This is a genomic window from Nocardioides sp. NPDC000445, from assembly GCF_040300245.1.
In the GTDB taxonomy this organism is placed as follows: domain Bacteria; phylum Actinomycetota; class Actinomycetes; order Propionibacteriales; family Nocardioidaceae; genus Nocardioides.
In genome coordinates, this window is the sequence record NZ_JBEPDH010000004.1 from 56,360 (window position 1) to 114,030 (window position 57,671).

Here is a 57,671-nt window from a genome sequence, read left to right on the forward strand (position 1 = left end):
CGCCGGATCGGAGATCCGGGGACGCGTGCCGGCGACGGGGGAGGATTAATGGGACATGAGACTGCCTACTCGCCAGATTCCCTCCGTACTCCCTGGCATCCGCGGCACGCTCCGCGCGGGGCGGCCGACCAGGGCGCTGATCCCGCGGCTCAAAGAGGGCGACATCGCGGTGATCGACCATGTCGACCTGGACCGGAGCACCGCGCTGGCGATCGTGGCCAAGGGCGTCATCGCCGTGGTCAACGCCCAGCCGATGGTCTCGGGCCGCTACCCGAACCGGGGCCCGCAGACGCTGGCCGACGCCGGGATCGAGCTGATCGACAAGATCGGCGAGGAGGGGATCGAGAAGCTGGTCGACGGGCGGAAGGCGCGGATCCTCGACGGCGAGATCTTCGACGGCGAGCAGCTGCTGACCTCGGGCCGTGCGCTCGACCAGGAGTCCCTCGACAAGGACCTCGAGGACGCCAAGCGGGGCCTGAGCTCCCACCTGGACCTCTTCACCCACAACAGCAGCGAGCTGCTCAAGCGCGAGGAGGAGGTGCTGCTGCACGGCAACGGCGTACCTCCTCTCGACACGCCGCTGGCCGGCCGGCCCGTCGTGGTGGTCGCCGACCATCCCGACCTGGACCGGCTCCTCGGTGACCTCGCCGGCTTCCTGCGCGAGCAGCGCCCGGCCATCATCGCGGTGGGTCCTGCGGCGAAGAGGCTGACCAAGAAGCAGGTACGCCACGCCGTGGTCGTGCTGGGCCCCGACACCGACAGCTACCCCGAGCCGAAGGTGCTCACCAGCGCCGCCGAGGTCGTCCTCGCGCCCGGCGCCTCGGCGAGCGAGAGCGCCACCGAGCTCCTGGACCGGATCGGCGTTCAGCCGAAGCGGTTCGAGTCCGCCCTCGCCCCCGAGGACGCCGCCCTCCTGGTCGCCTACGCCCAGCACCCCTCACTGGTGGTCGGGGCCGGGCTGAGCACCACGCTGACCGACTTCCTCGAGGACCAGCGCCCGGGCCTGGCCGGCACCTACCTGACCCGGCTCGCGCTCGGCCCGACGCTGATCGACGCCTCCGCGGTCCCGGCGGTACGCCGCAAGGAGCCCCGCAGCCGTCGCCTCGTCCTTCCGCTCCTGGCCGCGGTGACGGCGCTGGCGATCGGCGTACCCGCCGGCATCTGGGCCGCCGACCACGACCTCACCGCGATCGGCACCGGCATCGTGAACAGAGCCGAGGGCGGAGCCGCGGCGAGCCCCGCCTCCGGCGAGAGCGAGACGAAGAGCGCGAAGGAGCCGCAGCAGAGCGCCGAGGCCCAGTTCGTCGCCGAGGCCGGCGACGCGCTCCTGCCCGGCACGCTCACCGGCCAGAAGGTCGCGGTCGTCGCCCTCCCCGGCGCCGACCAGAAGACGGTCGCCGCGCTCACCGGCAACATCGAGACGGCCGGCGGCGAGACGACGGGAGTGCTCGACGTACGGCCGAACCTGCTGGACCCCGACCGCAAGCAGTACGTCGACAGCCTGGCCACCCAGCTGGTCAAGCAGCTGGGCCGCGGCGACGCGGGACAGGCGACCTATCAGCGGATGGGCCAGGTGATCGGAGAGACCTACGCCGGCACGAAGCCGCCCACCGCGTTCGACCAGCCCGCCAAGACCGCCGCTGTGGCGTTGCTCACCGGCGACCTGGTCAAGGCCCAGGGACGACCGACCGGACCGGCCGGCCTCGTCCTGGTCGTCCTCGGCGAGGACAGCGAGGACACGACCGCGGTCGAAGGCCTGGTCGAGGGCCTCGGTGCGACCACGAAAGGGCTGGTCGTGACGGCACCGACGGGCTCCGAAGACCTCGAGACGCTCCGCGCCAACGACTGGCCGGGCTGGTTCGCGTCGGTCGACGGCATCGAGACGACCACCGGTCAGGTCGCCGCTCCGCTCGCGCTGTCTCGACAGCGGAGTCAACAAGGTGGCGATTTCGGTGCGTCAGGTTTCGGCGGCCTGCTGAAGCGTTGATAGGATTGAGGCCCATGAAGTCGGCGAGCTTGACCAAGCACATTTTTGTCACCGGGGGCGTCGCCTCCTCATTGGGAAAGGGCCTGACGGCATCGTCCCTCGGCCGTCTTCTCCGTTCGCGTGGCCTGAGCGTGACCATGCAGAAGCTGGACCCGTACCTCAACGTGGACCCCGGCACCATGAACCCGTTCCAGCACGGTGAGGTCTTCGTGACCAACGACGGTGCCGAGACCGATCTCGACATCGGCCACTACGAGCGGTTCCTCGACACCGACCTGGTCGGCCACGCCAACGTGACCACCGGGCAGGTCTACTCCAACGTGATCGCCAAGGAGCGCCGCGGCGACTACCTCGGCGAGACCGTCCAGGTGATCCCGCACATCACCGACGAGATCTCCGAGCGGGTCCTGGCCATGCACGGCCCCGAGATCGACGTGGTGATCACCGAGATCGGCGGCACGGTCGGCGACATCGAGTCGCTGCCGTTCCTCGAGGCGGCCCGCCAGGTGCGCCAGCGCCTCGGCCGCGACAACGTCTTCTTCGTGCACGTCTCCCTGGTGCCCTACATCGGCCCGTCCAAGGAGCTCAAGACGAAGCCGACCCAGCACTCGGTGATGGCGCTTCGCCAGATCGGCATCCAGCCCGACGCCATCGTGTGCCGCGCCGACCGCGAGCTGCCCGAGGGCATCAAGCGCAAGATCGCGCTCATGTGCGACGTCGACGAGGACGCCGTGGTGACCGCCGCCGACGCCCCGAGCATCTACGACATCCCGAAGGTGCTCCACCGCGAGGGCCTGGACGCCTATGTCGTACGCAAGCTCGACCTGCCCTTCCGCGACGTCGACTGGGCGCTGTGGGAGGACCTGCTCCGCCGGGTGCACCACCCGAAGGAAGAGCTGACCATCGGCCTGGTCGGCAAGTACATCGACCTGCCCGACGCCTACCTGAGCGTCGGCGAGGCGCTCCGCGCCGGCGGTTTCGCCAACGAGGCCAAGGTCAACATCCGCTGGATCCCCTCCGACGAGTGCGAGACCCCCGAGGGCGCCGCCAAGAACCTCCACGACGTCGACGCGGTCTGCGTCCCCGGCGGCTTCGGCATCCGCGGCCTCGAGGGCAAGCTCGGCGCGCTGACCTACACCCGCACGCACCAGATCCCCACGCTCGGCCTGTGCCTCGGCCTGCAGTGCATGGTCATCGAGTACGCCCGCAACGTGCTCGGCCTGGAGAAGGCCGACTCCACCGAGTTCGACGCCGAGACCCCCGAGCCCGTCATCGCCACGATGGAGGAGCAGAAGGCGTACGTCGAAGGCGCGGGCGACCTCGGTGGCACCATGCGCCTGGGGCTCTACCCGGCCGAGCTCAAGAAGGGCTCGATCGCGGCCGAGGTCTACGGCGAGACCTCCATCGACGAGCGTCACCGCCACCGCTACGAGGTCAACAACGCCTACCGCGACCAGCTGGAGGACGCCGGCCTGGTCTTCTCCGGCCTCTCGCCCGACAACCAGCTCGTCGAGTTCGTCGAGCTGCCCCGCGACGTACATCCCTACTACGTCTCCACCCAGGCCCACCCCGAGCTCCGCTCGCGGCCGACCCGACCGCACCCGCTCTTCGCCGGGCTGGTGAAGGCGGCCCTCGACCGGCAGAAGGAGCAGCGGTTCCCGATCGACGAGACCAACCTGCGCCGCGAGGTCAGCGAGGTCGAGCTGCCGGAGACGGCCGACGCCTGATCAGCAAATGACAGAGCCCCTGGGGCCGGCATGTGCCGGGCCCAGGGGCTCCGCGTCTAGGTGTCAGCGACGTACCTCGCCGGACGGCTTCACCTCGCCGCGCCACGCACCGGTCTCGGTGCCGCGGTTCTCGATGAAGTCCTTGAACCGCTCGAGGTCGCCCTTGGCCCGCATGTCGACGATCTTGAGCAGGTCACCGGTCTTCTCGACCGCGCCCTCGGGCTCGTACTCCAGGTGAAGCGTCACCTGGGTCGACTTCGCCATCGCGTCCGGCGTGAACGAGACAGTGCCCTTGTTTGTGGCACCCTCGACGGCACGCCAGGTGATGCGCTCATCGGGAACCTGGTCGACGATCTCGGCGTCCCACTCGCGGGTCACGCCGCCGATCTCGGCCTTCCAGTGCAGATGCTTGTCGTCGAGCTGGCGGACCGACTCGACGCCCTCCATGAACTGGGGGAACGACTCGAACTGGGTCCACTGGTCGTACGCGGTGCTGACCGGGACCGCGACCTGGACGCTCTTCTCGATGGTGCTCATGTCGTGTCTCCTCTCGATTGCGTACGACACGAGAGGTACCCGGCGTCCTCGCGGGCCATACGTTCTGGCGGCCCGGATTCTGCCGCGGTCACAACGCGCGAGCCGCGACCTGCCGCGAGTGCACGTCGGCCATGCGGATCACGGTCTGCCGGACGAACGGGACCAGCGTGTCGCCCTCACAGGCGGCGCGCGCGGCCGCGGCGACGTCCTCACCGGCCTGGACCGGGTAGAAGCGGAGCTGGAGCCCGTAGGCGAGCAGCCCGCCACCCCTGATGTCGGCGACGGCGTCGAGATAGCGCTGCGCGTACGGCGCCAGGATCTCGTCCTGGCCGGGGCGCCAGAACGCCGAGCTCAGGGCGTACCCACCGTCGGTGCGCGGCAGCCGGCGCTCGATCATGCTCACCTGCCAGGCCTCCTCCTTGGCCTCCGCGAGCGGCTGCGCCGTGCGTACGCCGAGGGCACTGACCCACGACTCGGGATCCGGGTCGCGTGCCTCCAGGGCTGCGACCGCCTCGGCGTCGTAGTCGCCCGTCTCGGCACGCCGACCGAGCAGCCGCCAGGCCACCTGTACGTCCTCGGCGGCCCCGCGCTCGGCCAGAGCGAGCTGCTCGGGTGTGGACGCGTGCGAGGCGAGCACCCGCTGAGCGGTGTCGCGGTTGGCAGGGTCCTCGGCGAGCACCGCGGCCGCTGCGGCGACCAGCGCGCGCTGCTCGGCGACCCGCTCGGGCGCCGTCCACAGCTCGGCAGCGGTGACGGCCATGCTCAGGAACTCGCCGGTGACCTGCGGGTTGCGCTCGGTCTCGAGGACCGAGAGGACCCGCGAGACGACCTCGGGGCCGGCGATCTCGCCGCGGAACAGGGCGGTCCAGGCGCTGTTGACCGCGACCGCCCGCGCCACCGCGTCGGGCAGCCGGCCGGCGTTCTGGCCGAGCCAGGCCTCGCTGGCCTCGTCCGAGCGCACCGCCGCGAAGGTCACGTCGGTCGCGTTGACCAGGTGCGCGGCGGCGTCGGGGAGCGAGACCGCGACGGGCTCGCCCGCCACGGTGACCGCAGTGGTGGCGAGCAGGGCGCCGGAGTCGTCGTAGGAGGCGATGTCGAGCCGGTGGGGACGTACGGTGCCGTCGGGGCTGGTGACCGACACCTTGCCGTCGGCGAGGGTGATCACGTCGGTGCCGGCGTGGTCGAGCCACGCGGTGGTCCAGGCGGAGAGGTCCTTGCCCGCGGCCGCGCCGAAGGCGCCCATCAGGTCGTCGAGGACGGTGTTGCCGTAGGCGTGCTCGGCGAAGTAGGACTGCAGCCCGGCGAGGTAGGCCTCCTCGCCGATGTAGGCGTGCAGCTGCTGCAGCACGGCCTGGCCCTTCATGTAGGTGATCGCGTCGAAGTTGGCCATCGCGACGTCGACGCTGGGCACGACGCCCCGGATCGGGTGGGTGGCGGGCGTCGCGTCGATGTCGTAGCCCGCCTTCTTCTCGGTCAGCGCGATCGACGCCCACACGTCGGCGTGGTCGGGAAGCGCGGCCGAGGCCCACACGGCCGCCCACGAGGCGAAGGCCTCGTTGAGCCACAGGTCGTCCCACCAGCGCATCGTGACCAGGTCGCCGAACCACATGTGCGCCATCTCGTGGAGGACCACATTGGTGCGCTCGGTCCGGTCGGCGTGGGTCGGCGCCGTGCGGAAGAGGAACACGTCGCTGTGGGTGACCGCGCCCCAGTTCTCCATCGCGCCACCCATGTCGGGCACGAAGATCTGGTCGTAGCGGCGCTGCGGGAACGGCATCCCGAACTTGGCGCCGAACCAGGCCAGCCCGTGCTCGGTGACCTGCAGGATCTCCTCCCGGTCCCGCTCGAGCTGGTTGCGCAGCGACTGACGGGCGTAGAGGCCCAGGTCGTAGCCGCCGCGCTCCTCGCGGACCTCGACGAACGGCCCGGCGTTGACCACCACGACGTACGTCGAGAGCGGGGGAGTGTCCTCGAAGACCCAGGTCCGCGCACCTGCTGCCGCGTCCGAGACGCTCGCGGGCGCGGAGTTGGAGAGCACCGTCCACTGCTCGGGGGCGGTCACGGTGAACCCGTGCACAGCCTTGAGGTCGGGCTGGTCGAAGCATGCCCACAGCCGACGAGCGTCGTCGGGCTCGAAGGAGGTCCACACGTAGACGTTGCCGTCGGAGGGGTCGACGGTGCGCAGCACGCCCTCGGAGGAGGCGGTGTCGGACTGGGAGGCGGTCACGACCAGGGTGTTGGTCTCGGCAAGGTCCTCCAGCGGGATCCGGCCGGCGCTGATCGTGGCGAGGTCGAGCTCCGTGCCGTTGAGCGTGGCCGCGCTGACCTCGGCCACGCAGTCGACGAACGTGCTCGAGCCCGGGGTGGCGGAGAAGGTGATCGTGGAGACGCTGGAGAGCGTCTCGCCCTCCAGCAGGCCGGCCATGTCGAGCGAGATGTCGTAGCGCTCGACGATGACCGTGGCGGCCCGCGCGGCCGCCTCCTCCTGGGTGAGTGAGGCAGGGGCGGCGGGGGAGGTGGCAGACATGAGCCGAGGGTAGCCTCGGGCCATGACATCGGACGCACGAATTTCCGACTCGCCCGTGCCGCTGGACCAGGGACCGCTCACCGAGTGGGACGCCCCGGAGAGCTGGCCGGTCGCCTCGAGCGAGGACCTCCATCGTGACGGCTGGGTCGTCGCGCTGCGCGCCGACCGGATCAACCGCCCCGGTCACGAGGACGAGGAGCCGTTCCGTCGCCTGGTGGTCGAGCACCCGGGCGCCGCGGTCGTGCTGGCGCTGGACGAGGAGGAGCGGGCCCTGGTGATCACCCAGTACCGCCATCCCGCGAAGCGGCGCTTCGTGGAGCTGCCGGCCGGCCTGATCGACTATCCCGGCGAGGACCCGCTCGAAGTCGCGGTGCGCGAGCTGCGTGAGGAGGTGGCCCACGAGGCGGCGGAGTGGACGCCGCTGCTCTCGACGTACGCCTCACCCGGGCTCACCGAGGAGATCCACCATTTCTTCCTCGCCCGCGGCCTCACCGCCAGCGACCGCGACGGCTTCGAGCTCGAGCACGAGGAGGCCGAGATGAGCGTCCACTGGGTGCCCTTCGAGGAGCTCCTGGACGCCGTGCTGGACGGCCGGGCGACCGACTCGCCGGTCGTCCAGGCCGTGCTTGCGTACGCGGCTCTCAAGTCTCGTGGCAGAGTCTGATCAGGGGGGGTCTGGTCAGGACCGAGCGACGTGATTTTGGTGACGTGCGCCACACCGGGTTAGACATGCCGCGTCAGGCGGCGCACATCCGGCTGACCCGTAGTCCCACGGACCACCACATTCAGGGGCCATCACATGAAGGGCAGGGCAATGAGAATCGGCGTACCCAAGGAAGTCAAGAACCACGAGTACCGGGTGGCGATCACCCCCTCGGGCGTGCACGAGCTGGTGGCCAACGGCCACGAGGTCTTCGTCGAGGCAGGTGCCGGTGTCGGCTCCTCGATCCCTGACAGCGACTACGCCGCGGTCGGCGCCAAGATCCTCGGCGATGCCGACGAGACCTGGGGCAACGCCGACATGGTGCTCAAGGTCAAGGAGCCGGTCGCGGAGGAGTACCACCGGCTGCGCGAGGGCCTGACCCTGTTCACCTACCTCCACCTGGCCGCCGACAAGCCGCTGACGCAGGAGCTCTTGGCCAAGAAGGTCACCGCGATCGCGTACGAGACCGTCGAGCTGCCCAACCGGGCGCTGCCGTTGCTCTACCCGATGTCGGAGGTCGCCGGCTGCCTGGCGCCCCAGGTCGGCGCCTACAACCTGCTCAAGGCCCAGGGCGGCCGCGGCACGCTGATGGGTGGTGTCGGCGGTGTCGCCAACGCCAAGGTCGTCATCATCGGTGCCGGAGTCTCGGGGCAGAACGCCGCCAACATCGCTCTGGGGATGGGCGCGGACGTCACGCTGCTCGACACCGACCTGGAGAAGCTGCGGATGTCGTTCTGGCGCTACTCCAACCAGGTCCACGGGCTCGCGTCGAACAAGCTCGCGCTCGAGGAGCAGGTGCTCGCGGCCGACCTGGTCATCGGCGCCGTGCTGATCCCGGGGGCGGCCGCGCCGAAGCTGGTCAGCAACGACCTGGTCTCGCGGATGAAGCCGGGCTCGGTGCTCGTCGACATCGCCATCGACCAGGGCGGCTGTTTCGAGGACTCCCACGCCACCACCCACGCGGACCCGACCTACCAGGTCCACAACTCGACCTTCTACTGCGTGGCCAACATGCCCGGCGCGGTGCCCAACACCTCCACCTACGCCCTGACCAACGCGACCATGCCGTACGCCGTGGCGCTGGCCAACAAGGGCTGGGTCCAGGCGCTGCGTGAGGACGCTGCGCTCGCCAAGGGCCTCAACACCCATGACGGCCAGCTCACCTACGGGCCTGTCGGCGAGGCGGTCGGCATCGACTCCGTCGCGCTGGAGACGGTCCTCGCCTGAGGCCCAGTCGGCGCGTTCTCACGTCAAAGCACGCCGAGTCGGCTCGTCATGACGAGCCGACTCGGCGGTGTGTTTGGTCAGGATGAGCCGACTCGGCTGGTTGGATGGGAAATGTGACAGCGGAATCGATTGCCTCGGGCTCCGCTTCAGCGGTGTCGTACGCTTCGGGCTCCGCTTCAGCAGTGGAGCACGCGATGCGTACGTATCTCGACCATCTGACGGTCGAGCGGGGCCTCGCGGCCAACACGCTGTCCTCCTACCGGCGCGACCTGCGGAGGTACGCCGAGTTCCTCGCCCAGGAGCGCGTCGACGACCTCGCCGGGGTCTCGGAGGCGACGGTGTCGGGGTTCCTGGCACACCTGCGCGAAGGCAGTGAGGAGCACCCGGCGCTCAGCGCGACCTCCGCGGCACGGACGGTCGTCGCGGTGCGCGGGTTCCACAAGTTCGCGGTGGCCGACGGGCTGGTCGAGGCCAACCCGGCCGGCCACGTGAAGCCGCCGCGCGCGGAGAAGCGGCTCCCGAAGGCGCTGCCACTGGCCGACGTGGAGGCGATCCTGGAGGCGGCGGGCGCGCCCGGGACGCCGCTCGCGCTGCGTGACCGTGCCCTCCTGGAAGTTCTCTACGGCACCGGTGCCCGCATCTCCGAGGCGGTCGGCCTCGACGTCGACGACCTCGACCGGGTCGACCATGTCGTACTCCTGCGAGGCAAGGGCGGCAAGGAGCGGATCGTCCCGGTCGGCTCCTACGCCATCGAGGCGGTCGAGGCCTACCTGACCCGGGCCCGCCCCGACCTGGCGGCGGCCCGCTCCGGAGGTGCGCTCTTCCTCAACGCCCGCGGCGGCCGCCTCTCCCGCCAGTCGGCCTGGACCGTGCTGACCCGGGCCGCCGAACGTGCTGGGATCCACAAGGACGTCTCGCCCCACACCCTGCGCCATTCCTTCGCCACCCACCTGCTGGACGGCGGCGCCGACGTACGTGTCGTGCAGGAGCTGCTGGGCCATGCGTCGGTGACCACGACGCAGATCTACACTCTTGTCACCGTGGACAATCTCCGAGAGGTCTTCGCGACCGCACACCCGAGGGCCCTGTGACCGACACCAGCTGGATCCCCAAGGTCGGAGCGAGCCCTGACGACGTCTACGAGGCGGTCGTGGCGTGGGCCGAGGGGAGTGGCCGCAGTCTCTACCCCCACCAGGACGAGGCGATCATGTCCCTCCTGGCCGGCGACAACGTCATCCTGGCGACGCCGACGGGCTCGGGGAAGTCGCTGGTCGCGGCGGGCGCGCACGCGGCGGCGCTGGCCGAGGACAAGGTCTCCTTCTACACCGCGCCGATCAAGGCGCTGGTCAGCGAGAAGTTCTTCGATCTGGTGGAGACGTTCGGCGCCGAGAACGTCGGCATGCTCACCGGCGACGCGAGCGTCAACGCCGACGCCCCGATCATCTGCTGCACCGCCGAGGTGCTCGCCAACCTGGCGCTGCGAGAAGGAAAGCACGCCGACGTCGGGCTCGTGATCATGGACGAGTTCCACTACTACGGCGAGCCCGACCGTGGCTGGGCGTGGCAGGTGCCGCTGCTCGAGCTGCCGCAGGCCCAGTTCCTGCTGCTCTCCGCGACGCTCGGCGACACCAGCGCCCTGGCCAAGGACATGAACAGGCGAAACGGCCGCGAGACCGTGCTCGTCGACCAAGCGGAACGACCCGTTCCGCTCACCTTCGACTGGCGGCTCACGCCGCTCCAGGAGACCCTCGAGGAGCTCGTCACCACCGGCCAGGCTCCCGTCTACGTCGTCCACTTCACCCAGAAGGACGCCGTCACCCACGGCACCTCCCTGCTCCATGCCGGCTGGCTGAAGCTCTCCGCCGAGGAGAAGGACCAGATCGCCAAGCGGCTCGAGCCGGTCCGCTTCGCCGCCGGCTTCGGCAAGACCCTCTCCAAGCTGCTGCGCAAGGGCATCGGCGTCCACCACGCCGGCATGCTCCCCAGATACCGAAGGCTCGTCGAGCAGCTCGCCCAGGCCGGGCTGCTCAAGGTCATCGCCGGCACCGACACCCTCGGAGTCGGCATCAACGTCCCGATCCGTACGGTGCTCTTCACCGGCCTGGCCAAGTTCGACGGCCGCCGGCAGCGCATCCTGCGCACCAGGGAGTTCCTCCAGATCGCCGGAAGGGCCGGCCGGGCGGGCTTCGACACCCAGGGCTACGTCGTCGTCCAGGCGCCTGAGCACATCATCGAGAACGAGAAGGCCAAGGCGAAGTCCGAGGAGCGCCGCAAGGCCGGCAAGAAGAACTCCAAGGCCCAGCTCAAGAAGCCGCCCGAGGGCACGGTCGTGTGGACCGAGGCGACGTTCACCAAGCTCGTCGACGGCGCCCCCGAGCCGCTGCAGAGCCGGATGAAGGTCGACAACTCGATGATCCTCAATGTCGTCGCCCGCGACGAGGACGCCTTCGAGGTGATGCGCCGGATCACCATGGACAACCACGAGGAGCGGCGCACCCAGCTCAAGCTCGCCCGCCGGGCCCTGCGCCTGACCCGCTCCCTGGTCCACAGCGGGGTCCTGACCAGGCTCGCCGAGCCCGATGCGTACGGGCGTCGCTACGTCCTCACCGAGGCCCTTCCCGCCGACTTCGCCCTCAACCAGCCGCTGGCCCACTTCGCCCTCGCAGCACTGGACACGCTCGATCCGGAGTCGCCCGAGCACACCCTCGAGATCGTCTCGGTGATCGAGTCCGTCCTCGAGCCGCCGCGCCAGATCCTCTTCGCCCAGCAGCACGAGGCCCGCGGCAAGGCGATCGAGAACATGAAGGCCGACGGCGTCGAGTACGACGAGCGGATGGCTCTCATCGAGGAGATCACCTGGCCCAAGCCGATGGCCGAGCGGCTCGAGGCGCTCTTCGAGGTCTACCGCGGCACCCACCCGTGGCTGCCCGAGGATGCCCTCGACCCCAAGTCGATCCTGCGCGAGATGTACGAGCAGGGGATGACCTTCACCGACGTCGTACGCCGCTACCAGCTCGCCCGCTCCGAGGGCCTGGTGCTGCGCTACCTGACCGACGCCTACCGCACCTTCCGGCACACCCTCCCCGAGACCCACAAGAGTCCCGAGATCGAGGACCTGGTCGAGTGGCTGGGGGAGACCATCCGGCAGACCGACTCCTCGCTGCTCGACGAGTGGGAGGCGCTCTCCGACCCCGAGCACATCCCGTCGGCCGTCGCCCACCACGAGGCGCCACCGCCGCCGCGGTCGCTGTCCCAGCAGACCCGTGCGTTCGAGATCATGGTCCGCAACGCGATGTGGGCCCGGGTCGACGCGGTCTCGCGCGACGACCTCGACACGCTGATGTCGCTGGAGCGCTCCGCCGCCGACCGGCTCGAGCCCGCGCGCGACGTGGTGATGACCAGGTCCCGCTGGGACGACGCCCTCGAGGCCTACTTCGCCGAGCACGACGACGTGGGCATCTCCGCCGACTCGCGCTCACCCAAGCTGCTCACCTGGACCGCCGAGCGCGGCGCCCCGGCGGGAGTGGACGAGGAGGACGAGGCGTACGACTCGACCCGGGTCTGGCGGATCACCCAGACCCTCGACGACCCGGCCGGCGACCACGACTGGGTGATCGAGGCGGTGGCCGATCTGGACGCGAGCGACGAGGCCGGCGAGCTGGTTCTGGCGACGGTGGCGATGCGTCGGCTGTGACGGGTTGCCCGGTTCCGCTAGCGTTGGGGCGTGCGCAAGCTACTGAAGAACCCCGTCGTCGTCGCGGCCATCGCCAAGATCGCCAACGAGGCTCGCAAGCCCGAGAACCAGAAGAAGATCAAGGACGCTGCGAGCAAGGCCTACGACCAGTTCCAGAAGCGCCGTAAGTCGCACTGAGCTCGACCGATCGAGCGGAGATCCATCCACAGGTTTCTCCACATCGAGGGCCCTTCCTGTGGGGCTGGCGGTGCGCCAAGTGCACAGGTCATCAACAGATTCGGGCCGCGTATCAGAATCACCCGGATTTGCCTTGTGACACGCCCGGCGCGGCTCCTACAGTCGCGCAGATCCGGGTCTTAGAGTCGCCGTGTCGACATATAGACCCGCTAGCCGTGATCGTCCCAGGGCCGCGGCAACTGAACCGGGGGTGGAGGAATGGAAGACAGCTATTTCGGAGCAGGTGGCGCGACCGCGCCGCAGATGCCTCCGCAGACGCCGGCGGCCCCGCCCCCGGCCTATCCGCCCTCGGCCCGGCTGCGCGCCAACGCCCCTGAGCCCGACGCGGGGTCCTTCGACTCCCCGGGCAAGAACAAGATGGGCCCGACCGGTCGTCCCTGGCCCAATCTCCCCGAGCCCGGTCCCGCCACCGGCGGCCCGGCGCGCACGGTCGCGATGGTCAACCAGAAGGGTGGCGTCGGCAAGACCACGACCACCATCAACCTGGGTGCCGCGCTGGCCGAGCACGGCCGCAAGGTCCTGATGGTCGACTTCGACCCGCAGGGGTCGCTCTCGGTCGGTCTGGGTCTCCAGCCCAACGAGATCGAGCTGACCGTCTACAACCTGCTGATGGAGCGTGACATCACGCTCGAGGACGTCGTCGTCCCCTCCGGCATCGACGGCGTCGACCTGCTGCCGGCCAACATCGACCTCTCCGCCGCCGAGGTGCAGCTGGTCCAGGAGGTCGCTCGCGAGCAGACCCTGGCCCGCGCGCTGGCGCCGGCCGTCGCCAACTACGACGTGATCCTCATCGACTGTCAGCCGAGCCTGGGCCTGCTGACCGTCAACGCGCTCACCGCCTCCGACTCCGTGGTCGTGCCGCTGGAGTGCGAGTATTTCGCGCTGCGCGGCGTCGCTCTGCTCAAGGACACCATCGACAAGGTTCAGGAGCGGCTCAACCCGCGTCTGAAGATCGACGGAATACTGGGCACGATGTACGACAGCCGCACCATGCACAGCCGTGAGGTCATGGAGACCCTGGTCAACGGCTGGGGCGACCGCGTCTTCCACAGTGTCATCCGCCGCACCGTGAAGTTTGCCGACTCCACCGTAGTCGGCGAGCCGATCACCGAGTACGCATCCAGCTCCACCGGCGCCGACTCCTACCGGATGCTCGCCAAGGAGGTGCTGGCCCGATGGCAACGCGGCGAGTGAGGGTTCCGGCTGCCGACGACCTGTTCCGGCGTACGTCCGACGGCGCTGCCGCCGCCGGGCCCGCCGCCGAGGCGAAGGCCCGTCCGGTGCATGCGGTGCCCGAGCCGGCCGAGGAGACGCCGGCTGCGAAGAAGCGGTCCAGCGGCCGGGTACGCCATGACGAGAAGATGACGGTCTACATCACCTCCGAGGAGTTGCTCGACCTCGAGCACGCCCGGCTCAACCTGCGGGCCAAGCACAGCATCGCGGTCGACCGCGGCCGGCTGGTGCGCGAGGCGCTCGCGATCGTGCTGGCCGACCTGGAGGAGTACGGGGACGACAGCGCCCTCGTGCACCGGCTCGCCGAGTGACGGTCACGCAGATGGCCGATGCCCCGGAGGGGGCCGAGGAGCAGGAGTCGAGCGGCGCCGGGGGCTTCGAGGTGCACCTCGGCAACTTCGAGGGTCCCTTCGACCTGCTGCTCAGCCTGATCGCCAAGCACAAGCTCGACATCACCGAGGTCTCCCTGGCCACGGTGACCGACGAGTTCATCGCCTACGTCAAGAAGGGCGCCGCTGACAGCGGGTCCTGGGACCTCGAACAGACGTCCAACTTCCTGCTGGTGGCGAGCACGCTGCTCGACCTGAAGGCAGCCCGGCTACTGCCGCAGGGTGACGTCGAGGACGAGGAGGACCTCGCGCTGCTCGAGGCTCGCGACCTCCTCTTCGCGCGCCTGCTGCAGTACAAGGCGTTCAAGCAGGTCGCGGCGGTCTTCGGCGAGCGGCTGGCGAAGGAGTCCAAGCGCCACCCGCGCTCGGTCCAGCTCGAGCCGCGCTATGCGGGGCTCCTGCCCGAAGTGCTGATCGGGATCGGGCTGGAGCAGTTCGCCCAGCTCGCCGCCGCCGCGATGGCACCCAAGCCGGGGCCGCCCGAGATCGGGCTCGCCCACATCCACGGCTCCAAGGTGTCGGTCAAGGAGCAGGCGGCCCTGGTCATCGAGCGGCTGCGCGCCGGCGGGCAGGTCACCTTCCGTGGCCTCTGCGCCGACTCGCCCGACACGCTGACCACGGTGGCCCGGTTCCTCTCGCTGCTGGAGCTCTTCCGCGAGGGTGCGGTCGCCTTCGACCAGGTCACCGCGCTGGGCGAGCTGACCGTACGCTGGACCGGCGACGAGGCGCTCGACGTCGATGAGCTGATCCAAGACGAGTTCGAGGGGCAGCCGCCCGCGGAGGGCGGCGCCGATGACGGGGAGAAGGACGATGACTGAGGCTGCCACGGGGGAGACCACCGAGGAGACCCTGGCGATCGAGTTCGCCGACCTGCGGCCTGCACTCGAGGCGGTGCTGATGGTCGCCGACGAGCCGCTGGCCGCGGCATCGCTGGCCTCCGCGGTCGGTCACCCGACGGCCGCGGTGATCGAGGCCCTGGAGGCCCTGGCGGCCGAATACACCGAGCAGGGCCGCGGTTTCGACCTGCGCAACGTCGCGGGTGGCTGGCGGTTCTACACCCGCGAGGAGTACGCCGCCGTCGTCGAGGGCTTCGTGCTCGAGGGGCAGCAGGCGCGGCTCACCCAGGCTGCCCTGGAGACGTTGGCTGTGGTCGCCTACAAGCAGCCCGTCTCGCGCGCCCGGGTCTCCGCGATCCGCGGCGTCAACGTCGACGGCGTGATGCGTACGCTGCTCACCCGCGGTCTCGTCGAGGAGGCCGGCCAGGACCACGAGACCGGCGCCAACCTCTACCGCACCACCGGCTACTTCCTCGAGCGGATCGGCATCACCGACCTCGGCGAGCTGCCGGAGCTGGCTCCGTACCTGCCCGACCTCGCCGACATGGAGGAGGAGCTGACCGAGCAGGTCAGCCAGGAGGCGCTCGCCGCGCAGCCCGAGGAGAGTGCGGCAAATGGGGATGACTCGGCGGATACGGCAGAATCGTAAACGTGAGCGACCTGCCTGAGCGAGACGATCTTCCGCTGGACGACGAGGGCCTGATCCGGCTCCAGAAGCTGCTGGCCCTGGCCGGCATCGCGTCGCGGCGCGGCAGCGAGATCCTGATGCTCAACGGCTCCGTCGAGGTCAATGGCGAGGTGGTCACCCGCCTCGGCACCAAGGTCGACCCGGGCAAGGACGTCGTACGCGTCGACGGCAAGCGGCTCCCGCCGATCTCCGGCAAGGTCTACCTGGCCCTCAACAAGCCGCGTGGTGTGGTCTCGACCATGAGCGACCCCGAAGGCCGACGCAACCTCTCGGACCTGGTCGCCGACCGCCCCGAGCGTCTGTTCCACGTCGGCCGTCTCGACACCGACACCGAGGGCCTGATCATCCTCACCAACGACGGTGACTTCGCCCACCGGCTGGCCCACCCCAGCTACGAGGTCGACAAGACCTATGTCGCCGAGGTCAGTGGCGAGATCTTCCCCAACGTACGCAAGCGGCTCCTCGCCGGTGTCACCCTCGAGGACGGCCCGGTGACCGTCACCAAGGCCCGGATCATGGAGACCCGCAAGGACAAGTCGATCATCGAGCTGGTCATCCACGAAGGACGCAACCGCATCGTGCGCCGCCTCCTCGACCACCTCGGCCACCCGGTGACGCGGCTGACCCGCACCCGGATCGGCCCCGTCCGGCTCGGCACCATGAAGCCCGGTGAGATGCGCGATCTGTCCCGAGAGGAGCTCGGCGAGCTCCTCGACACCACCGAGCTCTGAGGCCGCAGAAACCCTGGTGCGTACGTGGGGCTCGAGCCGTTAAGGTGATCGGCATGCAGCAGCGCGCGATGAGCACGACGACGCCGGACCCACTCCGGCGCTGACCTGCTGTCCACTTTTCGCAGACCGCCCCGGAGCATCGCTCCGGGGCGGTTCTCGTCTCTGGTGGCCGTGCTCCGGGACCTCGATCCAGGAGCACACCATGAATCTCGATCATCGCGACCTCAACCGCGACCTCGCCATCTTCGCCGCCGACCCGCTGGCCGGATCCGGGCTGCCGCTCTGGCTGCCCGACGGGGCCGTCATCTTCGCCGAGCTGGAGCGGCTCGCCGCCGACCTGGCCCGGGCCGACGGCTGCGTACCGGTCAAGACCCCGGTGCTCGGGAAGCGTGGGCTCTTCGAGCGCTCGGGTCACTGGGCGAAGTTCGCCGAGGACATGTTCCCGCCGATGTCGATGGGATCGGGTTCGGACGAGGACGACCTCGTCCTCCGTCCCGCCAACTGCCCGCACCATGCGCTGGTCTACAGGGCCCGCCAGCACTCCTACCGTGAGCTCCCGATCCGGCTGCACGAGCTCGCCCCGATGTTCCGCGCCGAACGCTCCGGGGTGCTCTCGGGGCTGAGCCGGGTACGCCAGATCAACCTCGACGACACCCACGTCTTCTGCCGCCCCGACCAGGTGGCCGAGGAGGCGGGTAAGGCGCTGCGCTCGGCGCTGAAGGCCCAGGAGATCCTTGGTCTGCGGGTCGACTACGTCCGCCTCTCCCTCCGCGACGCCTCCCCGTCCTACCTCGGCTCCGTCGAGCAGTGGGACGGTGCCGAGGAGGCGCTGAGGAAAGCGGCGGCCGAGGCCGGCGTCGAGGTCGTCGTGGCGCCGGGCGAGGCCGCCTTCTACGGTCCCAAGCTCGATCTGCAGGTCATCGACCCCGCGGGCCACGATGAGACCATCGCCACCGTCCAGGTCGACTTCAACCAGCCCGAGCGCTTCGACCTCACCTACGACGCCGCCGACGGTTCCCAGCAGCGGGTCGTGATGGTCCACCGCGGCACCGTCGGATCCATGGAGCGCGTCACCGCGGCGGTGCTCGAGCGCTACCAGGGCCGTCTCCCGCTGTGGCTGGCGCCTGTCCAGATCGCCGTCCTCCCCGTCTCCGCAGATCAGGACGCCGGTGCCCGCGGACTCGTCGACGCGCTCGTCGCCGAGGGGCTCCGTCCGCGTCTGGACGCCGACGGCTCGCTCGGTGCTCGGATCCGCGAGTCTCGTCGTCGACGTGAACCGCTCATCGGGGTCATCGGGGCGAACGAGGCTGAGGCAGGGGACGTGCAGGTACGCGACGTCGCGGCCGGGGTCGAGCGCCGGCTCTCGGTCACCGGGTTGGTGGCGGCGATGAAGGAGGCTCACATCTCCCGGTCGGGTGAGCTTTCCTGGTGAGGTCTGCCGCCGAGACGTCACGTACGTCGGCCGAGTGGGCAGTCAACTGCCCACTCGGTCGACGCGGGTGACGCCTCGGCAACCAGCACCGCATAGCGCTATCGCACACCTGCCGTGTCTCGCGCGATAGTGCATGGGCAACCCGCCCCGACCGTGGCACCATCGAGATATGACCGTGCCGGAGGTGCTGCGGCCCTATGTCACCTCACTGGTCACCTACGATGTCGACTTCGGGGCGCCGGGGGTGCATCGGGGGATGCCGTCGACCGAGATCACTTTCGTGCTCCCGGTCGACGAGCCGTTGGTGACCTCGTGGGGGAGTGGGACGGAGCCGGTGACGGCGTGGTCGATGGTCTCCGGGTTGCACACCCGGCCGGCGGCGATCCATCACCACGGCCACCAGCGCGGCGTGCAGCTGGGGTTGACCACCACCGGGGTGCGGGCGCTGTTCGGGATGCCGGCGGCGGCGTGGCGCGGTGAGCTCCTCGCCCTCGACGAGGTCGCGGCACCTGGCGGCGTACGTCATCTTCCGGAGCGGCTGGCCGAGGCGGATCCGCGGGAGTGGGCCCGGTTGGTCGTGACCGGCCTGGTCGAGGCGCTGGCGCGGTACGGCGAGCCCGGGCCGAGGGCGGAGGTGGGCCGCGCGCTGGCGCTGCTGACCGGGGGAGCGGGAGTGCAGGAGGTGGCCGACGACGTCGGCTACAGCCGCCGGCGGATCAGTGACCTGGTGCGTGCGGAGACCGGGGTGGCGCCGAAGCAGTTCCAGCGGCTGGCTCGCTTCGACCGCTCCCGTGGACTGGTCGGCCGGATGCCACTGGCTCGGGCGGCGACCGTCTGTGGCTATGCCGACCAGGCGCACCTGACGCGGGAGTGGCAGGAGTTCGGCGGGTGTACGCCGACGACCTGGCTGCGCGAGGAGTTCCCATTCGTTCAAGACCTGGCCGGTACGTCGGCGGTTGACTCGGATGCATGAGCACTGAGCAGAAGACCGACGTAGCGAAGATCAAGTACTGGCAGTCGATGGCGTTCCAGGACGCCGAGAAGATGATGACGTGGCTGAGCGCAATCGGCTTCGTCGAGCACGCCACCTACCGTGAGGGCGGCATCGTGCACCACGCGGAGTGGCTCTGGCCCGGGGGAGGCGGGCTGATGTTCGGACAGGTACGCGAGGACGGCGGCATCAAGAACACCGGTGTCTCCTCCGCCTACCTGGTCACCGACGACCCCGACGCCGTCTTCGACAAGGCGGTCGCGGCTGGCGCCACCGTGGACCGGCCGATGGTCGACCAGGACTACGGCGGCCGCGGCGGCACCGTGACCGATCCCGAGGGCAACTCCTGGTCCATCGGCAGCTACCAGCCTTCGTGATCGCGAAGCGCTATCGCACACCCTGGTCGCCGGCCGCGATAGCGCACCACAGGCGCTGAGACGAGGCGGGTCCGGCGGCACCGACCGTTTAGCCTTGGAGGCATGACACAGACCGGGCACGCAGGGGGAGGGCTGTCGACTCTGACCGGCCCGGTCGAGATCGTCGGTGTCGGCCTGCTCGGCACCTCGGTCGCGCTCGCCTGCGCCTCCGCCGGACTCGACGTGCTGCTGAGCGACTCGGTCGCCAGCCACGTGCGCACCGCGACCGGCCTCGGCGCCGGCCGCCGCCGCAAGCCCGGCGACACGCCGCAGCTGATCGTCGTCGCGGTCCCGCCGGCGCACCTCGGCGAGGTGATCGCCCGAGCGCTCGCCGACAGCCCCGACGCCGTCGTGACGGACGTCGGCAGCGTGAAGGCCTCGCCGCTGGCCTACGTCCGTGAGCACAGCCCGGGCGACGTACGACGCTACGTCGGCGGGCACCCGATGGCAGGCAGCGAGCGCTCCGGGCCGCTGGCCGCGACCGCGACGCTGTTCGAGGGGCGGCCCTGGGCGGTCACGCCGCACGCGGAGGCGAACCCCGAGGCGACCGCGCTCGTCGGAGAGCTCGCCGCGCTGTGCGGCGCCGTTCCGCTGACCCTCAGCCCGGAGGACCACGACCAGGCCGTCGCCCGCACCTCCCACGTCCCGCACCTGATGGCCGCGCTGGTGGCCGGCCGCCTGGCGGTGGCGCCCGAGGGACACCTCGGCCTCAGCGGCCAGGGCGTACGCGACGTGACCCGTGTTGCCGCCGGCGATCCCGGTCTCTACGGCCAGATCGTGGCCGGGAACGCCCGCGCGGTGACCGACCTGCTCACCGAGGTGCGCGCTCAGCTCGACGAGATGATCGCGGCGGTGGGCAACGGTGACGCGGCCGCCCTGGACGTACTTCTCAAGGAGGGGCAGGCCGGGACCAGAGCCATCCCCGGCAAGCACGGCCGGCCGCAGACCGCGCAGGCGACCATCTACGTCACGGTGCCCGACGAGCCCGGCAACCTGGCCCGTCTCTTCGCCGACGCGGGGGAGAGCGGCGTCAACATCGAGGACGTACGCATCGACCACGACCCCGGTCGCCCGGTCGGTGTCATGGAGCTGATCGTGGCCGACGACGCGGCCGACCGGATGCAGGCGGTTCTGGAGTCCCGAGGTTGGGTCGCTCACCGGTAGGCTCCCGCCCGTGAGCAGCAGCAATCCCACCACTGAACCCGCCCGTATCGTCATCGCCGTCGACGGCACCTCCGGCTCCGGGAAGTCGAGCACCTCGCGCGGCGTCGCCGACCGCCTGGGCATGCGCTTCCTCGACACCGGCGCGATGTACCGGGCGATGACCTGGTGGATGCTCAGCAACGACATCGACGTGCACGACGCGGACGCGATCGCCGCGGCGGCTGGCAAGCCGGTGATCACCTCCGGCACCGACCCGCTCGCTCCGACGATCGCCCTGGACGGGGCCGACGTGTCGGTCGAGATCCGCAGCGACAAGGTCAACGCGGCGGTCTCCCCGGTCGCCACCGTCCCTGAGGTCCGTGCCCGCCTGATCGCGCTCCAGCAGCAGGAGATCCGGGATGCGCTCGCCGCCGGCTCCGGCATCGTGGTCGAGGGCCGCGACATCGGCACCGCGGTCTGGCCCCAGGCCGACCTGAAGCTGTACGTCACCGCCGACCCGGCCGCACGCGCCGCGCGCCGCGCGGCCGAGGAGGGTGGCACCGACGCGGAGGCCGTCCGCGCGTCGCTGGAGAACCGCGACAAGATCGACTCCACCAAGGGCGGTGCGGTGGTGCCGGAGGGCGCCACCCACCTCGACACCACGCCCTACACGCTGGAGGAGGTCATCGACCTCGTCGTCGACCTCGCTCAGAAGGCGGGGGAGTGAGCGCGAGCCCGCCCGCGGGCACACCCCGCACCGAGCTTCCCCGCACCGACGGGGTCCCGCATCCGAGCCGGTGGGCGCTCTACCACATCAACGTCTACGCCCGGTGGCTGATCCGGCGGCGGTTCGACGTACGGCTGCACGAGACCGCCAACATCCCGGCGACCGGGCCGGTCGTCTTCGCCTCCAACCACATCGGGATCATCGACGGTCCGCTGTTGGCGATCTTCACTCCGCGTCCGGTGCACGCGCTGACCAAGCTCGAGATGTTCGAGCACTGGTTCCTCGGCCCGTTCCTGCGCTGGGCCGGTCAGATCCCGCTCTACCGGTTCGGCAGCGACCCGGCGGCGGTGAAGATGGCGCTGCGGGTGCTGCGTGAGGGCAACGCGATGGGCATCTATCCCGAAGGCACCCGCGGTGCGGGCGACCTGTCCCACTTCAACCGCGGTGCCGCCTATCTCGCCCTCGCCTCGGGTGCTCCCGTGGTGCCGGTGACGATGCTCGGCAGCCGCGATCCGGGTGGCGGCGTCTCGTCGCTGCCGCACAAAGGTGCTCGGATCGACATCGTCTATGGCGAGCCTTTCCACGTCGAGCGCGTAGGCTGGCCGCGTACCAGGGAACAAGTCGGGCATGTCTCGGGTTTGCTCCAGAAGCACATGCAGGTCCAACAGGACCATGCCCTGGCGTTGACCGGTCGCGAACTGCCCGGTCCGCTACCTAGCGAGGAGAACAATGACTGACCCCGACGTTTCGTACGAAGAGGTACGAGACACCACCGAGACCGACGAGACCCCGGCCGGCCCGCTGCCGGTGCTGGCGGTCGTCGGCCGCCCGAACGTCGGGAAGTCGACCCTGGTCAACCGGATCATCGGTCGTCGCGAGGCCGTCGTCCAGGACGTACCCGGAGTGACCCGCGACCGCGTCTCCTACGACGCCGACTGGAACGGCAAGGCGTTCACGCTGGTCGACACCGGCGGCTGGGACCCCGACGCCCAGGGCCTGGCCGAGCGGATCGCCGCTCAGGCCGAGATCGCGGTCTCGCTGGCCGACGCCGTCCTCTTCGTGGTCGACGCGACCGTCGGCATCACCGACGCCGACGAGGCAGTCGTACGCATCCTGCGCAAGTCCGGCAAGCCGGTCGTCCTGGCCGCCAACAAGGTCGACGACATGCGCACCGAGGCCGAGGCCGCCGCGCTGTGGAACCTCGGGCTCGGTGAGCCCTGGCCGGTCTCCGCGCTGCACGGCCGCGGCTCGGGCGACATGCTCGACGCGATCCTCGCGGTGCTCCCCGACCCGCCGCCGCTTCCTGAGGGCACCGAGATCGGTGGCCCGCGCCGGGTTGCGCTGGTCGGCAAGCCCAACGTGGGCAAGTCGAGCCTGCTGAACAAGCTGGCCCAGGAGGAGCGGGCGGTCGTCGACAACGTCGCCGGCACCACCGTCGACCCGGTCGACGAGCTGATCGAGCTCGGCGGCCGAGAGTGGCGCTTCATCGACACCGCCGGGATCCGCAAGCGGGTCAAGGAGGCCTCGGGCCACGAGTACTACGCTTCCCTGCGCACCACCACCGCCATCGACCGCGCCGAGGTCGCCGTGCTCGTCCTCGACGGCGGCGAGAAGATCTCCGAGCAGGACATCCGCATCCTGCAGACCGTCCGCGAGGCCGGCCGGGCGCTGGTGATCGCCTTCAACAAGTGGGACCTCGTCGACGAGGACCGTCGCTGGCAGCTCGACCGCGAGATCGAGCGTGATCTCGTCCAGGTGCAGTGGGCCCCGCGGATCAACATCACCGCCCGCACCGGCTGGCACGTGGACCGCCTGGTCCCGGCTCTCGACAAGGCCCTCGAGGGCTGGGAGACGCGGATCGGCACCGGCGCGCTCAACTCGTTCCTCGGCCGCCTCGTCGCCGAGCACCCGCACCCGGTCCGGTCCGGCAAGCAGCCGAAGATCCTCTTCGGCACCCAGCCCTCCACCGCGCCGCCGACGTTCGTGCTGTTCACCAGCGGCAAGCTCGAGGCCTCCTACGAGCGCTTCATCGAGCGCCGTCTGCGCGAGGAGTTCGGCTTCGTCGGCACCCCGATCGTGCTCCAGCAGCGGGTTCGGGAGAAGCGCAAGCGCTAGTCCCCAGGTGGGGCGGGCGTCAGCTGACCGTCCGCCCCTACCTGCACCCAGCCGTGGTTCGCGGCGTGCCAGCCGAGCTGCATCCGGGTCTCCACGCCGGCGAGGTCGAGCAGCGCTCGCACCCTGCGCTGCACGGTACGCAGCGACGTACCGAGCTGTTTGGCGACGGCCTGGTCGGTGAGACCGGCGAGCAGCAGCCCGAGGACCTGCGCGTCCTCGTCGTCGACCTGCTGCGCGACGTCTCCGGTGAGGCCGGCGGTCCCCACCAGCATCGGCGTCGACTGGTCCCACACGTTCTCGTAGAGCGCGATCAGGGCGTCGAGCAGCGTGCTCTCGCGGACGAGCAGCGCGCCGACGACGTCGCCCGAGGACGTCAGCGGCATCAGGGCGAGCCGCCTGTCGACGATGATGAGCTTGAGCGGCACGTGGTCGGCGAAGCGGATCTCCTCGCCCGCGTCGGTCGCCTCGATCGCCTCGTCGACGGTCACGTCCTGGCTCTCGAGCATGCTGCGCTCGACCACGACCCGGTAGTGCACGCCCCGCGCGACGGCCTTGTTCTCGGCCGAGTTCTCCTGGCTGGAGGTCACGATCACCGGCGGGCGTACGAACGCGTCGACGCGTTCGCGCGCGCCGAGCTGGACCTGCTCGAACCGGTGCCGGACGGCGTCCTCTCCGTGGATGACGTCGACCACGTCCGTGGGCCCGCGGCCGGCGGCCGCGACCCGGTAGGCCTCGTCGAGGCGGCTGAGCTCGATCTCCGCCTGCCGCACCTCGTCCTGCTGTCGGGCGAGCAGCGCGCCGAGCGCGATCGCGGGCGGAGCAGCGGCGAAGCGCCGCTCGTCGCCGGTGATCCGAGCGGCCAGGCCGTGCTCCTCGAGGCGGCGCAGCAGCAGATGCGCCTCTCCCGGTGATGTCCCGAAGGCGCTGAGGGCGGCCGCGAACTCGCCGGCGGTGGCGGAGGGCATGGTGATGAGCTCGCCGTAGGCGAGGGTCTCATCAGGGGTCAGACCGAGCACGATGCCGAGCATGGCACTTCTGCGACACAACCCGGATGTTCCGGCGCTGACGGAGTCTCGCCATGCCGTAAAACCGCCACGACATCGCTCTTGTCGCCTGTCGCGCCCCATTGACAGGGTCCATCTCCATGAGACCCCCAACCACATCCGGCCTGCCGGCCGTCACCAAGGCCGTCGCGGCAGCTGCTGCGGCGACCGCCCTGGTCGCGACCATGGCCACCAGCGCGCATGCGACCCCAGGCACCGACCCCACGCCTGAGGGCCCCCGGACCGGCGCCGGCAGCACCGGCACGGCGCCCCGTACGCCCGCACTCGACGACGGACGGACCACGATCACCCTCGTGACCGGCGACGTCATCGACGTGACCGCGACCGACGACGGAGTCCTGACCCTCGGGTTCGACGCCGCCGCCGGTGCGATCGAGACCCAGCAGGTGGGCGACCACCTCTACGCCATCCCCACCGCTGCCAAGCGCTACCTGGCCGCGGGCACGCTCGACCGCCGGCTGTTCGACGTCACCGGGCTCCTCGAGATGAGCTACGACGACGAGACCGTCGACGCCACTCCGCTGATCCTGGAGCAGGCCCCGACCCGTGCCAAGGCGGCGAAGCTGCCGGGCGCCGAGCGTACGCTCGACCTGCCCAGCATCGACGCGGACGCCGTCGCCGTCAGCAAGAAGAAGGCCCCCGAGTTCTGGGCGGCCGTGGCGAAGGACGGCGCCGCCACGCGCTCCGCAGGGGCGGCCGGGAGGCTCGGCGGCGGCGTCGAGAAGATCTGGCTCGACGGCAAGGCCGAGACCACCCTGGACCGGAGCACCGCGCAGATCGGCGCGCCCGAGGCGTGGGCCGCGGGCTTCGACGGCACAGGCGCGAGGGTCGCGGTCCTCGACACCGGCATCGACGCCACCCACCCCGACGTGGCCGACCAGGTCGACAAGGCGGAGTCGTTCGTGCCAGGCCAGGCGGTCGACGACGACCGGCACGGGCACGGCACCCACGTCGCCTCCACGGTCCTGGGCACCGGCGCGGCCAGCGAGGGGCTCTACAAGGGCGTCGCCCCCGGCGCCGACCTGCTGGTCGGCAAGGTGCTCGACAACGCCGGCTACGGCCAGGACTCCTGGATCATCGCCGGCATGGAGTGGGGCGCGGCGAACGCCGACATCGTCTCGATGAGCCTCGGTGACTCCAGCCTCAACGACGGCACCGACCCGATGGCGCAGGCGCTCAACGCGCTGAGCGAGGAGACCGGTGCCCTGTTCGTCGTCGCGGCCGGCAACAGCTATGCCGAGGGATCGATCGGCAGCCCCGGCACCGCGGATGCCGCTCTCACGGTGGGCGCGGTGGACGACGGTGACGTACGCGCCGAATTCTCCAGCTACGGCCCGCGGGTCGGCGACCACGCGATCAAGCCCGACCTGACCGCGCCCGGCGTCGGCATCCTCGCCGCCCGCTCTCAGCAGTCGTCCGGCACCGGCTGGTACCGATCGATGGACGGCACCTCGATGGCCACCCCGCACGTCGCGGGAGCCGCCGCGATCCTCAAGGGCGCGCACCCCGAGCTCACCGGTGAGCAGCTCAAGAAGGCCCTGGTCTCCTCTGCCGCGGACATCGACGCGCCGGCGTACGAGGTCGGCACCGGCCGCCTCGATGTGCCCGCCGCTCTCGACGGGGTGGACGGGTCCGGCGCCGGGTTCCTCGGCTTCTACGGCTGGCCGCACGACGGCGACGAGCCCGCCAGCGGCACGGTGACCTACACCAACTCCACCGACGCCGACGTCACGCTCGCGCTGAGCACCGACGTCACCGGTCCGGACGGCAACGCGAGCGACCTGGTCTCGCTCTCCGCCTCCGAGTTGGTCGTGCCGGCCGGCGGCAGCGCCGAGGTCACCATCACGGCCGACGCCGACGACGCGACCCTCGCCGGCAAGTACAGCGGCGCCGTCGTCGCGACCGACGCCTCCGGCGAGATCACCGTGCGCACCGCGACCGCGCTGGTCAAGGAGGAGGAGCGCTACGGCCTCGACATCACCGCGCTCGACCGGTCCGGCGACCCCGCCACCGGCTACGTCACCTTCTACCGCTACGGCGACCAGTTCGTCAGCAGCCTGCCGATCGACCCCGCCACCGGGAAGGTGCCGACTCAGCGCCTCCAGCCGGGCATCTACTCGGCCACGGCGTTCCTCGACGTCGCCGGCTCGAAGGGTCCCGGCTCGACCGGTGTCGCGCTGGTCGGCGACCCGCAGGTCGTCGTCACCGACAAGGACCAGTCGCTCGTGCTCGACGCCCGCAGGGCCGACGAGCTCACCCTGAAGACGCCCAAGGACAGCGAGGTCGCCTACCGCCGGTTCCAGTTCTTCAACGACTCCGGCATCGGCGGGCGCTACGCGACCTTCGGCGCCACCTATGCGATTCGGGTCGATGTGGACTCGTTCTACGCCGAGCCCACCGGCACGGTCGACAGCGCGGAGTTCGACTTCGCCGTACGCTGGCGGGCCACCGAGCCGGCACTCGACGTGACGGCGCGGAGCTCGCGGGCGCTCGCGTTCGACCCGGTCTACCAGCTCGGATCGGCCAGGCTCGACGGCCGGGTGTCGCTGCGGGCCGTCGTGGCCGGCAAGGGCACCTCCGCCGACTACGAGAACGTCGACGCCAAGGGTCGCGCTGTGCTCGTGACCAGGGACGACGCCGTCACCGCCGAGGAGCGGGAGGCCGCCGCCCAGGCAGCCGGCGCGGCGCTGCTCATCCTCGTCAACGACCGTCCGGGCCCGCTCGTCGACTTCGTCACCCAGGAGGACATGCCCGTCGTCTCGGTGCGGTCGGCTCAGGGCGAGAAGCTCGTCGCGGCCGCCGCGAAGGGCAGGCTGACCCTGGAGGGCGAGGCCGTCGAGTTCCCGTCCTACCTCTACGACGTCTCCAAGAGCTGGCGCGGTGAGATCCCGGCCGAGCTGGCGCTGGCGCCGACCACGCGGCAGCTCGCTACCGTGGAGAGTCGCTACCACGACACCGAGGAGCGGCTCGCCGTCGACGACCGCGCCGACTGCCGCGACTACCAGTGGCCGCCGTGCCTCAGCGTCCGGGCGCTGCAGCCCACGGCGACCGTCCGGACCGACTACGTCTCCACCTACGACCGCGTCACCTGGTACGAGAACGTGGCTCACGAGAGCACCTGGGAGCAGCGGGGCATGCGCCAGTCGTACGAGCCGCGCAGCACCACGGTGCGCAACTGGTTCGCTCCGGTGACCGCGCCTCGCACGGGCGAGGGCTACTGGGGTCCGCGACACAACGGTGAGTGGTTCCAGGTCAACGTCGCCAACGCCAGCGGCCCGGCCGGGATCACCGGTGGGTTCCCCTGGGGCGAGACCCCGGTGACCGCCCGCCTCTTCCACGGAGACACCCTGGTGCGGGAGAGCATCGGGCAGGCGGTCCAGACCGCGGTCCCCGTCGCCGAGGGCCCGCAGACGTACCGGTTCGAGATCGACACCGACGCGGCCGGGGACGCCCACCGCTACTCGACCAGTACTCGTACGTCCTGGACGTTCGTGGCCGACCAGGCCGACTCGGTCCCCTCCGGTGAGGCAGGTACGCCGCTGCCGCTGCTCCAGCTCGACTACGACGTGGACACCGCGCTGGACGGCACGGTGCGTGCGGGTGCCGAGGTCCCGTTCGCGGTGCTGCCCTACACGGTGCCCGGTGCCGAGCGCGCCGGCGCGGTGAAGGCGGCGACGCTGGAGGTCAGCTACGACGGCGGCTCGACCTGGACCGCGGTGAAGCTGAGCAAGGACGGCGACCGTTGGGAGACGCGCCTGCGCATCCCTGCGCGCGGCGCCGACCTGGTCTCGCTGCGGGCGACCGCCCGCGACGACGCCGGTAACACGGTGACCCAGAAGGTCGTCTCGGCGTTCGGGGTGAAGCGCTAGTAGCGCAACGACGAGGCCCGCAGGTCACCATCGGTGACCTGCGGGCCCCGTTCTATGTCGTGGGCCGGCGGGCTAGGCGGCGGAGCCGTCGGCGGCGGCGCGGGCGGGCGCGACCTCGAGGCGCTCGAGCACGCCCTGGTAGAGCTTGGTCAGGGCGGCGACCTCCTCCGGCGTGAAGGCGTCGAACATGACCTGGCGGATCAGCTTCACGTGCTCAGGGGCAGCGGCCTTGATGGCCTCGAGTCCGGCCGGGGTGAGGTCGACGAAGGCGCCACGCCGGTCGTCGAGGCACTCGCGGCGCTCGACGAGGCCGCGCGCGGCCATCCGCATCACCTGGCGCGAGAGCCGGCTCTTCTCCCACTGCAGCTTGTCGCCGAGCTCGTACATCCGCAGCGAGCGGTCGGGGACGTCGGTCAGGTTGACCAGGACGTCGTAGTCGGCGAGGGAGAGGCCGTTCTTGGCTTGGAGGTCGCGGTTCATCCGCGAAGTGAGCTGTGCGTTGACGGCGAGCCAGGCACGCCACGCGACCTGTTCGTCGTTACTGAGCCACTTGACCTCATCCATGAGGCATACCTTACCGAGTCGTAGCTCGTGCTTTCAGCACCACCGCCCGCCTCAGGTAACAGTTGACGCAGAAACTAGACTGGATCCGAGACGTCATGGCATGAGGAGAGCACGATGAGCATCGACATGGACTTCATCACGAAGGACCGTGAGCGGATCAAGAAGGAGTACCTCCGTGAGGAGGGCGCCCGACCGGCCAGCACGGCTCGCGGGATCCACCACGCCGCGCTGCTCTCCTCGGACGTACGCAGGTCGATCGACTTCTACCAGGGGCTCCTGGAGTTCCCGCTGACCGAGATCTTCGAGAACCGCGACTACGCCGGCTCCGACCACTTCTTCTTCGACGTCGGGGCGGGCAACCTGCTGGCCTTCTTCACGCTCCCCGGGCTCGATCTGGGCCCGTACGCCGAGGTGCTCGGCGGGCTGCACCACATCGCGATCTCGGTGACCCCTGAGAAGTGGGACTACCTGCGCGCCAAGCTCGACGACGCGGGCGTCGACTACATCGTCGAGTCCAAGTCGTCGCTCTACTTCACGGGGCCTGACGGCGAGCGTCTCGAGCTCCTCGCCGACCCGCTGGGGGAGATGTACGGCACCAAGGTGCTCTGAGGCACGGCGCAGCCGAGACGGGGCACTGGCCCGGTCCCGGCCGCGCTCAGGGACGGTCGAACGGGTCCTCGGGCACCTCGAGCTCGAGCTGCTCGGCGTAGACCTGCTCCTCGGCCCGCCGGTCGGCCAGCCACGCCGTCAGCGCGACGACGACCAGCTGCGAGCGGGACTCCGCGGCCATCTCGTGGACCATGGCGTCCAGCACGTCGACGTTCGTCGCCAGGAGACGGAGGGGCATCGTGACGTACGGGTCCTCGAGCCGTTTCGGCTGTGGGACCGTGCGCATGAAGGTGCCGTCGGAGACGGGCCTGGTCTTCTCGCGCAGCGCTGCCTGGTGGGCGCGCAGCAGGACCGGCAGCCGGGGCCGGGTCGCCGCGACGGCGTCGAGCATGACGTCGACCAGCGAACGCGGGACCTCCTGGCTGTAGGTCTTCCACTGCGCCGCCAGGGATGCCGGCACGGAGAGGCTGATCGCCTGCACCGGCATCCCCTGGCGCCGCCCGGCGCCCTCCCGCTTCGACTTCGTGCGATGGGCCGGGGTGCCCTTGCGGGAGATCGGGTCGAGCTTGCTGGGGGCAGGGTCCGACGGGGCTGTGTTGGATGGGGCTGTGTTGGATTCAAGCGGGGTATCCGACACGGTGAGCTCCTGTGGTGGGTGTGATCCATGTGTCAGGAGTGATTGTGTCGGACAGCACCGACAGTTTCGCGAGGGCGGGTGTCAGATCACCATGCTCAGTGCCAGCACGAACACCAGACCGGACACGGAGAGCACCGTCTCCATCAGCGACCACGACTTGATCGTCTGCACGACGTCGAGGCCGAAGTACTCCTTGACCAGCCAGAACCCGGCGTCGTTGACGTGGGAGAAGAACACCGAGCCGGCGCCGACGGCGAGCACGACGAGCGAGACCTCGGCGGCGGGCATGTTGGCGACCAGGTCGACCACCAGCGACGAGGCGGTGATGGTGGCGACGGTCGCCGAGCCGGTGGCGAGGCGGATGAGGACCGCGAGCACCCAGGCGAGCACGATCGCGGACACGCCGGAGCCCTGGGCCCAGTCGGCGAGCTGGGTGCCGATGCCGGTGTCGATCAGCGACTGCTTGAACCCGCCACCCGCGGCGACGATGAGCACGATGCCCGCGATCGGCGGCAGCGACATCTCCACCGTTTTGGCGATCTGGCGGCGATCCATCCCGGACCCGCGACCGAGCGTGAACATGGCGACGATGACCGCGATGGTCAGCGCGACGAGCGGGTAGCCGATCACGTCGAAGATCTGCTGAACCTGGTTCTCGGGGTCGTTGATGACGATGTCGACGATCGCCTTGGCGAGCATCAGCACGAGCGGCAGCAGGACGCTGAACAGGGTGACGGCGAAGGAGGGCCGGCGGATGTCGGTGGCTGTGGCGGCTCCCGGGCCACCCACCGGAGTGGCGTCGTAGGTGTGCGGTGCTTCGACGACGACCCAGCGGCCCGCGAGCCGGCCGAACAGCGGCCCGCTGACGATGATGACCGGGATGGCGACCAGTACGCCGAGCGCGAGCGTCGTGCCGAGGTCGGCCTGGAGCGCGCCGATCGCGGCGAGCGGACCCGGGTGCGGCGGCACCAGGCCGTGCATCGCCGAGAGGCCCGCGAGGGTGGGGATCCCGACGGTGATCAGCGAGACCTGCGCGCGACGGGCGACCAGGTAGATGACCGGCATCAGCAGCACCAGGCCGATCTCGAAGAACATCGGCAGACCGATGATCGCGCCGACGAGCGCCATCGCCCACGGCAGCGTACGAACCGAGGACCTGCCCACGATCGTGTCGACGATCTGGTCGGCACCGCCGGAGTCGGAGAGGAGCTTGGCGAACATCGCACCGAGCGCGATCAGCAGGCCGACGCTGGTCGCGGTCGCGCCGAAGCCTTCGCCGAAGGAGGTGATCACGTCCACGACGTTGCGTCCCGCCAGCACCCCGACAGTGATGCCGCCGAGCAGGAGCGCGAGGAACGGGTGCAGCTTGACGTAGGTGATGAGGACGACGATCAGGGCGATCGAGGCCAGCGCGGCGGCGAGGAGTACGCCGCCGGAGGCGACCGGTGCGACCGGCTCTGGCGCAGCGAGGATGATCATGCGGATTCCTTGGAGATCAGGGTGGGGGTCAGGTTCTCGGCGGTGAGGAAGCGGTCGACGATCGCGTCGATGTCCTGGTCGATGTCGATGGTCGTGCCCTGCTCGTCGGGAGCAAGGGGCTCGAGGGTCGCGAACTGCGAGCGCAGCAGCGACGGCGGCATGAAGTGCCCCGCGCGGGCGGCGAGGCGTGCCTCGACCACCTCAGGGGTGCCGCTGAGGTGGAGCAGCCGGAGTCCGCGGGCGCGGCTGTGGAGCAGATCGCGGTAGCTGCGCTTGAGCGCCGAGCAGCTCAGCACCGCGCCGGTCTGCTCGTGCTCGGCGAGCCAGCCGCCGAGCGTCTCCAGCCAGGGCTGCCGGTCGTGATCGTTCAGCGCACGACCGGAGGCCATCTTCGCGATGTTCTCCGGCGGGTGGAAGTCGTCGGCGTCGGCGAAGGGGACCCGCAGGCGCTGGGCGATCGCAGCGCCGACGGTCGACTTGCCGGAGCCGGAGACTCCCATGACGACGAGGAGAGGGTTCTGTGTCACGCGTCACAGGGTGCATCAAAAGGCATCCGTTTGGCAAGGCGGGGTGTCATAACGGATTCTGATTACGCCGCGCTTGGATTGTGCGACGATGCCGCTGTGACGACTTCCACCGGTGAGGCAGTACATCGACTGCACCAGAGCGTCCGAGACGCGCTCGGGCGCAGGATCGTCTCCGCCGAGTTGCCGCCAGGGGCCGTTCTCACGCTGGAGGGGATCCAGGCGACGTACGACGTCTCCCGCCCGGTCGCGCGCGAGGCGGTGCGTGTTCTCCAGGCGATGGGCATGGTCACCACCCGGCGACGCGTCGGCATCACCGTCCTCCCGCGGCAGGAGTGGAACGTCTTCGACCCACTGGTCATCCGCTGGCGCCTCGACGGCGAGGGCCGGCGCGAGCAGCTGCTGTCGCTCTCCGAGCTGCGGCTCGGGTTCGAGCCGATCGCGGCCCGGCTCGCCGCCGAGCGGGCCGAGCCTGAGCACCACGGCGAGCTGGCCCGATCCGTGGCAGACATGGTCGTCCATGCCGCCGCCGGCGACCTGGAGGCCTATCTCGAGGCCGACACGACCTTCCACCGCGTCCTGCTCAACGCCTGCGGCAACGACATGCTCGCCGCCTTCGGGGACCTCGTCGCCGAACTCCTCGCCGGACGTACCCACCACCACCTGATGCCCGACAAGCCCAACCCCACCGCCATCGAGCTGCACGAGAAGGTGGCGATCGCGGTACGCAACGGCGACCCGGCAGCCGCCGAGGAAGCCATGCGCGCCATCATCGACGAAGCCGCCGAAGCTCTCGCCTCCGCCGACGACCCGCCGGAGGGGGATACCGATTGGTGAGCGGGTGAAGCCGTGCGGTAATGTTCGGAGCGCTTCGAGCGGAGAAATCCACTCGCAGTTTCGGGCTGTGGCGCAGCTTGGTAGCGCACTTGACTGGGGGTCAAGGGGCCGCAGGTTCAAATCCTGTCAGCCCGACAGATCGCCCCTGACCTGCTCACGCAGGTCAGGGGCGTTTTTGTGTCTGTCCGCGAGGTTCACGCATTGCCCGTTGGTGGGGTGATGGGCCCATTCTGGGCTCACGAGATCGAAATGCATCTACACCAGACCGCACCACGCCACTTGGCCGGTTCGGGTCCGCTGCTATCCGAAACGGGTGATCCGCTGGGCCTGCCTTCGCCGTTGTACTGGAGCAGTCGCGCTCCGATGTGTGTCGGGGGCGGAGAGGGGAGATCGACATGTGTCGTTGGCTCGCATACTCAGGTTCGCCGGTGCTCCTGGAGGACCTTCTGTTCAAGCCGGAGAACTCGCTCGTGGTGCAGAGCAAGCACTCACGGCTGGGGGTGGAGACGGTCAACGGCGACGGCTTCGGTGTCGGCTGGTACGGCGCCCAGGACACCCCAGGGACCTATCACAGCATCGAGCCCGCCTGGAACGACCGCAACCTCCGAGAGCTCTCGGCCCACGCTGCCGCCGGCCGGGTCTTCGCGCACATCCGAGCGACGACCGGCACTGCGGTCCAGCAGACCAACTGCCACCCTTTCCGCCACGGCCGCTGGCTGTGGATGCACAACGGGGCCATCGCCGACTTCCCGTTGCTGAAGCGCGGGCCGTCGAGCCCGGGCTGTTCCCCGACATCGAGGGATCGACGGACTCGGAGCTGTTCTTCTTCCTCGCCCTGACCTTCGGACTCCAGGAGAACCCGCCGGAAGCGGTGGCTCAGGCAGTTGGCCTCATCGAGGAGACGGGGCGACGCCACGGAGTCGAATACCCGATCCAGATGTCGGTGGCGACCACCGACGGGGAAACCACGTGGGCATTCCGATACTCCAGCGAGGGTAGGTCCCGATCGCTGTTCCACAACACCGACGTTGCCACACTCCGTCTCCAGTACCCCGACAACCCAGTACTGCATCAGCTTTCCGATGACGCACGCCTCGTCGTGTCCGAGCCGTTGGGGGACTTGCGCGGGGCGTGGCGGGAGGTGCCGGAGTCCTCCTGCCTCATCGTCAGGGGTGGCCGCGAGGAGCTGCAGGAGTTCTCGCCTTCGCCTGCCCGTGCGCCGGACTGACGCAGCTAGCCAGCAGAACCCGGCCCGCACGCGTCGCGACCGGCCACTTTGAGACCGCTGAATCACCCGACGTGGGTGATGAGAGACAGATCAGACGGCTCTAGGCTTCCAGCGATCCACGACTGGAAGAGGCGGCACCTGCGATGGGGATCTTGCGCGCACGACGAGACGACGCCCCGGCCGTGCGTCGGCTCCGGGCCGGCTGATCGCCGTGGTGCTCCGCGTGTCCGAGCCGGCGACGTCATGACCGAGGGTCGGCAGAACGGCAAGAGGCTCCTCGGCCGGGTCGCCGGCGCGGTGACCGAAAGGGTCGTCGTCACGGTCGATCCCGATATCGTCCTGGAACACGTCGATCTCAACGCGCTGCTCAGCCGGGTGGACCTCGACGCGGTCCTGGCGCGGGTCGATATGGATGCGTTGCTCGCGCGCGTCGACCTGAACAAGCTCCTCGCCGACGTCGATCTGGACGCCCTGCTGGGGAACGTCGACGTCGAGGCCCTCGTACGCCGCTCCGGCATCCCCGACATCGTGGCGGAGAGCACTTACTCGATGGCCGGATCCGCTCTCGACGTCGCCCGGCGACAGCTGGTGGGGCTCGACGTCGTCATCGACCGGATCGTGGACCGGCTGATGCGACGGAGCGAGGACGAGCGACGGGACGGGCCGCCCAGCCTGGTTGCGGCCCGAGGAGGAACGCCCGACCTCAGGAACGGCAGCGCGAGGATCCGCCGGGTGCGCCGCTCGGTGTCCGGACACTATGCGGGAGCGATCAGCAGGGCAGCTGCCGCTCTCATCGACGGCCTTCTCATCGCCGGCCTCTACACGCTGGGCGTCGCCGGGTTCAGCTTCCTGCTCGGCATGTTCACGTCCAGGTCGCTCACCGACGACGGCTCGACCCTGCTCGGGATCGCTGCCTTCGCGATCTGGGCCTTCTCCTATGTCTTCATCAGCCTCGCCATCACCGGCCGGACGATCGGGAAGGGACTGGCCGGACTACGCGTCGTACGCGCCGACGGCACTGCACCAGGGGTGCGGACCATGTTCGTCAGGACGCTGGTGTTCCCCCTCAGTGTGGTGTTCTTCGGGATCGGCCTGCTCCTGATCGTGGTGCAGCGTGAACACCGTTCTTTCCACGATCTGATCGCCAAGACCTGTGTTGTCTATGACTGGGGGGACCGCAGCGCTGAGATGCCGGGGCCACTCTCGGACTTCCTCGACCGCGCCCGATCGGACTCCCCACAGCGCTGACGACGCTTGCAGGCTCAGGAGCCGCCGCTGAGCCGGACCTCGGACCAGTCGAGGCCGTCCAGATTGACGACGATCGCCTCCTGGGTGGTGCGTGCGATCACGACGACGGCCTCGGTGTCGGTGTCGGGGTTCTCCTCGCGGTGAGGGACCCACGGCGGCACGAAGACATAATCGCCGGGGCCGGTCTCCACGCGGGTCTCGACGGGCTCGTCTCCCTCGGTGTCGAGGAAGACGAAGACCGGGTTGCCGGAGACGACGTAGATCGCGGTCTCGGAGGCACCGTGGTGGTGGTTGGCCGAGGCGGTCGAGGCGGGGACATGGGTCTGGCCCATCCACAGGTTCTTCGCGCCGACGGTCTTGCCGCTGACCGCCTCGAGCCGCCGCATCCCCGAGGTCTGTCCGGTCTGGTCGACCAGGCCGGAGGGGGCCACGTGGTGGAGGTGCCGGTGGAAGGCGTCGATCTCAGCAGGGACGAGGACGCCGCTCGGAGTGCGGATGTAGTCGCCGTCGGCGGACCCGGCAGGTACGTGGTCTGCGGACATCAGGCTCCTTCGAACAGGATGGTGACGCGGTCGTTGGTCGGCAGGGCAATCTTCAGTACCCGGTCCCTCGCTTGACCTGCGCCCGCTCGGACGGATGGGTGCCGCCCTTCTCGTCCAACGTCGCGCAGGCGTCGGCGAGGTCGCGGGTGAGCCGCTCGACCTGCTCGCGACTCATCGTCTCCTTGACCAGCGCGCGCATGATCTTCACGTTCTCCGCGTTGGGCGGCAGCGTGTACGCCGGGACCATCCAGCCGCGCTCGGCCGAGAGCTGCCAGGCGATGTCGGACTCGTCGTACGTCGTGCGGTCGCCGTTGAGCCGGAACGCCACCAGGGGGAGCTGCTCGAGGTCGTCGCCGATCACCTCGAACCGGCCGCTGTCGCGCAGGTTCTTCGCCAGCGCCCTGGCGTTCTGCTGCATCTGCTCCATCACGTACGTGTAGCCGTCGCGGCCCAGCCGGACGAAGTTGTAGTACTGCGCCAGGACCATCGCCGCACCCGTCGAGAAGTTCAGGGTGAAGGTCGCGTCGGTCTTGCCGAGGTAGTTCTCGTAGAACACCAGGTCCTCGGCGAGGTCGGACTTCTCGCGGAACACCAGCCAGCCGATCCCGGGGTAGACCAGGCCGTACTTGTGTCCGGAGACGTTGATCGAGCGGACCTGCTCAAGGCGGAAGTCCCAGGGGGAGTCGGGGTAGAGGAAGGGCCAGACGAAGCCGCCGCTGGCCGCGTCCACGTGCAGCGGGATGTCCAGGCCCTTGTCGGACTTGGCGTCGAGCAGCAGCTGGTTGATCCCGACGATGTCGTCCATGTGCCCGGTGAACGTCGTGCCCAGGACGGCGACGACGCCGATGGTGTTCTCGTCGAGTTGGGGCGCGACGTCATCGGGGCCGATCGTGTACCTCGTCTCCTCGAGCGGGATGATCCGCGGCTCGACGTCGAAGTACCGGCAGAACTTCTCCCACACGACGTGGACGTCGCCGCCGAACACCAGGTTGGGCCGGTCGACCGAGGCGTTCGCGGCCTGCCGGCGCTGCTTCCACTTCCACTTCAGCGACAGGGCGCCGAGCATGATCGCCTCGGACGAGCCCTGGGTGCGACAGCCGGTCGTCTCGCCGGGGGCGTGGTAGAGGTCGGCGAGCATCCGTACGCAGCGCTGTTCGATCTCGGCGGAGATCGGGTACTCCGCGTGGTCGATGAAGTTGCGGTGCAGGTTCTCGGCGATGATCCGCTGCGCTTCCGGCTCCATCCACGTGGTCACGAACGTCGCGAGGTTGCGTTGCGGGTCACCTTCCATGACCAGGTCCTCGCCGATCAGGCGCATCGCGTCGACCGGGTGCATTCCGGTCTCGGGGAACGTGGTCGAGGGGGCTGCCTCGGTCAGGAACCGGTTGCCGTAGAGCGCTTCGGCAGCTGTGTCGCTGAGTCGTGTCATGGCTGAACCACCGTTCTCGTCGTCCTCCCTTCCTACGCACCGCCATCGTTGACGAGGCAGGTCGTGGCGTCCTCATCCGGTCCGGGTGAGATCGGTCCGGATCGGCTGTCGGAGACGCTGTGGTCAGACCACGCCGTGCTCGAACGCGAAGGCCGTGGCGGCGGTGCGCGAACGGACGTCGAGCTTGGTGAAGATGTTGGAGAGATGACGGGCGACGGTCTTCTCGCTGAGCACCAGGTCGGCGGCGATCTGGGCGTTGCTGCGCCCGGAGGCGACCAGGCGGAGGACCTCGGCCTCGCGGGCGGTGAGGCCGGCGGGCAGGGACGCGGGGGCGAGCAGACCGTCGGCCTCGTCGGCGGCGGGCCGGGCGCCGATCTGGCGAAAGACGGTACGCGCCGCCTCGAGCTCACGCCGGGACGACTCGGTGTCGCCGACGCCGGCGAGTGCGCGCCCGGTCAGCAGCCGTGCCTGGCTCCGCTCGTAGGTCGCCTCGGCACGCGCCCACAGCTGCTGGGCCTTGCGCAGGTAGGGGAGGGCACCGGCGGGATCTCCCGCGGCCAGCTCGACCGCGCCGTGCGAGTGCGCGGCGGCGGCCTCGAGCCAGACGCAGCCGAAGTGTCCGGCGAGCCCGTCGAGCTCGTCCGCGACCTGTCGGGCCCGGTCGGTCTCGCCGGCACCGAGCAGCACCTCGACGGCCGCAGGCAGGAGCCGGCATCGCTGCACGGGACCTCCGGTCTCCACCAGCAGCCGCTCGATGGCGGCGAGCGCCGCCGCGCCCTGGCCGCGAGCCGACCAGAGCAGCGCGAGGCCGGGTTGTGGGTCGAACCCCCGGTCGGCCGCGCGCTCGTAGGCGGCGTCCGCCTCGGCGTACTCGCCGAGCAGCCGGAGCACCTCGCCGGCCTCGTACGCCGCCAGCCCGGCCGCGTCCGGTGCGTGCACCTCCTGATAGCGGCGGGTCGCGTGCTCGAACTCCTCCAGGGCCTGCTGCCACTCGCCGTGCAGCCGCAGCAGCTGGCCACGGTGAACCGCGCACTGGCCGGTGAACGTCAGCAGCCCGGGCTGGGCGGCACACCAGCGCTCGAGCGCCGCGGTCCACTCCGCCACCCGGCCGAAGTCGCTGATCTCCTGGCAGCCCTCGATCGCGGTGCAGTAGACGTGCCCGGCCACGACCGGGGAAGCCTCGCCCGCGATGACCCGGATCATGGACTCGTCGAGCAGGGCCAGGCCTTCGGCGACCCGGCCGGAGTAGAGCGCCATCCGGCCTTGGGCGCAGAGCCCCAGTGCGGTGAGGTCGGGTTCAGCGTGGCGTCGGCCGCGTTCGGTCACCCTGTCGGCGCAGCTGCCGGCCGTGGCGAAGTCACCGGCGTCGATCGCACGGAACATCCGCAGGAAGTCCACCCAGCCGAGCCCGACACCGTCGTCGACGTCGACGACCAGGCTCTCCGCCCGCGACGTCCAGCCGCGGGCGAGGGCGCTCTCGCCGTGGACGTAGGCGGTCATCGTGATCCGGAACGCGCAGCGGAGCGAGCGGTCGAGGTCGGCGACCTCCTGGCTCATCCGGAAGGCCCGGTGCAGCGCGGCGACCGTGTCGTCGTGGTGCCCGGTCAGCTCGGCGGCGACGGCGAAGTCGTCGAGCTCATCGGCGGAGAGCAGGTCCGGGTCAGCGGCCGACCAAGCGGCGTACGCCGCGCCCCAGTCGCCGCGCGCGTGAGCGGACCGAGCGCTCTCCAGCTGGACGTCGGCCACGGCAGGCACCTCCACCGCAGAGCGTACTCGGCTCAAGCGGCCAGCGAGTGGCGTGCGGCCTGGCGCATCCGAGTCGTGACCCGGTCGGCGACCAGGGCGGCGTCGCGCCCCGCGCCCGCCAGGAGCATCGAGCTGAAGGCGTACTGGAAGCTGAGGCCGCAGAAGAAGAGGCCCTCGGCCTCCGCCACCACGCCGCGCATCTCCCGCGGCCAGCCGTCCTCGTCGAGGACCGGGAGGTGGATCCAGTCGAAGGCCTGCCGGAAGCCGGTGGCCCACACGACGTTGGCGACCTCGCGCGGAGCGCCGTCGACCACGGGCAGCCCGTCGCGGACCTCCTCGACCCTCGAGGTGACCCGCTCGACGCCGCGGTCGGCGAGGTCCGTGCGCTTCACCCGCAGCATCGGCCCGCCGTGGCGCCGGACCTCGGGCATCTCCTTGCGGCCGATCGGCGTACGCCGGGTGATGACGTGCCGCCACATGAACAGCAGCACGGGGAAGATCAGGTGCATCACCCGCGATTCCAGCCGCGGCGGGATCTCGCCGCAGTCTCGTCCGGCCAGGATCGTCGGCCGCGACTCGGCGACCTCGAAGGCGATGTCGCAGCCGGAGTGGCTGGCGCCGACGACGAGCACCGGGCCCTCGCGCAGCTGCCCGGGACGGCGGTACTCGCTGGAGTGGAGCTGCAGGATCGACGGGTCGAGCTGTGCGGAGATGGCCGGGACGTTCGGCGTACGGCCGAAGGAGCCGGTCGCCACCACGACGTTGTCGCAGGTCCAGGTGCCCCGGTCCGTCGTCACCCGGAAGCCGTCACCGTCCCGCTCGAGTCCGCTGACTCGGGTCTCGAGCCGCAGGGGCAGCTCGAAGGTGCGGGCGTACGTCTCCAGGTAGTCGGCGACGTCGTCCTTGCCGGGGAACGACCATCTCTTCGCCGGGAACGCCATGCCCGGGAGGGAGTCGTACTTGGCAGGGGAGTAGAGCCGGAGCGAGTCCCACTGGCGCCGCCAGTTGTCGCCGACCCGTGCGTTCGCGTCGATGATCACGAACGGGCGGCCGCGGCGCCGCAGGTGGTAGCCGGTCGCCAGGCCGGCCTGGCCGGCGCCGATGATGATGGTCTCGATGTGTGTGGTGTCCATGCTGATGACGCTAGGTCCGTATCTCGCCGCGCCGCGTCGGTCGTACGGCGCATTCGCCTGCGGTGGGTAGTGGGTCGATCTACCCATGGGGCCGGGAATTCCGAGCACGGAGCGGCGAGTTGGGGCGATACTCGAGGGGTGACGAACCAGCCACCGGAAGACTTCAGCAAGCTCCCGCCGTCGGTGCCGCTGGAGGAGACGATCGCCTACCAGCTCGAGGACCGGATCCCGCACGGCCCCGAAGGTGGCGGAGAGGCGGTCGACGGCGGTGGGGACGGCGACTGAGCAGGCGATGGAGCAGCCTCTGGAGCAGCCTCTGGAGCAGCGGCTGCGGACGGCGATCATCGCCTGCCGCGAGAGCGTGTTCCCGGCGTACGCGAGCCCGGCGGAGGTCTTCGACGGGCTGGCCGAGGCCTGCCGGGAGCTGGGGATCGAGGAGTGGGACGTCTATGCCGAGCGGGGGCCGGTGGCGCGGCTGGAGGCGGAGGTCGGCGAGCTGCTCGGGAAGCCGGCGGCGTACTTCCCCTCGGGGGTGATGGCGCAGCAGGTGGCGCTGCGGATCCACGCCGACAACGCGGGCAACCGGCGGGTCGCGATGCCCGACCTCTCCCACCTGCTCGTCCACGAGGACGACGGGCCGAGGATCCTCCAGGACCTCCTGATCGAACACCTCACCACCGGGCGTACGACTCCGACGAAGGCTCACCTGGACGCCATCCCGGGGCCGCTGGCCGCATGTCTGGTCGAGATCCCGTTGCGCGACGCGGGCTGCCTGCTGCCGACCTTCGACGAGCTCGCGGAGCTGGCCGAGGCGTGCCGTGAGCGCGGGATCGCGTTCCATCTCGACGGCGCCCGGATCTGGGAGTCGCAGCAGTGGTTCGGCAAGCCGCTGGCGGACATCGCCGGCCTCGCGGACACCGTCTACACCAGCTTCTACAAGGGTCTCGGCGGGCTCGCCGGCGCGGCGCTGCTGGGCGATGAGGACTTCGTCGCGCAGGCCAGGCTGTGGCGGCACCGGATGGGTGGCACCCTCTACCGGTCGACCGCCGAGGCGGTCGCCGCGCTGGTCGGCCTGCGGGACCGGCTCCCGCACATCGGTCAGTGCGTGATCTGGGGGAGGGCGTTGGCCGCCGCGCTGCCGTCGTCCATCACCGTCCAGCCACCCGTGCCGCACACCAACACCTTCCTGCTGTACGCCGCCGGCGACCCGGACCAGGTCAACACCCGTCTCCTCGCCGAGCTGGAGGAGCAGTCGCTCGCGTTCAGCAGACCCTGGACTGCGACCGAGGAGCCAGGTCGGATGGTGACCGAGATGACGGTCGGCCAGGGCGCCCTCGGCCTGGATCCCTCGACCGTCGCCGGCCATCTCGCCGCGCTGCTGGACTGAGGCCGGGCCTTGTGCCTCACCCGTCCCGGGTGGTGTGCCGGGGACCGCTCGGTTCCTACGCTCGACGATGCAGACGGGGCCGAGCGCGGTAACCGTCACCCCACGCTTCCACCGGAGGATGTTGAGAGATGGGCTCCCATCAGGTCGAGACCTCGGTGACCGCCGGGACCGGGCAGGTGCTTGTCACCGGCGGCCTGGACCTGGTGGGCAGCGACCGCTTCTACCCCGAGGAGCGCCCGGTGGTCGAAGTCGCCGTGGGTGATGTGTGGTGGGATCCGCACCCGGTGACGAACGCGCAGTTCGCGGCCTTCGTGGCTGATACCGGGCATGTCACCGTCGCCGAGCGCGATCTCGACCCCGCCGACTTCCCGGGTGCCGACCCGGCGCTGCTGGTGCCCGGATCGCAGGTGTTCACCCAGGCCCCCGGTCCGGTCCCGTTGCACGACTGGACCCGGTGGTGGCGCTGGCAGCCCGGTGCCCAGTGGCGCCACCCCGACGGCCCCGCAGCCGACGTGGGAAGCCGGCCCGGACGCCAGGTGGCGGACTGGACCGAGATCCCGGACCATCCGGTCGTGCACGTCGGCTGGGAGGACGCCGTGGCGTACGCCCGCTGGGCGGGCAAGGAGCTTCCGACGGAGGCCGAGTGGGAGCACGCCGCCCGCGGTGGCCTCGTCGGCGCCGACTACGCGTGGGGTGACGAGCTCGCCCCCGGCGGGCGCCTGATGGCGAACACCTGGCAGGGACAGTGGCCGTGGCGCAGCGAGGACCCGCGCGGCCACGACCGCACCAGCCCGGTCGCCTCCTACCCGCCGAACGGGCATGGCCTCTACGACATGGTCGGCAACGTGTGGGAATGGACCCGCACCCCGTGGACGCCCGACCATCGTGACCTGATCGCCCCACCTCACGGCCGGGCTGGCTCGGGTGCGCCCTCGCGGCAGGCCGGCGTCGCTGCGCCCTCCTGCTGCGGCGGCAGCCAACGCCCCGGCACCGGCGCCGGAACCGGCGAGGTCAAGGAGACCGATCGGATGGTGACCAAGGGCGGGTCGCACCTGTGCTCGCCGCAATACTGCCGCCGCTACCGGCCGGCAGCGCGCCAGGGGCACGGGGTGCGGGACACGACGTCCCACGTCGGGTTCCGCTGCGTCGTACGCGAACCGACCTCGCGGCCGCTCGTTCGGTGATATTTTTGGGCGACCACCGAAGTCCTACTGAAGGGCAGTTTCATGTCGGTTCAGTTCGAAGTGCGCATCGATGGAATGACCTGTCACCGCTGTGTCGAGACCGTGACGAGCGCTCTCGGTGGCCTGGAGGGCGTCGAGGGGGTCGTGGTCGACCTGAACCCGGGAGCCGTGTCGAGCGCCCGCGTCACCGCCGACGGACCGCTCGAACCGAGGGTCGTCAGATCCACGCTCGCCAAGGCCGGATTCACGATCGCTCGCGAACCCTGACCGGCCGAGGAGTCGTCCGTGCCCGGCCTCGGCTCCCGTCAGCACTTTCCGGCCCTCATCGCCGAACCTGATCTCGTCTACCTCGACGCCGCGTCCGGCACCCCCTGTCCCGAACCGGTCATCGCCCAGCTCACCGCCGAGCTGCGCGGGCCGGCCGCCAACCCCGGCAGGGGCGGACACCCGTGGGCCCGGGACGCGCTGCGCCGCTTCGAGGAGGCCCGCGCCACCGTCGCCGCGTTCCTCGGCACCTCGTTCCCCGACGAGGTCGCCTTCACCCGCGGCGCCACCGGCGCGATGGCGTTCCTCGCCGACCGCTGGGGACCCGCGGCGCTCGCGAACGGGGGCGACATCCTCTTCTGCCCCGGCGACCACCTCTCGACGGTGCGGCCGTGGCTCCGGCTCGCCGAGCGGATGCGACACCAGGGCGTCCGAGCGGTGGCGTACCGCCGCGACCGCCTGGGGCGCATCGACCCCGACGACTTCGCCCGTGCCGCGAGCGACCGCACCGCGGTCGTCGTCGCCACCGACGTCCACAATCTCCACGGCACCCGGACCGACCTCGATGCCCTGGCGATCCCGCCGACCGCGACGGTCTGTCTCGACTGCTCCCAGAGCGCCGGAAGGCTGCCCCTGCGTCTGGCCGAGTCCCGGGCCGAGCTCGCCGTCGTCTCGGGCCACAAGATGTTCGGGCCTCCCGCCACGGGCACGGTCTACGTACGCCGGGATCAGCATCATCGGATCGCGGTCGACCGCGCGGCTGCTCGCAGCGGGCCGGCACGACACGTCTCGCCGCTGACCGACGCCGCCGAGGAGGGCAGCCTCGACGGGGCCGGCGCCGCGGGGCTCGCGAGCGCCACCGCGTTCCTCGACACCATCGGCCTCGACCGCGTCGGCGGCCACCTGGCCACCCTGGCCGCCCGGTTCGCCGACGGCGCCTCCCGAATCTGCGGCGTCACCCTCCTCGGGCCGCCGGTCGACGCGAGCAGACCGCACAGCGGCATCGCCGCCTTCGCCGTCGACGGCCAGGCCGGCGCCGACGTGGCCTTCGCCCTCGAACGCCGCGGCGTGTACGTACGCTCCGGCGACCACTGTCTGGACGGGCCGCGGGAGGACGCGGTCCGGGTGAGCTTCCACCTGTACAACGACGAGAACGACGTCGACCGACTCCTGCAGGGCCTCGCCGCCGCTGCCGAAAGGGACTGACACGTGCAGAACGAAGGGATCAGGTACGACCGCGCCGCCGCCGCCCGCATCCTGGCCGAGGTCGCAGGTGCCGACTTCCTGACCGGCCCGGCCCCGGCGGTGGCCGAGGTGTCGGTGGACTACCGCGTCGAGGAGCTCAGCCCGGAACCCGGGGGACCGCTGACGACCGGACAGCGACGCTACCTCGAGTCCTTCATGCGGCCGTGCCGACCCGACCAGGTGGTCAGCGCCACCCACCGCATCACCTGGCGCGACTCCCGCGGGATCGCGAACAGCGGCCACGTCGGACCGGGCCCGCTCGGGCCGGTGCTGCCGATCGCGGCCAGGGAGGCCGTGATCGCGGTCGGTGACGCGATCGCCGACGCTGATCCCGTGACCGCGCGTTCGGACGCGCTCGGTGACGACGCGCTCGACGTCCTGGCCGACACCACCACCGACCAGGAGCCGGCCGAGATCTTCCGCGTCGGGGCCGAGGCCGCCGGACGCGCGCTCGTCCAGCACGGCATGCTCGCCGGACAGGTCGGGATCGAGGACCCGGTCGAGTTCGCGGAGGCGATGTTGGACTCCGGGCTCTACGGCACGGTGGCCTCGACCTGGTTCTGGGAGCTCCAGGCATCCACCTACCGCAGAGGCATGATCCCCGCGGGCCTGGAAGGGACCGGCGGCCGGCTGCGCTACACCCCTGAGACCGTCGCGCTGCTCGCCGAGATGAAGCGCCGCACCATCGCCGACGCCCACTCGGTGATGGACCGGGCCCGCGACGAGGGCCTGGGGGTGCGTGCCGCCATCCAGCGCTACCACGTCGAGCTCGACCAGATCTCGCGACAGTACGCCCTCCTGCCGGCAGGGGAGCGGCCCGTCTGCCTCGGGCAACGGGCTCATCAGGTCGACGGGCAGCGCGTCCAGCCCCTCGCGGCCGTCGCCGAGGCGCTCACCGGCGCGTTCCGGTCGGCGGTCGAGTCGGTGCGGATCGCCGAGGCGCCCGGACCGGCCGCGGGGGAGGGACGGTTCGCGGCGGGGGAGCAGGAGTTCGGGGTCCCGGACATGACCTGCCGGCACTGCCGGGTGACGATCACCGCCGTCCTCGACGCCCAGGCGGCCGAGCTGATCGAGGTGGATCTGCACGGGAAGCGGGTGCGGGCCAGGTTCACCGACGCCGGTCAGCGCGACCGGGTCTTCGCCGACCTGCGCGACTCCGGCTACACGGTGGCCGACGGGTGAGCATTCGCTACCCGCTTCCCGCCGCGCGGCATCCGGTCGCCGCCCGCTTCCTCGACGACACTGCTGCGGTGGGCGAGGCGATCGAACGGTTCGGGTCGCCGCTCCACGTGGTCTTTCCCCAGGTCATGGCCGAGAACGCCACGGCGCTTGCGAGCGTTCTCGGGCGTCACGGCGTGCCGTACGACATCTTCTACGCGCACAAGGTGAACGCCTCGGCCGCACTGCTCGCCGAGGCCTCCGCCGCCGGGCTCGGCGCGGACGTGGCCTCCGCGGCCGAGCTCGACCGCGCCCTGGCCGCCGGGTTCGCGCCGGACCGGATCGAGGTGACGGGTCCGAAGTCGCCGGCACTCATCGACCGGGTCGCCGCGCTGGGGGTCACCGCCAACGCCGACGACCTCTGGGAGCTCGACCGGCTCGCTGCTGCCGCGCCGGCCGGCAGCGCCGTGCCGGTCCTGCTGCGGCTCTCCGGGTTCGCCTCGCCGGCGGTGCCCCGGTCCCGCTTCGGGATCGACCTCGCCGATGCTGACGCAGCCCTCGAGACCGTACGCCGCGCCCCCGGCCTCGACCTGCGCGGCGTCGCGTTCCACCTCGACACGGCCGACCCGGCCGCCCGGGTGGACGCGCTGACCGAGTCGATGGCGGTCGTGGCCGCCGCCCACCGGAAGGGCCTGCGGCCGTCGGTGATCGACATCGGCGGCGGGTTCCGCCAGCGCTTCGTCGAGGACCCCGAGCCGTTCCAGCGGTATTCACAGGCGGTTGCCACCGGACCGGGGGAGCTGGTGTGGCCAGGTCACGACCTCGGGCTCCGGCGAGCGGGCGCAGTGGCCGGGGCACCAGTCGCGCACAAGTACGGCAACCACCGCCCCGCCACCGACGTCCTGGAGAGGTTCCTGACCGCAGAGATCGAGCGGCGCCCCGTCGCCGAGGTGCTGCGGGAGTGCATGCTCACGCTGTGGATCGAACCGGGCAAGGCCCTGGTCGACCACGCCGGTGTCACCCTGGCCTCGGTGCTCTACCGCAAGCGCGCCGCCGGGAACGACCTGGTCGTGCTCGACCTCTCCCGCAACCAGGTCACCCCCGCCGACCAGGAGGTCCTGCTGGACCCGGTGCTCGTCGATGCGCATGGTGAGCCGCCGGCGGAGGGAGTCTTCCTCGCCGGCCGGCTGTGCCTGGAGTCGGATCTGGTGAGCCGCCGCAAGGTGTTCCTGGATTCCGAACCGAGCAGCGGCGACGTACTCGCGTTCGTCAACACCGCCGCCTATCAGATGGACCTCTCGGCCTCCGCCGCCGGCGGGCACCCGCCGCCGCCCAAGGTCGCGGCGGTCCTGGACGGCGGACGGTTCACCTTCGTCGCCGACGACCACCACGGGAGCTGACCATGCGATACGACAGCGTGCTCGACATGATCGGTGACACCCCGCTGCTGCGGCTCGATCCGGCAGCCCACGGTGTGCCCGAGGCCGAGATCTTCCTGAAGCTGGAGTCGGCGAACCCGTTCGGCTCCGTCAAGGACCGGGTCGCCTGGGCGCTGCTGCGCGACCACATCGGATCGATCGTCGAGGACGAGCAGATCGTCCTGGAGGCATCGAGCGGCAACACCGCGAAGGCGCTCCAGATCATCGCCTCGATGCACGGCGTCCGGTTCCGGGCCTTCACCAACCGGGTCCGGGTGCGGGAGGTCCGCGAGATGCTGTCGCTGCTCGGCGCCGAGGTGACCGAGATGCCCGGACTCTCGGAATGCCCGGACCCGACCGCGCCCAACGACGTGTTCGGGGTGATCGGCGACCTCATGGCGGGCGAGCCGGGCCGCTACCACCACACCTCGCAGTACACCAACGAGGACAACCTGCGAGCCCACTACGAGGAGACCGGTCGCGAGATCTACCGCGACGCCGGCCCGGTCGACCTGCTCGTGGGCGGGCTCGGCACCACCGGCTCCACTCGAGGGGCGGCGACGTACCTGCGCGAGCGCAACCCGGAGACCGCCGTGGTCGGCGTCGTCGCCGCCGAAGGTGACTTCATCCCCGGCATCCGCTCGGCGGCGGAGATGTGGGAGGTCGGTCTCTTCGACCCCGGCTTCTACGATGCGATCGCCGCCGTCGACTCGGCCGACGCGATCTCCGCCAGCCTCGAGCTCGCCACCCGGCACGGTGTGCTCGCCGGCCCCACCACCGGGGCGGCCTATGCCGCTGCCCGGGAGCGGCTCCTGTCCGGCCCCGGCGGCCCGATCACGGCGGTCGTGATCGCGTGCGACCGGATGGAGCCGTACCTCTCCTACTACCGCCACCGCCGTCCTGACCTGTTCGGGGCTGCCGGACCGGCTCCTGCCGATGAGGCGCCCTCGGCTGCCCCCGAGGAGCTCGAAGCGTGGACCGCCGCGGGCGAGCACGTGGTCGTCGTGGACGTACGCACGGCCCTGGCGTTCCAGGCCGGCCACATCCCCGGGGCGATCAACCTCCGCGACGACCTGCTCGAGCAGGTCCTGGAGGCGGGGATGCCGTTCTCCGAGGCGTCCCGCGTGGTGTTCGCCTGCCCGACGGGTGACCGGTCGGCACGGTTCGCCGCCCGGGCCGCCGCGATCGGCCGTCGGGCCTACAACCTCGAGGGCGGCGTGCTCGGCTGGCGCGACAGCGGCCGACCGCTCGCGGGTGTCTGACCCAATTGGTACGCCCCGCCTTCAGGCGGGAAGCAGGACGAGCATCGTGCCCATCCCGGCAGCCATCAGCCCGTGGCCGAGGGCCGGCAGGCGGTGCTCGCGCACCGAGGTCGCCCGAACCAGCCACCAGAGCACCCCGGCCACGCAGACCACGACGAAACCCGAGTTGATCGCGATCGCCCAGCCCGGCGGGTGACCGGCCGGGGCGATCGCCGCCGCGCCGCCGTGGCCCGCATGACCCTCGAGACCACCTACGTCAGCCATCAGCAGCGGCATCGCGGCGAGCATCCAGATCATCGCGGCGTTGAGGGCGAGATGTCCGACCACGTCGGCCCGCCGGGCCCTGTCGCTCGCGCCCCGCAGAGCCGGCAGCAGAGCCAGGGTCAGCACCGCGAAGAGCGCGACCTGCGCCCAGACCGCGGCGTCCGAGACGATCACCCAGATCATCAGGATCATCGCCGCGCTCATCGCGGCGTGGTTGAGGTGGAGGACGGTCTCCCCGCCCGAGGGTGGGCAGACCACGAGAATCCAGATCCCCGCGGTGCCCGTGAGCACGAAGGCCACAGTCAGCAGAAGGTCCCAGGGAGGATCGACCACACCTCCAACGTACCGTTCCCACGCGTCGGATGAGGCCGGTTGCCGTGATCGGTGCCGCGGACCGGCAAACCCCCGGCCGAGGCGTCAGGTACGTCGGCCGAGTTGGCACCTGCGTGCCAACTCGACCGACCACGCTGACGCTTCGGGCGACGGGGGTGACGTCTCGGCCGACCTGGGTGCCTCGCTCAGGCGTCGAGATCCTGCGCCACCAGGGCAGCGATGGTGTCGACGGCAGCCTGGTCGGGGCCGGTGACCTCGACCTTGTCGCCGTTGGCGGCGCCGAGGGTCATGATCAGCAGCGACGAGGCCGCATCGACCGGCTCGCCGCCGGGGACGGCGAGGGTGATCTCGGCGCCGAGCTCATCGACCTTCTCGGAGATGATCGCGGCGGGGCGGGCGTGCAGGCCGACGGCGGAGCCGACGGTGACGGTCTGGGTGGGCATGATGCTCCTTCGGTGGTGGGTTGAGGGTTCAGCTGGTCGCGGCAACCGGGACCGGAGCGCGACCGACGGACTTGAGGGCGATCACCATGCCGGCGCCGACGATGACGCCGGCGGCCAGAGCGATCAGGTAGCCGAGCACGTTGGTGACGGCGAAGAGGACGAAGATGCCGCCGTGCGGTGCGCGGACGCCGACGTCGAAGAGTTGGGAGAGTCCGCCGGTCACCGCGCTGCCGACCATGATGGCCGGGATGACGCGCATCGGGTCGCCCGCGGCGAAGGGGATCGCTCCCTCGGTGATGAACGAGGCGCCGAGCAGCCAGCCGGCCTTGCCGTTCTCGTGCTCTGCCGGGGTGAAGAGCTGGGGGCGTACGACGGTGGCCAGCGCCAGTGCGATCGGCGGGACCATGCCGGCGAGCATGACGGCGGCCATGATCCGCAGCTCGGGGGAGTCGGCGGCGAGCGAGGCGGCGCCGACGCCGGTGGCGGCGAAGCTGTAGGCGACCTTGTTGAGCGGGCCACCCATGTCGAAGGCCATCATCAGGCCGAGCACGGCGCCGAGGGCGACGGCGCTGCTGCCGTCCAGGGCGGCGAGGCCGTCGGTGAGCTGCTCCATCAGCCAGTTGATCGGCTTGCCGAGCACGATGATCATCACCAGACCGGCCAGGATCGAGGTCACCAGCGGGATCACCAGCACGGGCATCAGACCGCGCGCCCAGCTCGGAACCCGCCACCCGCTGACCCAGTGGGCGATCACACCGGCGAGGACACCGCCCGCGATCGCGCCGAGGAAGCCGGTCGCGGGCGCCGAGACGCCGTCGGCGTTGGCCACACCGAACAGGTTGGCGGCCAGCGCACCCATGATGAAGCCCGGGGCGATGCCGGGGCGATCGGCGATGGCGTACGCGATATAGCCCGCCAACGCCGGGATGAACAGCATGAACGCGGTCTTGCCGATGACGAAGAACAGCGCGCCGAGGTAGACGGCGAGGCCGCTGTCGAAGAGGGCGTGCTCGAGACCGAGGGCCTGTACGTCGGGGAGGTTGGTCAGGGTGTTGTCGACCATGACCGCGCCGTAGACGTCGGTGATGTCGTAGCCGCCGAGCAGGAAGCTCAGCGCGATCAGCAGGCCGCCGGCGGCGACGAACGGGATCATGTAGGAGACACCGGTCATCAGGACCCGGCGGGTCCGTCCACCCCAGCTCTCCGAAGCGGCGCCGGCAGACTCCGAGGAGTCGCCTCTGCCGGACTCCACGCGGGCGGCGTTCGGGTCCGCGGCGGCGGCGAGCGCCTCGGCGATCATCGCGTCGGCGTCGTCGATCGGACGCTTCACACCGGAGGAGACCAGCGGCTTGCCGGCGAAGCGGCTCCGGTCGCGGACGCCGACGTCGACGGCGAAGATGGCGGCGTCGGCGCGGGCGATCGTCTCGGCGGGCAACGGCGTCGCCCCGGCGGAGCCCTGGGTCTCGACCGCGATCTCCACGCCGGCCCGCGCGGCCGCGGCTTGGAGCGCCTCGGCCGCCATGTAGGTGTGGGCGATCCCGGTGGGGCAGGCGGTCACCGCGACCAGGGTGCGCTTCTCCGCCGCGGCCGGGGCCGGCTCGGGCTCCGGCGTGGCGCTCTGCGAGGCGGCCGGTGCGTCGCCGACCGCGTCGAGGATGGTCTGGGCGGCCTGCTCGGCCGAGTCGGTCTCCCGCAGGGTCTTGCCGAACTCGGGGCGGGCGAGCGCACGGGCCAGCTTGGTCAGGATGGTCAGGTGCGTGGCGTCTCCGCCTGCCGGCGCGCCGATCAGGAACGCGAGGTCGGCGGGGCCGTCCTTGCCACCGAAGTCGACCGGCGAGGAGAGCCGAGCGAAGGAGACGACGGGCTCGTCGACCCCGGACGTACGGCAGTGCGGGATCGCCAGGCCGCCGGGGAGACCGGTCGCGGAGACCTCCTCGCGGGCCAGCGCGTCGGCGACGAGCGCGTCGAGGTCGGTGGCCCGGCCGGAGTCGGCCACGCGCTGGGCCAGGGCACGGATGACGTCGTGCTTGTCAGGGCCGAGATCGGCGTCGAGGGCGACGAGCTCGGGGGCGATGAGTGCGGACATCAGAGTCCTCCGGTGATGGGGTCGAGGTCGCGTACGGACACGAGGTCGGCACGGACCTGGGGTGGGGTGGGGAGGGTGGTGCCGGGGAGGCCGGCGGCTGCACTGCCGTACGCGACGGCGAGCCCGAGACGTTCAGGGGCGGAGAGTCCGCGCAGGTCGGCGAGGAGATAGCCGAACAGCGAGCTGTCGCCGGCACCGACGGTGCTGACGACCTCGGTCGGCGGCGGGGTGGCGTGCCAGGTGCCTTCCGCGGAGACGAGGACGGCGCCGTTCCCCCCGAGGGTCGCGAGCACGGCGGTGACGCCGCGGTCGACCAGGGTTCGGGCCGCCGCCGCTGCGGCGGCCGGCTCGTCGAGGGAACCGGAACCGGTGATCGAGGCCAGCTCCTCGGCGTTGGGCTTGAGCAGGTCGGGTGCGCCGGCCGGGAGCCCGGCGGCGAGCGCCTCGAGAGGTGCCTCGCTGGTGTCGACGGCGATGCGGGTGCCGGTGGACCGGAGTGCGCTCACGACCTCGGCGTACCAACCGGACGGCGCCTCGGGCGGCAGCGAACCGGCGAGGACGACCCAGCTCGCCTGCTCGGCCTCCTTCACCAGCCGGGCCGCCAGGGCGTCGAGCAGCGCCGGGGTCGCGGTGGCGCCCGGTCCGTTGAGCTTGGTGGTGGTGCCGTCGGGTTCGGTCACCGTGGTGTTGATCCTCGGCCGGCCGGCGGGACCGACGGTGACCACGTCGAGCCCGGAGGCGCGCAGCTCGGTGACCATGGGATCGAGGTCGGGGCAGGGGAGCACGGCGCGGGTGGGGACGCCTGCGGCGTACGCGGCTCCGGAGATGTTCACGCCCTTGCCGCCGGGCTGGGAGGTCGTGGTCCGGGCGCGCAGCACCTCGCCGCGGCGCAGCGGGCTGGTGAGCATCACGGTGTGGTCGATGCTCGGGTTGGCGGTCAGGGTGACGATCATGCGATCAGCACCTCGAGGCCGCTCTCGCGGAGCTCGTCGGCGACGTCGTCGTCGATGTCGCTGTCGGTGACGAGCACGTCGACGTTGCCCAGCGCGGCGAAGCGGAGCGTGGTCTCGACGCCGATCTTGCTGGAGTCGGTGAGGCACACGACCCGGCGGGCGGCGTTGACCAGCGCGCGCTTGGTCGCGGCCTCCTCGTGGTTGGGGGTGGAGAGGCCGTGGGCCAGCGTCAGCCCGTTGGTGGCCACGAAGGTGACGTCGACCCGCAGGCGGCTCAGCGCGTCCACGGTCTCGGCGCCCACCGCGGCCTGGGTGGCCGGCCGGACGCGGCCGGGGAGCAGGTGGAGCTCGATCTGAGGGCTGCCGGCCAGCATGGCGGCGACGGGGACCGCGTGGGTCACCACGGTGAGCTGGTGGTCGCGCGGCAGGGCGTGGGCGAACCTGCTGGTCGTCGTGCCTGCGTCGATCGCGATCGTGCCGCCTTCAGGCGGGAGGAGCGCGAGCGCGGCCCGGGCGATGCGGTCCTTCTGCGCGGTGAAGGTCTGCTCCCGCTCGCCGAGGGCGGACTCGAGCACGGCCATCGCCTCCACCGGCACGGCGCCACCGTGGACTCGGCGGACCAGACCGCGTCGCTCCAGGGTGGAGAGGTCTCGCCGCACGGTCTCGGTGGTGACCTCGAACCGCTCGGCGATGTCGGCCACGGATATCCGCCCGCGTTCGGCGACGAGACGGGCCGTCGCGATCTGCCGCTCCTCGGCGTACATCGCGGCCTCCTTCATGATCGGTGTGGTTTCGGGTGGGTTTCGGGGTTGTGAATGCCCACATGTGTTGTTTTATGCCCGAATGTGTTGACTCGTCAAGGGGTTAGGGCAGATATTTGTGGTCATGGTCACGTCTCACTCATCTGTCCTCTCCGGCACCCCGGTGGTCCCGGGCATCGTGCTGGCGCCCGTCCACGTGGTGCGGACCGAGGTCGATCCCGCCGCGCTGGAGGCCTTCGAGCGGCGCGGCTTCGACCAGCCCGACGACGCGCTCGCGGCCTACGAGGCGGCCGCCACGGCCGTCGCCGACGGGTACGCCCGCCGGGCCGAGAAAGCCTCCGGTGCAGCCGCCTCCGTGCTGAGCGCGAGCGCCGGCCTGGCCCGGGACAAGGGGCTACGGGTCGCCGTGGAGAAGCACCTGCGCGCGGGGGAGGGACCGGTCGCCTCCGTCGCAGCGGCGGTGGAGCAGTTCGCGACGCTGTTCAGCGGGATGGGTGGACTCATGGCCGAGCGGGTCACCGACCTGCGCGACATCGAGCGCCGGGTCCTCGCGCACCTCGCCGGTGAGCCCGAGCCCGGCGTGGACGTGCCCGAGGGGCGGTGCGTACTGGTGGCCGCCGACCTGGCGCCCTCCGACACCGCTGCCCTCGACCCGGCCCGCGTGGTCGCGCTGGTCACCGAGCGAGGCGGCCCCACCAGCCACACCGCGATCATCGCCCGCCAGCTCGGCATCCCGTGCCTGGTCGGCGTGGCCGGCGCGACCGGCATCGTCTCGGGCACCCGGGTGCTCGTCGACGGCCAGGCCGGGATCGTCGACCTGGAGCCCGGCCCCGACGCCGCCGCGCGCGCCGAGGCCGACCTCGCCCGGCGCCAGGCCGTGGCCGCCTGGTCCGGGCCAGGGCGTACCGCCGACGGCCACCCGGTGGCGCTGCTCGCCAACGTCGCCGACGGCTCCTCGGCGAGTGACGCGGCCGCCGGCCAGGTCGAGGGCGTGGGCCTCTTCCGCACCGAGCTCTGCTTCCTCGACCGTCGCGAGGAGCCCACGGTGGCCGAGCAGGCCGACGTCTACACCGAGGTGCTCGCGCCCTTCGCCGGCCGTGGCCACGTCGTCGTACGTACCCTGGACGCCGGCTCGGACAAGCCGATCGCCTTCGCGACCCACGAGGGCGAGGAGAACCCGGCGCTGGGCGTGCGCGGCCTGCGGCTCGCCGCGGACAACCCCGGCCTGCTGGAGCGCCAGCTCGACGCCATCGCGATCGCCGCCGAGCGGGCCGGCGCGGACACCTGGGTGATGGCGCCGATGGTCGCCACCGTCCAGGAGGCCGCCGACTTCGCCGCGCTGGTCCGCGCCCGCGGCCTGAAGCCGGGCGTCATGGTGGAGGTCCCGGCGGCTGCGCTGATGGCCCACCGGATGTTGGAGGTGGTCGACTTCCTCTCCATCGGCACCAACGACCTGACCCAGTACGCGATGGCTGCCGACCGGCTCGCCACCGACCTGGCCCACCTCACCGACCCGTGGCAGTCGGCGGTGCTGCAGCTCATCGCGATCACGGCCGAGGCGGGTCGTACGGCCGGCAAGCCCGTCGGCATCTGCGGCGAGGCCGCCGCCGACCCGCTGCTCGCGCCCGTGCTCGTCGGCCTGGGTATCACGTCGCTGTCGATGGCCCCCGCGGCCGTGGCCGCCGTCGGTGCCCGGCTCGAGTCCGTGTCCGCCGGGCTGTGCGACGAAGCCGCTGAGGCCGCGCTCGGCGCGCTGTCACCGCAGCAGGGCCGTGAGGCGGTCGCGAAGATCCTGGGCTGACCCGGGGGCGGTACGCGGCAGACTGGGCTCATGTCCGCGCACTATGTCTTCGCAGAGACCTGGGAGCTGCCGATGTCGACCGAGGCGGTGCGAGACGTACTGGTCGACCTGGAGCGCTATCCCGAGTGGTGGCCGCAGGTGCGGGCGGTGGCGAAGCTGGGCGAGGACGATGCCCTGCTGGTGTGCCGCTCGACCCTGCCGTACGACCTGGAGATCGTGCTGCACGCGGTCAGCCGCGACCTGCCGACGCTCGAGGTCGGGCTCGGCGGCGACTTGGACGGGTTCGCGCGGTGGACGCTCACGCCGGCGCCGGGCGGGAGCCGGATGGTGTTCGAGCAGGAGGTCGTCGTCGACGGCCTCCTTGGACTGGCCTCGATGCTGCTGCGGCCGGTGCTGACCTGGAACCACCGGCAGATGATGCTCGGCTGCCGCAACGGTCTGGTCGCCGCGGGCTAGAGTGCGGAGCCCTTCTGGTACTCGGCCCAGGACAGGTTCCAGTCGCCGAACCCGTTGTCCCACTCCATCTTCCGGTCGGTGCCGGTGGTGTCGACGATGTCGCCGATGCGGGCCAGGCCGTAGAGCCAGGCGGCGTTGGCGGTCGACAGGCCGGTACAGCCGTGGGAGACGTTGGCGTAGCCCTGGGAGCCGGTCGACCACGGCGCGGCGTGGATGAACTCGCCGGAGTTGCTGATCCGCATGGCGTACTCGACGTCGTCGAGGGAGTAGTAGTCGCTGGAGCTCTGGTCGGAGATGCCGATCGTCTCCGAGCGCATCTCCTTGACGCGGTGCTTCTCGGAGATGACCTTGATCCCCGAGCGCGTGGTGAAGCCGGGCTTGCCGGTGGTGATCGGGATCGTACGCAGCAGCTTGCCGTTGCTGAAGACCTTCATCTGGTGCGTACGCGCGTTGACCTTGAAGACGTGCGCGTCACCGACCTTGTAGGTGGCGGTGCGGCTGTGCTGGCCGTAGACGTCGCCGCCGGCGGAGGCGCCGTTGATGTCGAGGTCGACCTTGATGGTGGTGCCGGGCTTCCAGTACTTCTGTGGACGGTAGCGAGCCTCGGTGTCGGAGACCCAGTACCAGGACCCGGTCTGGGCTGGGGTGGAGGTGACGTGCATGCGCTTCTCGAAGGAGGCGTGGTCCTTGACCGGGATGTCGAAGTAGACCGCGACCGGCATCCCGACGCCGACCTCGGACTTGTCGACGGGGACGATCGTGGCGAAGGTCTGCTGGGCCAGGGAGAGCGAGCGGGTGGTGAAGCTGCTCTTCACGGTGCCGGTCTCACCGGTGGCGGTGACCGTGTAGCGCAGGGCGGGGTCGAGCAGGTCGTTGGCGGTCCACGTCTTCTTGTCTTCGGAGAGCGAGCCGGGCACCGTGCGTCCGTCGGGCTTGGCGACCTTCACGCTCGTGAACTCACCCGAGGTCGCCGTCACCGTCACGACGCTGTCGACGGGTACGTCCTTGGCGCCGTCGGCGGGGGCGATCGTGGCGGCGAGAGGCTTCGCCGACGGCGAGGCGCTGGCCGACTCGCCCTTCGCGGCGGACTCCGGGCTCTCTGAGTTCCCGGCGCAGCCGGAGAGTGCGATCAGGGCCACCACGGCCACAACGACAGGAAAAGGACGAACCCGCATGGGATAACTATGCGGTAGGCGGCAACCGAATTCTCGGCGCGTCCGCGCGTGTGATGAAGGTTGTGGTGTTGTCGGTGCTGCCACGTACGGTATCTGCCGATGAGTGACACTCGCGTCGAGGCGGCGTACGCCGGGGCTCTGGCCGCCTTCAAGAACCCGATGCTCGACCTCCTGCACGGCCGGTTCGCGCCGTTCGTGGTGGCGGTGCTCTCGGTGACCTTCACCTCCGAGCGGGCTGCCGTGCCGGTGGTGGACGCGCACGCCGAGATCGGCGACATGCTGGACCGGCTCCGGGCGACCGGCCACGCCGAGGGCGAGGGTGGCGAGGTGATGCTGCCGGTCGGCACGGCGCGCGAGCTGTGCCGCCAGTGGGTGCGCGCCGGGTGGCTGCTGCGCCAGATCGAGGGCGAGGACGAGGTCTACCGGCTCTCCGCGCATGCGGTGGGCGCTCTCGAGATCGCGGGCCGGGCGAGCGGGTCGCGGGCCCGGGTCTCCGAGTCGCGGGTCAGGACGCTGCTGGAGGCGGTCGAGCGGCTCGCCCTGGATGCCGACCCCGACGTGCTGACCCGGGTGGCGCGGCTGACCGAGGAGATCGCCGAGCGGCGCGCCGAGATCGCCCGCCTGGACCGCACGGGCGTCGTCGACACCGTCGACGACGACACCCTGCTGGAGCAGGCCGAGAACATCCTCCATCTGACCCGTGAGCTTCCGGCCGACTTCGCGCGGGTGGTCGAGTCGATCCGGGCGATGCAGCGTGACGTGGTGACCGACCTGCGCCAGGACGTACGCCCGGCGGGCGAGGTCCTGCGCGAGTACCTGCAGCGCGGCAAGGACGTGATGGCCTCTACGCCGGAAGGCAAGGCGTTCGCCGGTGCGCTGCGGATGATCGGTGACCCGCGCCGCCTCGACGACCTGGCCACCAACCTGCACACGGTCCTGCGCCACCAGTTCACGAAGGCGATGGGTCCGACCGAGCGGGCCGAGCTGGCTGCGGTCGGGCGCAGGATCGAGACGGGCGTGGCCGAGGTGCTGGCCGCCCAGCAGACCGCCTCTCATGTGATCACCACCCAGGTGCGTACGCACGACCCGGCCCGCGACCGGCAGGTCGACGACCTGCTGCGCGATGTGATGGTCGGCTTCCAGGCGTGGATGCCGTCCTCACGGCCGGCCGAGTCCGTCGAGCCGCTGCGCCGGCTGCCGGTCGCCGACCTCGGTCACCTGCGCCAGTCGGT

At 70.8% G+C, this 57,671-nt stretch carries 52 protein-coding genes and 1 tRNA gene (1 of these 53 cut by a window edge); 36 read left to right on the forward strand and 17 right to left on the reverse strand.

All coding sequences use genetic code 11. The annotated features are described in order from the left end of the window. Positions 1-55 precede the first annotated feature (55 nt). Positions 56-1,987, forward strand: coding sequence for a putative cytokinetic ring protein SteA (steA, locus tag ABT304_RS06695; protein ID WP_350713888.1), 1,932 nt, complete (start codon positions 56-58; stop codon positions 1,985-1,987). A gap of 14 nt (positions 1,988-2,001) precedes the next feature. Beyond that, complete coding sequence (pyrG, locus tag ABT304_RS06700; protein WP_350713889.1) at positions 2,002-3,714, forward strand: CTP synthase; 1,713 nt, start codon at positions 2,002-2,004, stop codon at positions 3,712-3,714. A gap of 63 nt (positions 3,715-3,777) precedes the next feature. On the opposite strand, the gene ABT304_RS06705 is transcribed toward pyrG, so the two are convergent. Together ABT304_RS06705 and pepN are read right to left on the reverse strand one after the other, a co-directional pair. After that, positions 3,778-4,251, reverse strand: a complete 474-nt coding sequence (locus tag ABT304_RS06705) for an SRPBCC family protein (RefSeq protein WP_350713890.1) — start codon at positions 4,249-4,251, stop codon at positions 3,778-3,780. Positions 4,252-4,339: 88 nt separating this feature from the next. Continuing rightward, positions 4,340-6,778, reverse strand: a complete 2,439-nt coding sequence (gene pepN, locus ABT304_RS06710) for an aminopeptidase N (RefSeq protein WP_350713891.1) — start codon at positions 6,776-6,778, stop codon at positions 4,340-4,342. Positions 6,779-6,800: 22 nt separating this feature from the next. Between pepN and ABT304_RS06715 the strand changes: the two genes are divergently transcribed. From ABT304_RS06715 to der, 17 genes are all read left to right on the forward strand, one after another. Beyond that, positions 6,801-7,442, forward strand: coding sequence for an NUDIX domain-containing protein (locus tag ABT304_RS06715; protein ID WP_350713892.1), 642 nt, complete (start codon positions 6,801-6,803; stop codon positions 7,440-7,442). 150 nt (positions 7,443-7,592) lie between these two features. After that, positions 7,593-8,708, forward strand: a complete 1,116-nt coding sequence (gene ald / locus ABT304_RS06720; protein WP_350713893.1) for an alanine dehydrogenase — start codon at positions 7,593-7,595, stop codon at positions 8,706-8,708. Positions 8,709-8,902: 194 nt separating this feature from the next. Continuing rightward, positions 8,903-9,799, forward strand: a complete 897-nt coding sequence (gene xerD, locus ABT304_RS06725) for a site-specific tyrosine recombinase XerD (RefSeq protein ID WP_502890296.1) — start codon at positions 8,903-8,905, stop codon at positions 9,797-9,799. Continuing rightward, entirely contained in the window at positions 9,796-12,402 is a 2,607-nt protein-coding gene (locus ABT304_RS06730) for a DEAD/DEAH box helicase (protein WP_350713895.1), read from the forward strand. The genes xerD and ABT304_RS06730 overlap by 4 nt, the downstream gene beginning before the upstream one ends. 30 nt (positions 12,403-12,432) lie before the next feature. After that, positions 12,433-12,579, forward strand: coding sequence for a hypothetical protein (locus ABT304_RS06735; protein WP_350713896.1), 147 nt, complete (start codon positions 12,433-12,435; stop codon positions 12,577-12,579). A gap of 303 nt (positions 12,580-12,882) precedes the next feature. Continuing rightward, on the forward strand, positions 12,883-13,833 hold the full coding sequence (locus tag ABT304_RS06740) for a ParA family protein (protein WP_457166034.1): 951 nt from the start codon (positions 12,883-12,885) through the stop codon (positions 13,831-13,833). Beyond that, on the forward strand, positions 13,815-14,183 hold the full coding sequence (locus ABT304_RS06745) for a hypothetical protein (RefSeq protein WP_160023748.1): 369 nt from the start codon (positions 13,815-13,817) through the stop codon (positions 14,181-14,183). The genes ABT304_RS06740 and ABT304_RS06745 overlap by 19 nt, the downstream gene beginning before the upstream one ends. Before the next feature lie 11 nt (positions 14,184-14,194). Further along, positions 14,195-15,079, forward strand: a complete 885-nt coding sequence (locus tag ABT304_RS06750; protein ID WP_350713897.1) for a segregation and condensation protein A — start codon at positions 14,195-14,197, stop codon at positions 15,077-15,079. Next, positions 15,072-15,746: an SMC-Scp complex subunit ScpB gene (gene scpB / locus ABT304_RS06755; RefSeq protein WP_350713898.1), complete on the forward strand. Its 675-nt coding sequence runs from the start codon at positions 15,072-15,074 to the stop codon at positions 15,744-15,746. The genes ABT304_RS06750 and scpB overlap by 8 nt, the downstream gene beginning before the upstream one ends. A gap of 2 nt (positions 15,747-15,748) precedes the next feature. Then, complete coding sequence (locus ABT304_RS06760) at positions 15,749-16,516, forward strand: pseudouridine synthase (protein ID WP_160023742.1); 768 nt, start codon at positions 15,749-15,751, stop codon at positions 16,514-16,516. A 202-nt stretch (positions 16,517-16,718) separates the two neighbouring features. Then, positions 16,719-17,948, forward strand: a complete 1,230-nt coding sequence (thrS, locus tag ABT304_RS06765; protein ID WP_350713899.1) for a threonine--tRNA ligase — start codon at positions 16,719-16,721, stop codon at positions 17,946-17,948. 169 nt (positions 17,949-18,117) lie between these two features. Continuing rightward, on the forward strand, positions 18,118-18,921 hold the full coding sequence (locus tag ABT304_RS06770; RefSeq protein WP_350713900.1) for a helix-turn-helix domain-containing protein: 804 nt from the start codon (positions 18,118-18,120) through the stop codon (positions 18,919-18,921). Next, positions 18,918-19,316 carry a VOC family protein gene (locus ABT304_RS06775; RefSeq protein ID WP_160023737.1) on the forward strand — a complete coding sequence of 133 codons (399 nt, stop codon included), beginning with the start codon at positions 18,918-18,920 and terminating at the stop codon, positions 19,314-19,316. Before ABT304_RS06770 ends, ABT304_RS06775 begins: the two co-directional genes overlap by 4 nt. Before the next feature lie 102 nt (positions 19,317-19,418). Further along, on the forward strand, positions 19,419-20,519 hold the full coding sequence (locus ABT304_RS06780) for a prephenate dehydrogenase (RefSeq protein WP_350713901.1): 1,101 nt from the start codon (positions 19,419-19,421) through the stop codon (positions 20,517-20,519). A 10-nt stretch (positions 20,520-20,529) separates the two neighbouring features. Then, positions 20,530-21,225, forward strand: a complete 696-nt coding sequence (gene cmk / locus ABT304_RS06785; protein WP_350713902.1) for a (d)CMP kinase — start codon at positions 20,530-20,532, stop codon at positions 21,223-21,225. Next, complete coding sequence (locus tag ABT304_RS06790; protein ID WP_350713903.1) at positions 21,222-21,962, forward strand: lysophospholipid acyltransferase family protein; 741 nt, start codon at positions 21,222-21,224, stop codon at positions 21,960-21,962. The genes cmk and ABT304_RS06790 overlap by 4 nt, the downstream gene beginning before the upstream one ends. Then, a complete protein-coding gene (gene der, locus ABT304_RS06795) occupies positions 21,955-23,340 on the forward strand; it encodes a ribosome biogenesis GTPase Der (protein ID WP_160023729.1) in 1,386 nt (461 codons plus the stop codon). The genes ABT304_RS06790 and der overlap by 8 nt, the downstream gene beginning before the upstream one ends. Here der and ABT304_RS06800 read toward each other — a convergent pair. Beyond that, entirely contained in the window at positions 23,337-24,368 is a 1,032-nt protein-coding gene (locus ABT304_RS06800) for a helix-turn-helix domain-containing protein (RefSeq protein ID WP_350713904.1), read from the reverse strand. The genes der and ABT304_RS06800 overlap by 4 nt on opposite strands. 116 nt (positions 24,369-24,484) lie before the next feature. Here ABT304_RS06800 and ABT304_RS06805 point away from each other — a divergent pair, with 116 nt between their 5' ends. After that, positions 24,485-28,273, forward strand: coding sequence for a S8 family serine peptidase (locus ABT304_RS06805; RefSeq protein WP_350713905.1), 3,789 nt, complete (start codon positions 24,485-24,487; stop codon positions 28,271-28,273). 72 nt (positions 28,274-28,345) lie between these two features. Here the strand turns inward: ABT304_RS06805 and ABT304_RS06810 are convergent, their stop codons facing one another. After that, positions 28,346-28,837, reverse strand: coding sequence for a MarR family winged helix-turn-helix transcriptional regulator (locus ABT304_RS06810; protein ID WP_350713906.1), 492 nt, complete (start codon positions 28,835-28,837; stop codon positions 28,346-28,348). A 114-nt stretch (positions 28,838-28,951) separates the two neighbouring features. Between ABT304_RS06810 and ABT304_RS06815 the strand changes: the two genes are divergently transcribed. After that, complete coding sequence (locus ABT304_RS06815; RefSeq protein WP_350713907.1) at positions 28,952-29,446, forward strand: VOC family protein; 495 nt, start codon at positions 28,952-28,954, stop codon at positions 29,444-29,446. Positions 29,447-29,492: 46 nt separating this feature from the next. Here the strand turns inward: ABT304_RS06815 and ABT304_RS06820 are convergent, their stop codons facing one another. The 3 genes from ABT304_RS06820 to ABT304_RS06830 form a co-directional block, all read right to left on the reverse strand. Further along, positions 29,493-30,083 (reverse strand): hypothetical protein, encoded by a 591-nt coding sequence (locus tag ABT304_RS06820; protein ID WP_350713908.1) that lies wholly within the window; start codon positions 30,081-30,083, stop codon positions 29,493-29,495. An 81-nt stretch (positions 30,084-30,164) separates the two neighbouring features. Further along, the gene (locus ABT304_RS06825) at positions 30,165-31,562 is read right to left on the reverse strand and encodes a GntP family permease (RefSeq protein ID WP_350713909.1); all 1,398 of its coding nucleotides are present in this window, start codon (positions 31,560-31,562) and stop codon (positions 30,165-30,167) included. After that, complete coding sequence (locus ABT304_RS06830; RefSeq protein WP_502890297.1) at positions 31,559-32,089, reverse strand: gluconokinase; 531 nt, start codon at positions 32,087-32,089, stop codon at positions 31,559-31,561. The genes ABT304_RS06825 and ABT304_RS06830 overlap by 4 nt, the downstream gene beginning before the upstream one ends. A 96-nt stretch (positions 32,090-32,185) precedes the next feature. On the opposite strand from ABT304_RS06830, the gene ABT304_RS06835 reads away from it, so the two are divergent. The 4 genes from ABT304_RS06835 (at position 32,186) to ABT304_RS06850 (ending at position 35,399) form a co-directional block, all read left to right on the forward strand. After that, positions 32,186-32,923, forward strand: coding sequence for a FadR/GntR family transcriptional regulator (locus ABT304_RS06835; RefSeq protein WP_350713910.1), 738 nt, complete (start codon positions 32,186-32,188; stop codon positions 32,921-32,923). Between the two features lie 61 nt (positions 32,924-32,984). Further along, positions 32,985-33,058, forward strand: a tRNA-Pro gene (locus ABT304_RS06840). Positions 33,059-33,351: 293 nt separating this feature from the next. Next, positions 33,352-33,762 carry a class II glutamine amidotransferase gene (locus ABT304_RS06845; RefSeq protein WP_350713911.1) on the forward strand — a complete coding sequence of 137 codons (411 nt, stop codon included), beginning with the start codon at positions 33,352-33,354 and terminating at the stop codon, positions 33,760-33,762. Positions 33,763-34,394: 632 nt separating this feature from the next. Further along, positions 34,395-35,399 carry an RDD family protein gene (locus tag ABT304_RS06850; RefSeq protein ID WP_350713912.1) on the forward strand — a complete coding sequence of 335 codons (1,005 nt, stop codon included), beginning with the start codon at positions 34,395-34,397 and terminating at the stop codon, positions 35,397-35,399. A gap of 14 nt (positions 35,400-35,413) precedes the next feature. Here the strand turns inward: ABT304_RS06850 and ABT304_RS06855 are convergent, their stop codons facing one another. The 4 genes from ABT304_RS06855 to ABT304_RS06870 form a co-directional block, all read right to left on the reverse strand. Continuing rightward, positions 35,414-35,941, reverse strand: a complete 528-nt coding sequence (locus ABT304_RS06855; protein WP_350713913.1) for a cupin domain-containing protein — start codon at positions 35,939-35,941, stop codon at positions 35,414-35,416. Positions 35,942-35,993: 52 nt separating this feature from the next. Continuing rightward, complete coding sequence (gene gad / locus ABT304_RS06860; protein ID WP_350713914.1) at positions 35,994-37,370, reverse strand: glutamate decarboxylase; 1,377 nt, start codon at positions 37,368-37,370, stop codon at positions 35,994-35,996. A gap of 123 nt (positions 37,371-37,493) precedes the next feature. Continuing rightward, entirely contained in the window at positions 37,494-39,116 is a 1,623-nt protein-coding gene (locus tag ABT304_RS06865) for a LuxR C-terminal-related transcriptional regulator (protein WP_350713915.1), read from the reverse strand. Positions 39,117-39,148: 32 nt separating this feature from the next. Beyond that, positions 39,149-40,249, reverse strand: a complete 1,101-nt coding sequence (locus ABT304_RS06870) for a flavin-containing monooxygenase (RefSeq protein ID WP_350713916.1) — start codon at positions 40,247-40,249, stop codon at positions 39,149-39,151. A 138-nt stretch (positions 40,250-40,387) separates the two neighbouring features. On the opposite strand from ABT304_RS06870, the gene ABT304_RS06875 reads away from it, so the two are divergent. The 8 genes from ABT304_RS06875 (at position 40,388) to ABT304_RS06910 (ending at position 48,167) form a co-directional block, all read left to right on the forward strand. After that, positions 40,388-40,534 (forward strand): hypothetical protein, encoded by a 147-nt coding sequence (locus ABT304_RS06875; protein ID WP_350713917.1) that lies wholly within the window; start codon positions 40,388-40,390, stop codon positions 40,532-40,534. Between the two features lie 7 nt (positions 40,535-40,541). After that, positions 40,542-41,636, forward strand: a complete 1,095-nt coding sequence (locus ABT304_RS06880; RefSeq protein WP_350713918.1) for a threonine aldolase family protein — start codon at positions 40,542-40,544, stop codon at positions 41,634-41,636. 128 nt (positions 41,637-41,764) lie between these two features. Next, on the forward strand, positions 41,765-42,820 hold the full coding sequence (locus ABT304_RS06885) for a formylglycine-generating enzyme family protein (RefSeq protein ID WP_350713919.1): 1,056 nt from the start codon (positions 41,765-41,767) through the stop codon (positions 42,818-42,820). 42 nt (positions 42,821-42,862) lie between these two features. Further along, positions 42,863-43,087 (forward strand): heavy-metal-associated domain-containing protein, encoded by a 225-nt coding sequence (locus tag ABT304_RS06890; RefSeq protein ID WP_160023692.1) that lies wholly within the window; start codon positions 42,863-42,865, stop codon positions 43,085-43,087. 18 nt (positions 43,088-43,105) lie between these two features. Continuing rightward, a complete protein-coding gene (locus ABT304_RS06895; protein ID WP_350713920.1) occupies positions 43,106-44,290 on the forward strand; it encodes an aminotransferase class V-fold PLP-dependent enzyme in 1,185 nt (394 codons plus the stop codon). Positions 44,291-44,293: 3 nt separating this feature from the next. Next, positions 44,294-45,511: a heavy-metal-associated domain-containing protein gene (locus ABT304_RS06900; RefSeq protein ID WP_350713921.1), complete on the forward strand. Its 1,218-nt coding sequence runs from the start codon at positions 44,294-44,296 to the stop codon at positions 45,509-45,511. Continuing rightward, positions 45,508-46,887, forward strand: coding sequence for an alanine racemase (locus tag ABT304_RS06905; protein WP_350713922.1), 1,380 nt, complete (start codon positions 45,508-45,510; stop codon positions 46,885-46,887). Before ABT304_RS06900 ends, ABT304_RS06905 begins: the two co-directional genes overlap by 4 nt. A gap of 2 nt (positions 46,888-46,889) precedes the next feature. Then, positions 46,890-48,167 carry a pyridoxal-phosphate dependent enzyme gene (locus ABT304_RS06910; RefSeq protein ID WP_350713923.1) on the forward strand — a complete coding sequence of 426 codons (1,278 nt, stop codon included), beginning with the start codon at positions 46,890-46,892 and terminating at the stop codon, positions 48,165-48,167. A 21-nt stretch (positions 48,168-48,188) separates the two neighbouring features. Here the strand turns inward: ABT304_RS06910 and ABT304_RS06915 are convergent, their stop codons facing one another. From ABT304_RS06915 to ABT304_RS06935, 5 genes are all read right to left on the reverse strand, one after another. Beyond that, the gene (locus ABT304_RS06915; protein WP_350713924.1) at positions 48,189-48,764 is read right to left on the reverse strand and encodes a DUF5134 domain-containing protein; all 576 of its coding nucleotides are present in this window, start codon (positions 48,762-48,764) and stop codon (positions 48,189-48,191) included. A 185-nt stretch (positions 48,765-48,949) separates the two neighbouring features. Continuing rightward, positions 48,950-49,207 (reverse strand): HPr family phosphocarrier protein, encoded by a 258-nt coding sequence (locus ABT304_RS06920; RefSeq protein ID WP_160023680.1) that lies wholly within the window; start codon positions 49,205-49,207, stop codon positions 48,950-48,952. Between the two features lie 28 nt (positions 49,208-49,235). Then, entirely contained in the window at positions 49,236-51,296 is a 2,061-nt protein-coding gene (locus tag ABT304_RS06925; RefSeq protein WP_350714240.1) for a PTS fructose transporter subunit IIABC, read from the reverse strand. Further along, positions 51,293-52,246 carry a 1-phosphofructokinase family hexose kinase gene (locus ABT304_RS06930; RefSeq protein WP_350713925.1) on the reverse strand — a complete coding sequence of 318 codons (954 nt, stop codon included), beginning with the start codon at positions 52,244-52,246 and terminating at the stop codon, positions 51,293-51,295. The genes ABT304_RS06925 and ABT304_RS06930 overlap by 4 nt, the downstream gene beginning before the upstream one ends. Continuing rightward, complete coding sequence (locus ABT304_RS06935; protein ID WP_350713926.1) at positions 52,243-53,010, reverse strand: DeoR/GlpR family DNA-binding transcription regulator; 768 nt, start codon at positions 53,008-53,010, stop codon at positions 52,243-52,245. Before ABT304_RS06935 ends, ABT304_RS06930 begins: the two co-directional genes overlap by 4 nt. A 121-nt stretch (positions 53,011-53,131) precedes the next feature. On the opposite strand from ABT304_RS06935, the gene ptsP reads away from it, so the two are divergent. Beyond that, positions 53,132-54,808, forward strand: a complete 1,677-nt coding sequence (ptsP, locus tag ABT304_RS06940; protein ID WP_350713927.1) for a phosphoenolpyruvate--protein phosphotransferase — start codon at positions 53,132-53,134, stop codon at positions 54,806-54,808. Positions 54,809-54,838: 30 nt separating this feature from the next. Next, on the forward strand, positions 54,839-55,264 hold the full coding sequence (locus tag ABT304_RS06945; RefSeq protein WP_350713929.1) for an SRPBCC family protein: 426 nt from the start codon (positions 54,839-54,841) through the stop codon (positions 55,262-55,264). Here ABT304_RS06945 and ABT304_RS06950 read toward each other — a convergent pair. After that, positions 55,261-56,439 (reverse strand): L,D-transpeptidase, encoded by a 1,179-nt coding sequence (locus tag ABT304_RS06950; protein ID WP_350713930.1) that lies wholly within the window; start codon positions 56,437-56,439, stop codon positions 55,261-55,263. The genes ABT304_RS06945 and ABT304_RS06950 overlap by 4 nt on opposite strands. A gap of 99 nt (positions 56,440-56,538) precedes the next feature. Here ABT304_RS06950 and ABT304_RS06955 point away from each other — a divergent pair, with 99 nt between their 5' ends. After that, positions 56,539-57,671, forward strand: the 5' portion of a protein-coding gene (locus ABT304_RS06955) for a DUF3375 domain-containing protein (RefSeq protein ID WP_350713932.1). Its footprint extends 379 nt past the window's final position; the window shows 1,133 of its 1,512 coding nt (coding positions 1-1,133); its start codon is at positions 56,539-56,541; its stop codon lies beyond the right edge, outside the window.

Bases quoted from the DNA above. Each gene is read 5' to 3' on its own strand.
- steA (WP_350713888.1), top strand. From the start codon at position 56: ATGAGACTGCCTACTCGCCAGATTCCCTCCGTACTCCCTGGCATCCGC.
- pyrG (WP_350713889.1), top strand. From the start codon at position 2,002: ATGAAGTCGGCGAGCTTGACCAAGCACATTTTTGTCACCGGGGGCGTC.
- ABT304_RS06705 (WP_350713890.1), bottom strand. From the start codon at position 4,251: ATGAGCACCATCGAGAAGAGCGTCCAGGTCGCGGTCCCGGTCAGCACC.
- pepN (WP_350713891.1), bottom strand. From the start codon at position 6,778: ATGTCTGCCACCTCCCCCGCCGCCCCTGCCTCACTCACCCAGGAGGAG.
- ABT304_RS06715 (WP_350713892.1), top strand. From the start codon at position 6,801: ATGACATCGGACGCACGAATTTCCGACTCGCCCGTGCCGCTGGACCAG.
- ald (WP_350713893.1), top strand. From the start codon at position 7,593: ATGAGAATCGGCGTACCCAAGGAAGTCAAGAACCACGAGTACCGGGTG.
- xerD (WP_502890296.1), top strand. From the start codon at position 8,903: ATGCGTACGTATCTCGACCATCTGACGGTCGAGCGGGGCCTCGCGGCC.
- ABT304_RS06740 (WP_457166034.1), top strand. From the start codon at position 12,883: ATGCCTCCGCAGACGCCGGCGGCCCCGCCCCCGGCCTATCCGCCCTCG.
- ABT304_RS06745 (WP_160023748.1), top strand. From the start codon at position 13,815: ATGGCAACGCGGCGAGTGAGGGTTCCGGCTGCCGACGACCTGTTCCGG.
- ABT304_RS06750 (WP_350713897.1), top strand. From the start codon at position 14,195: ATGGCCGATGCCCCGGAGGGGGCCGAGGAGCAGGAGTCGAGCGGCGCC.
- scpB (WP_350713898.1), top strand. From the start codon at position 15,072: ATGACTGAGGCTGCCACGGGGGAGACCACCGAGGAGACCCTGGCGATC.
- thrS (WP_350713899.1), top strand. From the start codon at position 16,719: ATGAATCTCGATCATCGCGACCTCAACCGCGACCTCGCCATCTTCGCC.
- ABT304_RS06770 (WP_350713900.1), top strand. From the start codon at position 18,118: ATGACCGTGCCGGAGGTGCTGCGGCCCTATGTCACCTCACTGGTCACC.
- ABT304_RS06775 (WP_160023737.1), top strand. From the start codon at position 18,918: ATGAGCACTGAGCAGAAGACCGACGTAGCGAAGATCAAGTACTGGCAG.
- ABT304_RS06780 (WP_350713901.1), top strand. From the start codon at position 19,419: ATGACACAGACCGGGCACGCAGGGGGAGGGCTGTCGACTCTGACCGGC.
- der (WP_160023729.1), top strand. From the start codon at position 21,955: ATGACTGACCCCGACGTTTCGTACGAAGAGGTACGAGACACCACCGAG.
- ABT304_RS06800 (WP_350713904.1), bottom strand. From the start codon at position 24,368: ATGCTCGGCATCGTGCTCGGTCTGACCCCTGATGAGACCCTCGCCTAC.
- ABT304_RS06805 (WP_350713905.1), top strand. From the start codon at position 24,485: ATGAGACCCCCAACCACATCCGGCCTGCCGGCCGTCACCAAGGCCGTC.
- ABT304_RS06810 (WP_350713906.1), bottom strand. From the start codon at position 28,837: ATGGATGAGGTCAAGTGGCTCAGTAACGACGAACAGGTCGCGTGGCGT.
- ABT304_RS06815 (WP_350713907.1), top strand. From the start codon at position 28,952: ATGAGCATCGACATGGACTTCATCACGAAGGACCGTGAGCGGATCAAG.
- ABT304_RS06825 (WP_350713909.1), bottom strand. From the start codon at position 31,562: ATGATCATCCTCGCTGCGCCAGAGCCGGTCGCACCGGTCGCCTCCGGC.
- ABT304_RS06850 (WP_350713912.1), top strand. From the start codon at position 34,395: ATGACCGAGGGTCGGCAGAACGGCAAGAGGCTCCTCGGCCGGGTCGCC.
- ABT304_RS06855 (WP_350713913.1), bottom strand. From the start codon at position 35,941: ATGTCCGCAGACCACGTACCTGCCGGGTCCGCCGACGGCGACTACATC.
- gad (WP_350713914.1), bottom strand. From the start codon at position 37,370: ATGACACGACTCAGCGACACAGCTGCCGAAGCGCTCTACGGCAACCGG.
- ABT304_RS06870 (WP_350713916.1), bottom strand. From the start codon at position 40,249: ATGGACACCACACACATCGAGACCATCATCATCGGCGCCGGCCAGGCC.
- ABT304_RS06880 (WP_350713918.1), top strand. From the start codon at position 40,542: ATGGAGCAGCCTCTGGAGCAGCCTCTGGAGCAGCGGCTGCGGACGGCG.
- ABT304_RS06885 (WP_350713919.1), top strand. From the start codon at position 41,765: ATGGGCTCCCATCAGGTCGAGACCTCGGTGACCGCCGGGACCGGGCAG.
- ABT304_RS06890 (WP_160023692.1), top strand. From the start codon at position 42,863: ATGTCGGTTCAGTTCGAAGTGCGCATCGATGGAATGACCTGTCACCGC.
- ABT304_RS06910 (WP_350713923.1), top strand. From the start codon at position 46,890: ATGCGATACGACAGCGTGCTCGACATGATCGGTGACACCCCGCTGCTG.
- ABT304_RS06920 (WP_160023680.1), bottom strand. From the start codon at position 49,207: ATGCCCACCCAGACCGTCACCGTCGGCTCCGCCGTCGGCCTGCACGCC.
- ABT304_RS06930 (WP_350713925.1), bottom strand. From the start codon at position 52,246: ATGATCGTCACCCTGACCGCCAACCCGAGCATCGACCACACCGTGATG.
- ABT304_RS06935 (WP_350713926.1), bottom strand. From the start codon at position 53,010: ATGTACGCCGAGGAGCGGCAGATCGCGACGGCCCGTCTCGTCGCCGAA.
- ptsP (WP_350713927.1), top strand. From the start codon at position 53,132: ATGGTCACGTCTCACTCATCTGTCCTCTCCGGCACCCCGGTGGTCCCG.
- ABT304_RS06945 (WP_350713929.1), top strand. From the start codon at position 54,839: ATGTCCGCGCACTATGTCTTCGCAGAGACCTGGGAGCTGCCGATGTCG.
- ABT304_RS06950 (WP_350713930.1), bottom strand. From the start codon at position 56,439: ATGCGGGTTCGTCCTTTTCCTGTCGTTGTGGCCGTGGTGGCCCTGATC.